A 57671-nucleotide genomic window follows, 5' to 3' on the forward strand; every position below is an offset into this window, starting at 1 on the left:
CCACTGGCGCAGCCCAAATGGAAGGCCGCGTGCGCACAATCTTCAACCAAGGCGGCAACTGATGCCCGAACTCACGGTCACTGATGGCGATGTTGGCCTAAAGGTCGTCAATCTGCGAAAGAGTTACCGTAAACGGCTGGTGATCCGCGACGTCAGTATGGAATTGGGCCGTGGCGAAGTCGTCGCGCTGCTGGGGCCAAACGGATCGGGTAAGACCACGTGTTTCTATTCCATCGCGGGCCTTGTGACGCCAGAGGCGGGTAATGTCATGGTCGACGGGCGCGATGTAACGACCTTGCCAATGTATCGCCGTGCCAAGCTGGGCATTGGATACTTGCCGCAGGAAATGTCTATTTTTCGCGGGCTGAATGTCGAAGACAACATCATGGCGATCCTCGAAATCGCCGAACCAGACCGCCACAAACGGCGCGAACGCCTCGAAGAATTGCTGTCGGAATTCTCGATTGAACATTTGCGCCGCGCCCCCGCGATGGCCCTGTCCGGTGGTGAACGCCGCCGTGCTGAGATTGCGCGCTGTCTTGCCGCAGACCCGAAATACGTGCTGCTGGATGAACCTTTTGCAGGTGTTGATCCGATCGCTGTCGGCGAGATTCGTGCGCTGACCGCTGATTTGAAAAAACGTGGAATCGGCGTGCTGATTACGGACCATAACGTTCAGGAAACACTACAAATTGTGGACCGCGCATATATCCTTCACGACGGCAAAATCCTGATGTCGGGCACCACGGACGAGGTCGTGCGCGATGAAAATGTGCGCCGCGTCTACCTCGGCAATTCTTTTCGCGTTCCGTGATCATTTTACAGATGTCATTGACAGACGACCCCATTTCATCGCCCAATGACTGGGATGACAGACAAGATTTCATTTGTGATCGGGGTCACGCCTAACGGGCGCCAGCCGCACACAACGGTCTCTCTGTTATCCTACCCGACAATTCGAACGTAACTTAATGGATCCTTAACCGTTCTGACGCCCGAATTGCCCGTAACGCACAACGAAGGAGACAAGATGCGCTATCAGATCACAGGAAAGCAAATCGACATTGGCGAAGCGCTGCAAACCCACGTCCAGACGGAAATGGGCGAGGTTTTCAGCAAATATGCGGGCCGTCCCACAGACGCCAATATCGTCTTTTCCAAGAGCGGGCACGAATATGTCTGCGAAGCTGAGGTACATCTATCGACGGGCTTGACCGCCCAAGCAAAGGGCAAAGCTACTGAAATCTATGCAGCTTTTGATGGCGCGTCCGAGAAAATGGAAAAACAACTTCGGCGGTATAAACGCCGGCTCAAGGACCACCATAAGGAGCGATCACAACCCGTTGAACTTTCTGATGCAGGGTCCTATATCCTCGCTTCAAATAGTGAGTCGGAAGAGCACGAGCCAGAAGGCGTGAGCTCCATGATCGTGGCTGAAATGGAAACCAAAATTCCAGAGCTTTCCGTTGGGGAAGCAGTCATGCAAATGGAGATCGCAGACGCCCCGGTTTTGGTTTTCCGAAACGAAGGACACAGCGGGATCAACGTTGTTTATCGTCGTGACGACGGAAACATCGGTTGGATCGACCCGCGCAACGCGAGTTAGATCGGGCACGTGCCCCGACAGGATTTAAGATATGACCATTCAGGACATTCTTCCCGCGACGGGTATCAAAGTAATTGCTGCGGCAAGCAGCAAGAAGCGGTTGTTCCACGACTTGGGTGATATGGCCGAAACCTGTTTCGGTCTTGATCAGGCCATGGTCGTGGACGCCTTGCTGGATCGCGAAAACCTTGGCCCAACAGGTGTTGGCCATGGCGTTGCTCTTCCGCATGCGCGTCTGCCTGGCTTGGCCAAAGTGTGTGGTTTGTTCGTTCGGATCAAAAAACCGTTCGACTTTGATTCCGTTGATCGCCAGCCCGTCGATCTGGCGTTTGCACTGTTTGCGCCAGAACAAGCCGGCGTTGACCATTTGAAGGCTTTGGCGCTGATTTCACGCACCCTGCGCGACAGCGGTGTTTGCGCAAAATTGCGTGCCAACGAAGACCCGTCGACGATTTATACAATTTTGACGGAAACGATGACGGCGCAAGCCGCTTAAGCGTAGGGTCCAAACCCGAACGCATCGTAGTCACGCTGATAAACATCCATAACTGCTGCCTCAATCTCGGCATCATAGATCGCCTGAAGCCGTGCGGCATGTGGGTCTGTCACGTCGGCAACTTGTGGCATGGTTTCTTTGCCGATTTGGGCGGCAATGATCGCAAGGTCATCGCTTAACCGGTCTTCTCGCAGCACCATGTCAGGCGTGGTGAATTCGGCAAACCCCTGCATGGCGTTCGCTTGTGTCGCCCAATGGGAATCGACCCGAATGGCCGTTTGACCGCCCAAATTCGATTTTACGAACTTCAAAAACGCCAGAAACGCGTCTTTGTGGTCGACGTCAGAATAGGTGTCATCGGGCATGTCACGCGGCAGATTCAGGTTAAACTGTTGGGACAGCGTTTTTCGGATACCGACATAACTGCCTTCGCCCGTGCGCAAAATCTTATCGCAGAACGCGGCGTGGGCGCGGGCCACCGGGTGGCGAACCACTGTAAAACTGCGATGGCCCACGTGGTGACGTTTCCAATCGCGCAGGGATTTCTGTGTGAAACCTGACAACAAACCGGTCGGTTCCGCATCATCCAACGCCGAAAGCCATTCAGCCACCGCGCCCTCGGGGCCAGAACGGATCGGAAGGTATAGTAAGGGCGATGCAGGTGCCGCAAGAAACGTTGGGACAGACGGCCCGCGGCGCGGTTCAAAATTCGGGGTCCGGTTGAGGTTGAACCGATCGAGTTGCGCAAGCGCATCCTCCATCTGATCAAAGTTAACAACTTTATCCGACATCGGGCTGGGGTTCTGTTTCTTGAGGGATTTATCCAGTTCGGCCAACCGCGCGTCACTGCCCAGAAACGCCGCCAACCCGTTCATAACATCAACATCCTGCAGGTCTTCGTAATCCACGTAGAACGCCGTTTGGCCAGATTTCTGCAACGCATTCAGCAAGACAACCTGAAAACCTTGCAGCTTATTGATGTGACGTTCAAATTCCTCAGCGTTGAATTCAACGGTCTTTTCGCGCAAACGCTTAACGTCCTTGAGGGTCCACTGCCCTGTGGCCTTGGCGATTTTCCAGCTGACATAGCTTTCAATCGGATTGCGCGTGAGGATGATTTTCGCGCACCGCACATCAGAAATGATATGATCCAGAACACGCGGTTCATGATTGTTGAAAAACCGGAATCCGTTTAATCCGTCAGCGTCTTTGACCCGTTCAATCAGATCGAACGGATCAGCGTCGCGATCCTCAAGGGAAACACCAAGCGGTTTGCGATTGTTAGGATAGCCGACAAAATTGGGATTGAACGCCTCACCGTGGCAGGTCAATCCGTCGAAAGCGTTGATGTTAGCCTCAAGAAAATTGGACCCGGTGCGCATTTCAGCAAAGACGACGAAATAATCAAAATCAGCCATGAATTACCGCACCAAATAGGGTTTTCGCCGCGACGGACGTTCGTTGACCTGTGGGGCCTCTGTCGGGAAATCACCCATAAGATAAGGGTGCATTCCTTGGTTCTTGAGGTTCTGCAAAAACTGCCCGAACCCAGTGAGGTCGGCCATCTTGGGTGCCTCGGTCACGCGGCGCAAGTTCTTTGCGCCCATTTCATCGAGAACGGTCTGCAAGGCCTCCATCGGGGTTTCGATGAAATCCGCCAGCGTCCAAATGCGGATGCGCGCCTTGGCCCAAGGCGAACGCAACGCCGCAAGATGCTCGCTTTCGATACGCTGAAGTTCCGCTGCATCTGCGCGGATATCAGAAAAGTTCCGGTTCGACTGAAACAATGGAATCGCCCATGCGCCAGAAATCACACTGATCTGCGCGTTGGGGTCTTTTGCCAAATCCCAACTGGCGAATTGGCTGTCGGTTGGTCCGAACTGGAAACATTGACGTTCGCCGCGGGTATTCCAGATAAGGTTCACCAGAAACAGCTGCGCGTGGTGGTCGCGCAGTTTTGCATTGTCACACAGTGCGCCGCTGAACGTCGCCTGCCGGCCCTCAAATTCAACACGGTCCTTGGCGTACAGATGCCCATGAACACGCGTGCCGGTCATGCGGGACAACCACGGTTCGAAGTCTTCAAACAGTTCCGCGAAACCTTCGAAGACCGAATAAGGGGCCGAGGTAAAACCGTTCTCATGGCCCGGTCTGGGAAGGCGACTTTGCATGAACAGGCCCGCACGGCCGCGCGTTCGACGTTCAACCGCTTTTGAGAAAATGCGGTCGATCTTACCTGGGTTTGGTTCAGCCCCTTTGAGGGGGTTTTCTTCGTTCAAGAAATTCTCATAGAGACGATCCGCATCTGGCCAAATTTTACGCGCAACAAAACAGTCCGAACGGCGCAAAAGCTGGAGGTGATCGTCGTAAAAAATATGCGGCTTACCTTGGTAGTCGAATTTCGAAAGGGTCAACGATCGGCTTTCGATGTTTTGCGAATACAGGCGCACGAGGGTCTGGAAATAACTTTCGTCCGGAATCCAGACGCGTTTGAAATACCCGTCATAGACAGCGCGATCCGGATCTTCGAGGATCGCAGACAAAGTTTGACGTGTCAGGCACCACCACTGCGATCCCATATGCGGGACAATTCCATCGGGAATACGGCGATACATTTTGAAACGACGCTGGAATTCAACGTAGCGGTCAAACAGAAACCGCTGCTTTCGCCAGGAAAACGGGAACCGCAGTGTAAAGCGTTCAAAATCCAGCCCGCCTTGCGTCCAGGGCACATCCGCTGTTGTCGCGCTTTCGATGAAATCTGTGCGTGGGCGACGGGCGAGGTAATCCTTGAGATCATTGATCGGGCGCAGCGGAAGACACGAACCCGACGCAAGATAAACGTGCCGTACGTCGGGAAATTTCTTAAGCATCAGCGTCGAAGCAGATTGCGACGCCGCAACAATTCCCCATGTTCCCCATTCACAACGATGACGTTTGGAAAACAGCACGTCCGGCAAATCGGCCACGCTTTGGACGAAAGCATCGTAGGTCGCTTTCGACACGTTTTTGTCGACATGGACAACGACCGGGCAGGCAGCGGCGGACCAATGGCGGATCACCTCCTCGGCGCGGTGCAATGCGTTGTGCACCAACATGACGACACCGACGGTCATGCCCAATTTCCTTTGGACATCAGGCCGAGAATTTCAAGCTGGCGCCAGTTGATGTATTTCTCGCTCCATTTGCACCACAGGTCGGGATGTTGCGCGATGCCTTCGGCGTAGGCTTTGTATTCGTGACTGCCCGCGTAGTGTTGACCGCGATCTAGTTCTTCGGCGGCCTTGGCCCCGAATGTGTCAAGGAATTTGGTGTGCAGCAGAACGCCAGACGCCTTTTCACCACCCCACTCATCATAAACGAGGTTCAACCCGCGCGGCAGCACCATGTGGGTCGAACTTACATAAGCGTAATTCTTATCCCATTTCACGAGAGGTGTTTTGTTCAATGCAGGCGCGCGCCAAGGTTCATCCTTAAAGAACATTCGCGCGCGCGGTCCGCCTTGTATCCATAGATTGTAAAACAGATGATTTTTGGAAATCGTGTAGTTGCCGCTGTCAAACCACGACGCGATTTCCATCGGATTCTGACCACGTTGATATGGCACCGCATCCAGCCGTCCCTTTGGATACATATCCAGTAACATTGCACCAAAACTGCGGATGTCAGATGCATCCAGCCAATCGGTCAGGGCGCGGATCGGGCGTGTGTCACAGAACGGGTAGACGAAAAATTCATCGGGATCGACGACGAGGGTCCAGTGGCCGTGGGCATATTTACGTTGCAAGTGGTTCAGCCAATCAACGCCAAACCGCGATCGACGATAGCTTCCTTTGGCTTTCCAGACAGAACAATCGGGCTGTTTGGCTGCATATTCGCCGCCGCCATCGTCGCTGTCATTATCAACCATGATGAAATGATCGACGCCCAAGTTTCTGTAATATTGAAAGAAATACGGAAGCCGGATGTCTTCGTTGCGAAACGTAGAAAACACCAAAAGATCGCCGGGTTTAATCTGATCCGTGCGGTCCTTGGTCACCTGCAACTCACGGCTTTTGCGCCGGGCACGAAGGTGCCAGCGCTTTCGCTGAAGCCGAAGCCGATATGATGTCCAGGCGCCCAAACTGTTCCTTCCCATCGTCCTAGCAAAGTCTTCTAAACTCGCTAGAGCCTTATGGTTAACACACCGTTGAAAATACGAGCAAATACTGCCTACTGTTTCCATTCAATAAACAAAGGGCAGGATTAGGCAACCTTTCCGGTGACTGGTGCGTCAGGTCCACGATCCGCGTGACATCAACCCCAACTTTTCCAGCTGTGCGGTACCTGTGTAACACACAGAGCCTTCGTGCCACAAATCGGGGTCATCCATGAGGGCAGAGTAATAGGGTTGATACAGGTCGCTGTTTTCAAAATGCTGGGCGCGGCGAAGTTCTTCTTGGGACTTTTCACCGATATTTGGCAAAAATTTGGTATGTAGTAAGATGCCGGACACCCGATCACCTTGCCCCGTGTCAAACACATCGTTCAAACGGCGCGGCAGGATTTGGTGGGTCGATGTGACGTAGGCATAACCCCTACGCCATTTCACGAGCGGCGTTTTGTTCAGCGTCGGGGATCGTTCTGGCTGGCTGCCAAAAAACATCCGGTCACGCACGCCGCCTTGAATCCAGAGGTTCCCAAACACTGCGTGAATTTTGGCGCGATAATTATCGGGATCAAACCAAGGGATGGCAGCAACAGGATCGTCCCCGGCTGTGTACGCAGTTTGTCCAACTGAACCTTTGGGGTAAAGATCAAGCATCAGCGCACCGAATGCATCCCGCCCAGTATTTTCCAAGTGGTGTGTCAGATCACTAAGATTGCGCGTGTTACTCTCTGGATAGATCAACAGCTCATCCGCATCGACGGAAAGACACCAACGGCCAGCCCCGTGTTTGATCTGCAAACAGGTCAGCCAATCCACACCAAATCGCGATGCCTTATAGCTGTCGGGCGTGGTCCATAGGGACACATCAGGTTGGGCGGACAGATAGGCGGCGGTGCCATCATCGCTGGCGTTATCGACAATTAGAAAGTGTGCAACGCCAAGGGCGCGATAATGCGCCAACCAATGTTCAACCCGCAGCATCTCGTTGCGCATAGTCGAAAAAACCAGGACGCCTGTCTTCGGAATGCCGCCCCCGGACGCCAGCACAATCTCACCACGTCTTCGCCAAGACCGCAGCAAAAGACGGCGGCGTTTCCACCGCATCCGATAGGCAAAAATGGCGTTTGAGACAGTCGAACGATGCGGTTGATCCCCGGAAACGTCGAAGGGGAACATCCGCGCGAAGTCCGTTACTGTGCGGCTTGTTGCATCGACATCAGTTCACGCAGATAGGACCCGAATTCGTCGCCCAAATCTTCGCGTGCCAACCCGAAGGCCACCGTTGCCTGCAGAAAGCCTGCTTTTGATCCACAATCGAACCGCTGCCCGCGGAACCGGAACCCGTAAACATCGCGTCCTTCGGACAGTTCAGCATCAATCGCGTCGGTCAGCTGGATTTCGCCACCGGAACCGGATTTTAGTTTATTGAGGTTCTGCATAATCTTCGGCGTCAGAATATAACGGCCGATAACCGCCAAGTTCGATGGTGCATCTTCGGTCTTTGGTTTTTCGACCAGTCCTTTGACTGACACCATCGATCCGAGGTCTTCTTTGATGTCAATCACACCGTAAGAAGATGCCTTTTCTTCGGGGACTTCCATCGCGGCAACCATACACCCGCCGGTTTCTGCATGTGCTTCGACCATTTGTTGCAAACATGGCGTTTCCGCTGCGATGACATCGTCAGGCAAGATCACGGCAAAAGGTTCGTTGCCCACAAGACGGCGGGCGCACCACACGGCGTGGCCAAGGCCAAGCGCACGTTGTTGGCGAATATAGGCAATGGCACCACTGTCCATGTTGGTCGATTTCAACTCATCCAGCAGGTCGGTTTTACCTTTTTTACGCAGCTCTGCCTCAAGGTGCGGGGCCATATCGAAGTAGTCCTCAAGCGCGGATTTGCCGCGCGAGGTCACGAAGATAAATTCACGGATACCTGCAGCGCGGGCTTCGTCGATCGCGTATTGGATCAAAGGGCGATCCACGAGCGTCATGATTTCCTTGGGAACGGATTTCGTTGCAGGCAGGAATCGTGTTCCCAAACCGGCCACAGGAAAGATCGCTTTCGTTACACGCTTCTTCATAAACTACCTCTTAGTGACCCAGTTTCGGATCATATTGCTTACAAGCTACTAACACCAAATTACATTACGACAAAGCAACCATGGTGGTCATTTTGTGGGGAAGTTTCGCCCGTTTTTATCATGGTTGCTTCATTTGTGCCAACATCGCTTCTATTTTTGGCACATCCTCAGGGTTGTTCAGTTCCCAAAACTGGCGGCCACGGGCCTCCACCTCAACACACAGCATGTGCGCGCCACGTTCCAAGAATCGCAGCTGTTCCAAACCTTCAAGGTGTTCAAGAGGGCCGGATGCCCAGCGCGGATAAGCCGCCAAAGCAGAAGGGCGATAGGCATAAACACCAACGTGATGGAACACAGGCGTCTCGTCGTTATCTGCATAGGTTTTACCTGTGAAGGGAATGACCTCTTTCGAGAAAAACAAGGCGTTGTGATCGGCGCCAAATACCGCCGTCGTCCCGCCCACACGCCCGTGTCGGCGATCTTCAAGCAACCCGTTCAGGGCGTATCCATCACACCGAAGCACGGGTGTCGCGACCTCTGCCACCGGATCAGCAGACAGCCCCGCGACAAGGTCTTCGATAAACCACGCGGGTGTCAGGGGCGCATCGCCTTGCAGGTTCACGACAACATCATATGCCCCGCCAAGCGTGTCCAAGGCCTCGGCGCAACGCTCGGTCCCGTTCTGGCAATCTTGCGATGTCATAACGACCTCGCCGCCAAAGGCCTCGGCAGCATGTTTAATTCGATAATCGTCAGTAGCAACCACGACACGGTCCACGCCAGCGACATCCATCGCGGCTTCCCAAGATCGCTGGATCAAGCTTTTCGAAACACCCGTCGCACCGCGTAATTCCACCAATGGCTTACCGGGGTAACGCGTTGATGCGTAGCGCGCGGGGATGACGACCAGAACACCCATTACGGCAGCTTCAGATCGATGCCCGGTGCGTAGGCAATGAAGAACGGGTTTGCGAAATCTTCTTTGCCGTAGGCCAGTGGCATATGGTCATCAAAGCGTACGACATGGCCGCCTGCCCCTGTCAGAACGGCGTGCCCTGCGGCGGTGTCCCATTCCATCGTTCGACCTACACGCGGGTACAAGTCAGCCTCACCCGTCGCGACAAGACAAAACTTGAGAGACGATCCCGCGCTTTTCATATCATTGACGGAGTACTTGTTGATGTAATCATCAGTGGCCTGATCGCGGTGGGATTTTGACGCAACAACCATCAAACCCGTGTTGTCAGGTTTGCTAACAGAAATCGGAACGGTCGTGCCAATGGTGTCCTTATCCAGCCCACCGACTTCTTCAACTGAAACACCCGCGGCGTTCGTGTAAAACAAACGACCTTTGGCGGGTGCATAAACAACACCACGACGCGGTGCGCCGTCTTCGACATAGGCGATGTTAACCGTAAAATCCCCGCGACGATGGATGAATTCTTTGGTCCCATCAAGCGGATCCACGATGAGGAAAGTGTTGGCCGTAACGCTGTGGCTGTCGGCCTGTTCTTCGGTCACCAACGCAACGTCGGGAAAGGCGGCACGCAGTCCGGCAGAAATGTGGGCATCCGCAGCTTCATCGGCCGCCGTCACAGGGCTGTCATCGCTTTTGGATTTCACTTCAAAATCATCGGAGTTGTAAATCTCCATGATGATGTCGCCAGCTTCCAATGACAATTTGCGCATCGTTTCGGTTAACTTGTCGAAATCCATCACACTTCCTCTACATAATTACGTATCACGGGCGTTTTAATTGATCCGTGCGTGTTGGCCCCTTATGCTGCGGCGCTAAAGGATCGGCAAGATTTACGTGCCACAAGGGCAGAAGCCCGCCAATCGGCGCAACCAGACAGGCAAAGAAATGTTCGAAGCAAGACGTCCCATGACCCGTTCGCGGTCCGCGTTCAATATGTTGGAGCTGATCTACCACTCCATCGTACGCGAGATTCGCAAAGACCACCGCAATGCCGTGGTGGGCCTGTTGATGAACATGATGCAGACGATTGTGTTCGTGACGGCGTTCTATTTCATGTTCACGGTCCTTGGCCTGAAGGGCAACGCGATCCGTGGTGATTTCCTGCTTTATATCATGTCGGGCATCTTCTTGTTCATGACACACACGAAAGCGATGGGGGCAGTCCTTAAGGCGGAAGGCCCCGCATCTGCGATGATGAAACACGCGCCGATGAACACGATTATTTCAATCGCGTCGTCATCCATCGCATCGCTTTACATCCAGCTGCTGTCGATGGCTGTGGTGCTTTATCTGTATCACGTGATCTTTAGCCCGATCACAATCCACGACCCCACCGGCGCGATGGGTATGGTGTTGTTGGCGTGGTTTTCGGGCGTGGCGGTTGGCATCGTGTTTTCATCGCTTAAGCCGTGGTTTCCCGGTTTCATCTCAATTGTGTCGTCGATCTATGCACGCGCCAATATGATCGCGTCGGGCAAGATGTTCGTGGCCAATACAATGCCGGGATTCATGCTGGCGATGTTTGACTGGAACCCGCTGTTTCACGCAATCGATCAGGCGCGCGGCTATGTGTTCATCAATTATAATCCGCACTACAGTACGATCAGCTATCCGTTAAAGGTTAGCATCGTGTTGATCATGGTTGGTCTGATGCTTGAATTTTACACCCGCAAAAACGCATCTGCCAGCTGGGAAGCCGCCAGATGATCCGCGCCTTCGCCCTTCTTGGTGCGATGGCCTGTCCATCTGCCGCAGCACAATCCTTGCCGGATCGGTTCATGATCGATGGCGTTGCGGCCGACGATGTTCTGAACATCCGGTCAGGTCCATCACCTTCGGATGATGTTGTTGGAACGTTAGGGCCGTTTACCCTCAACGTCGAAGTCCTCGACCAGCGGGACGGTTGGGCGCAGGTGCCTACACCAGAAGGCTGGGGCTGGGTATCAAAACGCTACCTTGCGGACAACCCATGGCCCGAAAACGAAGTGCCCCGCCCATTGCAATGTTCCGGCACGGAACCGTTTTGGACGTTCTCGATGTATCCCCGCGGAACCGAGTATTCTGAATTGGCGCTAAACGAACCCACACCGCGCGTTCAAACAGTTGTGTCAGAAACCATTGCCCCAAAAGGCTTCTTGATCGAGACACAAGAAGGACCGACCCTAACACGGACGCTCATGGTTGACGGTCGCATCTGTTCAGACGGGATGAGCGACCGACCTTTTGGAATGTCGGCCACCCTGTTCACACAAGCCCCCGACGGCAACTACGTACAGACAGGTTGCTGCACGATGCAGGTAAACTAACCGAACGGAATCACGTCACCACGCGCAGTGTCAGATTGATCCGCCCGCCACCTGTCAGAAGCGTCGATGATCCCGCCCGCGTTTTATCGACTCCGTGATAGACCAACCGCGCGTCACCCCCCATCACGACCACATCGCCAGACTTCAGCCAGATCGATTCTGTAGGTCCGCCCCGCGTTGTATTGCCAATCCGAAACAAGGCATCATCGCCAAGGGACACCGAAACGACAGGTTCGCTGAAGTGCGCTTCGTCGCGATCTTGGTGCAGACCCATTTTCGCGCTGTCGCGATACAGGTTGACCAAACAACATTCCGGCGCGCGCAGCGACCCGGACACCTGATCCCAAATCTGCAAAACAGACGCAGGAATCGTAGGCCACGCCGTGCCGTTCGGGTGCTGACGGGCATAGCGGTATCCGGTTTTGTCAGACGTCCATCCGAATTCACCTGCGCTTGTCATTTGGACGGACATCGGTTTGCCATATGGCGTCATTGGTGAAAACAACGGAGCCTTCGCCACGATCCCCCGAATATCATCAAGAATCATGGTTTGAACATCTCGTTCCAACAGCCCGTGAAAGACTTGAACCCCTCGTAAAACCACCGTTGGCCGCATCTTAACCCCTCATTGTCAAAAATTGCGCATTTCACCCCTGTTACATAGGTTGCAGCGCGTATTTTGCGTCCCTATATACACTCCGATCCGAACAAGACCTCTTTGTTCGACCGATTTTAACAACCGAAGGTGTCGGGTGCCATAATGGGCCCGCACCGCCTCACATCGCCTGAAAGGGATTTGAACATGGCAAAAGTAATTGGCATCGACCTCGGGACTACAAACTCCTGCGTCGCAATCATGGACGGCTCGCAGCCACGCGTTATCGAAAACGCCGAAGGCGCGCGCACAACACCATCAATCGTAGCGTTCACAGACGACGAACGCCTTGTTGGCCAACCTGCAAAACGTCAGGCTGTTACGAACCCGGAAAACACAATCTTTGGTATTAAGCGCCTTGTGGGTCGTCGCAACGATGACAAACATCTCGCCAAAGACAAAAAGAACCTGCCGTTCAACGTGGTTGATGGCGGAAATGGCGACGCATGGATCGAAGCCAAGGGTGATAAGTACTCCCCTGCTCAAATCTCTGCGGTCATTTTGCAGAAGATGAAAGAAACCGCTGAATCCTACCTCGGCGAAGAAGTCGATCAGGCCGTCATCACGGTTCCTGCCTACTTCAACGACGCACAGCGTCAGGCGACCAAAGACGCCGGTAAGATCGCGGGCCTCGAAGTGCTGCGCATCATCAACGAGCCGACAGCGGCTGCGTTGGCCTACGGCCTCGATAAAAAAGAGACACAGACAATCGCGGTCTATGACCTTGGTGGTGGTACATTCGACGTAACCATCCTCGAGATCGACGACGGCCTGTTCGAAGTGAAATCCACCAACGGTGATACGTTCCTTGGTGGTGAAGACTTTGACATGCGCATCGTCAACTACCTCGCGTCTGAATTCAAAAAAGACAACGGTGTTGACCTCAAGGCCGACAAGATGGCGCTTCAGCGTCTGAAGGAAGCGGCTGAGAAGGCAAAGATCGAACTGTCCTCTGCGTCCCAGACAGAAATCAACCAGCCGTTCATTTCGATGGGCAAAGACGGATCCCCGCTGCACATGGTCATGAAACTGACACGTGCGAAGCTGGAAGAACTTGTTGGTGATCTGATCAAAGCATCCATGAAGCCATGTGCAGCTGCGTTGAAAGACGCAGGGCTCACCAAAGGCGAGATCGACGAAGTTGTTCTGGTCGGTGGTATGACACGCATGCCAAAGGTCATCGAGGAGGTTACAGCCTTCTTCGGCAAGGAACCACATAAGGGCGTAAACCCTGACGAAGTCGTTGCCATGGGCGCTGCCATTCAGGCCGGTGTTCTTCAGGGTGACGTCAAAGACGTGGTTCTGCTGGACGTCACGCCATTGTCCTTGGGTATCGAAACCTTGGGCGGTGTGTTTACGCGCCTGATCGATCGCAACACAACGATCCCGACGAAGAAGTCGCAGATCTTTTCAACCGCCGAAGACAACCAGAACGCCGTGACGATCCGTGTGTTCCAGGGTGAACGTGAAATGGCCGCGGATAATAAAATCCTTGGTCAGTTCAATCTTGAGGATATCCCGCCAGCACCGCGCGGCATGCCACAGATTGAGGTGACGTTCGACATCGATGCCAACGGTATCGTATCCGTTCAGGCGACCGATAAGGGCACCGGCAAGGAACACAAAATCACGATCCAGGCCTCTGGCGGTTTGTCCGATGAGGACATCGAACAAATGGTCCGTGACGCGGAAGAAAATGCTGAGGCCGACAAGGACCGTAAAGAACTGGTCGAAGCGCGCAACCAGGCCGAGAGCCTCATCCATTCGACTGAAAAGTCCATGGAAGAGCACGCGTCCAAGGTTGATCCGACAACGATTGAAGTGATCGAGCTGGCAATTGCCGCGCTCAAGGACGATCTGGAAAACGACGATGCGGGTAAGATCAAATCCGGCATCCAGAACGTGACTGAATCGGCAATGAAACTGGGTGAGGCGATTTACAAGTCCGCACAGGAAGAAGCCGGTGAAGCCGAGCCTGACGCCCCTGGCGCAGACGAAGTTCCCGACGATATTGTCGATGCCGACTTCGAAGACCTCGACGACGATAAGCGCGCTTAAGCGTGACATAGTGGGGACCGGCCTTTGCGGTCGGTCCCGCACGTCCCAAAAGGGGAACCCTCATGTCAAAACGCGATTATTATGAGACGCTTGGTATCGCCAAGGGTGCTAGCGCGGATGAAATCAAGAAGGCCTATCGCCGCAAAGCGAAAGAGCTCCATCCAGACAGCAACCGCGACAACCCAGAAGCGGAAGCCCAGTTCAAGGACGCGGGCGAAGCCTACGAAGTCCTAAAAGACGCTGACAAAAAAGCTGCCTATGACCGTTATGGCCATGCAGCCTTTGAAGGTGGCATGGGCGGCGGGCGCCCCGGTGGCGGCATGGGTGGTGGTCAGGGTGATTTCGGCTCTGCCTTCTCTGACATATTCGACGATCTGTTCGGCAACATGGGCGGTCAACGCGGTGCGGGCGGCGGACGCAATCGTGCGGCACGCGGCAATGACCTGCGCTACAATCTGCGCGTCACCTTGGAAGAGGCGTTTGCCGGTCTTCAGAAAACAATCACCGTACCTACCTCTGTTGGGTGCGATTCGTGCAATGGCACGGGTGCAGAAGGCGGTTCTGAACCGCAAACCTGCCCCACGTGTTCCGGTATGGGCAAGGTCCGCGCGCAGCAGGGTTTCTTTACGGTCGAACGTACCTGCCCGACGTGTAATGGCATCGGTCAGACGATTAAGAACCCGTGCAACACCTGTCATGGCGCAGGTCGCGTAGAAAAAGAGAAGTCACTATCTGTTAACATCCCTGCGGGTGTCGAAACGGGCACGCGTATCCGTCTTGCTGGCGAAGGCGAGGCCGGCATGCGTGGTGGCCCGACTGGTGATCTTTATATCTTCATCGAAGTGCGCGAACACGATCTGTTTGAACGCGAAGCCAACCATCTGTTCTGCCGTGTACCTGTGTCCATGGCGACGGCGGCACTGGGTGGCGACATCGAAGTTCCGACAATTGATGGCGGTCGATCCCGCGTGAAAATACCAGCGGGATCACAGTCTGGTCGTCAGATGCGTCTGCGCTCCAAAGGTATGCCAGCCCTGCGTGGCGGTGGCGCCGGTGACATGTTCATCGAGATGGCGGTGGAGACCCCGGTAAATCTGACGAGCAAGCAGAAAGAACTGCTGCGGGAATTCGAAGATCTGGCGAGCGACAACAATCCACAAAGCTCCAGCTTTTTTGCTTCTGTCAAATCCTTCTGGGACTCTATGAAGGGCTAAGCTTCGGTCGCTGTTAACCATACAGTAATGGAATCGCAGCAAGGTAGAGGCATGAAACATGCCTTTGCCGAAGCCCCGCAGCTGCCTTTGAACGACGCAACACTCATCACGATTGATCGTGATGAGGTTGAGATTGTTCCCGCCGTACCGCCGCAGAAAAGCGGTAAGGTTCCTTCCTATCTTTCTGATCACCGCAAACGGTTGCGCCATCGGTTTCTGACAGGCGGCGCAAAAGCGATGCCTGATTATGAAATCCTTGAACTAACATTGTTTCGTGTCATTCCCCGCCAAGATGTAAAACCGTTGGCGCGACGTTTGATTGACACCTTTGGTGATTTGAATGGTGTGCTATCCGCGCCGATCGCCCGGCTTGAACGGGTTGATGGTGTTGGCACGGCTGTCGCACTCGAACTCAAGGTGATGGAGACTGTCACCCATCGCATGGCGCGGGCGAAAATCATGCAACGGCATGTCATCAGTTCGTGGGACGCCGTGTTGGATTACTGCCACACAGTCATGGCGCACCGCGACACTGAACAATTTCGAGTGCTATTTCTGGATCGAAAAAACGTCTTGATTGCGGACGAAGAACAAGGCGCGGGCACGGTTGATCACGTGCCTGTCTATCCCCGCGAGGTCGTTAAACGCGCGCTTGAACTTAACGCATCAGCGATGATCCTTGTGCATAATCACCCGTCAGGCGACCCGACACCATCAGACGAGGACATTGCCATGACCAATCAGATCGCGAACGCGGCAAAAGCTCTCAGCATTTCCTTACATGATCACTTGATTATCGGACGGTCCCGCGAATTGAGCTTTAAGTCACAGGGCCTAATCTAGCCTGCTTCGCGGACCCAAAGTTCAACACGTCGATTGGTTTGCTGACCCCAAATCGTGTCATCACACGCCATTGGCAGGGCCTCTCCAAAGGCCTCTGTTTCAATCTGGACATTCACAGGGATATCGCCTCCGAGCGCGCGCTCAACGTCACGGCGCACTGCTTCGGCGCGGGCGGCTGACAAATCACGATTGGCACTGGCTGGGCCGCGCCCGTCACTGAACCCGACAAACATCAATTCTCGTGCGCCAAAACGCCCGTCCCGAATGGCTTGCGCCAGTTGCATCACATTTGAACGAGACTGCCCGTCAAGCCGGGTAGACCCCGGTTCAAATCGAAATGTGCTCGACATGCGAACGCGGGCCGACAGAACGCGCACCATCCTTTGCAATTCAGTCAAGGGCACCTCTGTTCCGGCGTTCAGAATCGCATTCGAAAGGCGATCACCCTGATCAGACAACGGGATAGGAACCGCAGCAAGGTCAACAAACCCCGCACGTCTAATAACAAGCTGCGCCGACGGGGACCGAAGCCAATCGAGGAAATCAACAATCTGGGGGTGCTGATTACGGCGTGGCAAATATAAAAACATCGGGAAGGTCAGCGGATAATCTTCTGTCTTCATTGTCAAAAATTGGGCATTTGATTCCAACCCACATGGTCCGCTTAGTGCCAAAGGTTGGGTGTTTCCTGTTTCGCCAAACGGCAGCAACGTCAGGCCATTGGCCCCCTTTTCAACTGCTTCGACAATGCCGCGTCGCGTCACCACATTTTCTGGCGGGTTCGGAAATTCAGTGCCAAAGGGTCGCATGAATCTGTCTTCAAACCCTTCAAGCTGCCCACCTAGACCAAATGCAATCTGGCTCTCAAATTCCGATTCTTGGCCCGACAGTGATGCAATCAAGTCCGCCAAAGAGATTGATCGAATGTCAGAGGATGGAGACGCTACAGGAACCAGAGCATCAAGTGCGAGAATCCGACCCTGACGCGCAAGGTTCAGTCGGCCAAGGCCCGCCGCCGCAGCTGCATCAAGCTCGGCTTTTCGCAACTCTCGCATCGACATCAGGACGTCTGCATCATGGGCGATAAACGCCGCAAAGCTGTCGTCAGACGATGCAACCGTCAGGCCAATATCGAACATTTCCGTCCCATCGGGCTGTGACATCTGGAATCCGTCGGCATCCTCCCGAACTGTCCAGCCTTTATCGCGGGCATACACATCGATAAGGGCCGGCATTAAAAGATCGCCCATTTGCTGCGCCCCAATAATCCTGAGCGTCGGAACGTAATTAGCTAAATCCGGACAGGCTGCATCTTCGCAAACCATGTCCTGTGCTCGAAATGAGACCAGACCAGTTGGTGTCGCGACCGTTGCGACGACACCGTCATACGCAACAAAACGACCCGAAACTGCAACGGCGTTATCCACTGATCGGAAAGTGACGTCTTGGGACGAAGCAGCGCCCACGCAAATAAAATGTGCGGCGAAAACCGCCGCACATCTCAAAACTGCTAATCTGATATCAAACTCAGGCCATGTCATCTCGACGCGATTGTCAGGTCCTCAAACATGTTTTGCAAGATCAGAAAATCACCAACAGCATCGCAGTCCGGCATGATCATCGTCAGATCGAGTGCGGATGTCGCGCCCGTTGGGGAAACTTGAATGCTTTGCGCGTTAAGTTCTTGCCCGCAGTTTCCGGCCGTAATCTCTGCTTCGGCCACCAGCATGACATCAGGCGTTACGCCGATCATACCACTGGGGAAGGTGTAAATTTCTGCCATCAACGGATCAGGGGCCGACGCATTACCAAGCTTCACAAGGTACCCGCCCTCAGCAGTGGCAAGCCGCGCCATATCACCGGGGTTGCCGGCATGAATATGCGCATCATCGCCGAAGTTAGCATTGCCTTCATAGGCGCTGAGCATGACGGATGTTTCGCCCTGCCACTGCAAGACTGCACGATCGTAATTGGCAAAGTCAGGAATCGCGACTGTAGAGACAGCTCCATCGCCATCCGCGAAGGCCGCAATCATAACGGCAACCTCTGCGAGCGCCGGAACATTCATGTCCGCTGCGCCAGATGCATCTGTCATGGCAGTAAACATCATGCCCTGATGATGCACAGTAAATGGTGCAGATGTGTGGCATGGCGCGCTGACGGAAAGGGCCACAGTTGCAGCCGTGCTGGCCGTTGCCGACATAACTGGCACGCAATCCACTTCAACGGCTGCAATTGCGTCCGTTTCGATTTCTGGCATTTCTTCTGGATCAAGGGCGGCAAGCTGAATCGGTGCTTGTGGTTGAGGAGGTACTTTTGCGGCCTCTGGCAGAACCACCGCCGATTCAATTACAGGGTTAGGCGTGGCAAGATCGGGGGCCTTGGGTGATGCGACACCAGCCTGTGCCACAACAATGGGCTCTTCGAACGGCATAACCATTGGATCAATAACATCTGCGGCGGCGTCAACTTCGACGGTCTCCGCGAAAGGGGCGGGTTGTTCGGCTGCGGTGTCTGCACCGAAACGTGCCGCCAATGCGTCACCGTTCTGCATTACAAAACCAATGCCCAGCGCAACACTGAACGTGCCCGCGGCCATTCCAATTTGCTTGATTTTAGCCATCTGAAATCTCCTTCCCACAATGGGATCAGAAAACAGATTGCTTCATGTAGATGGCCTAAGAAGGGCCACCATTGGGATTCTTTCAGTCCGCAATGGGGCGAAAAGGCGGCTTTTCATTCGCCTTTAAGACAAAGCACCATGGCAATGTTTAAACTTTTTCCCGGACCCACACGGGCATGCATCGTTGCGACCGGGGTTACCCCAGGTCTTCTCGTCCGCCTCATCAAATCCGGGTTTTGCATTTGCTGCCGGTGTTGCAGCGGCCGTTGCACCCGCGGCCGCACCACCGAGCAACCGACGCTGTTGTTCTTGGGCCTGTGCGACCATTGCGGCCTGTTCTTCCTGCGTCATGGGGCGAATCTGCGCCAACTTTTGCGTCACATCAGACCGCAATCCATCAAGAAGACCTTCGAACAATTGGAACGATTCTGTTTTGTATTCATTCAGCGGATCACGTTGTGCATAGCCACGGAAACCCACAACAGACCGCAAGTGTTCAAGCGTTAGCAGGTGTTCGCGCCATTTGCCGTCAATCGTTTGCAACAGAATTTGCTTTTCGATGTTGCGCATGACCTCGGGCCCGAAGGCCGCTGTTTTTTCGGCCATATGTTTATCCGCCGCTTCTTCCAGACGTTCACGCAGATCATCGTCGTCCACACCTTCTTCGGCGGCCCATTCGATAACGGGAACATCGATGCCGAGTTGCGCGATAACCTGCGCGTACAAACCTTCGGTGTCCCACTGATCCGCATAACTTTTGGCTGGGATATGGGCATCAACCAAATCATCAATAACTTGGCTGCGCATGTCAGCGGCGATTTCGGACAGGTCTTCGGCTTCCATGATTTCGCGGCGCTGGCTAAAGATCACCTTACGCTGGTCGTTCATCACGTCGTCGAATTTCAGCAATTGCTTACGAATGTCAAAGTTGCGGCCTTCGACCTTTGCTTGCGCGCGTTCAAGCGCCTTGTTCACCCAAGGGTGCACAATCGCTTCGCCTTCGCTCATGCCGAGGGACGAAAGAACCTTATCCAATTTCTCGGATCCGAAAATCCGCATCAGATCGTCTTCGAGGGATAGGAAAAACGAAGACTTGCCCGGGTCACCTTGACGGCCAGAACGTCCGCGCAGCTGGTTATCAATGCGGCGGGATTCATGGCGTTCAGTGGCGAGCACAAACAAACCACCCGCGTCTTTTACCGCTTGCTCGTCTGCTTTGTGCGCCTCTTCGATCTGGGCGCGGACGTCTTCGTTCACATCATCAGGCGTGGCGGCGATTTGTTCCATGATCTTAAATTCGACGTTGCCGCCCAATTTAATATCGGTTCCACGGCCCGCCATGTTGGTCGCGATTGTGACTGCACCCAACTTACCTGCATCCGCCACGATCTGCGCTTCTTGTTCGTGCTGGCGGGCGTTCAATACGCTGTGCTTGATGCCTTCCGCCTCAAGAAGCTGGCTCAAGAATTCGGATTTCTCGATCGACGTCGTACCAACCAGCGTTGGCTGGCCTTTTTCATGTGCTTCTTTGATCGCTAACACGACCCCATCGAATTTTTCTTTGGCGGTGCGGTAAACGGCATCATTTTCATCAATACGGGCAATGGGGCGGTTCGTCGGAACCTCAACAACGCCGAGGCCGTAGATCTCCATGAATTCTTCGGCTTCCGTCAGCGCGGTACCGGTCATGCCACCGAGTTTGTTATAGAGGCGGAAATAGTTCTGGAACGTCACAGAGGCGAGCGTGACGTTTTCAGGCATGATCTTCACGCCTTCTTTCGCCTCAATCGCCTGGTGCAGGCCATCCGACAAACGACGGCCCGTCATCATACGCCCTGTAAATTCGTCAATCAGGACAACTTCGTCGTCACGCACGATGTAGTCTTTGTCCCGCGTGAACAGCTTATGGGCGCGCAGGCCCTGGTTTACATGGTGCACAATGGACGTGCTTTCAGGCGAATAAAGGGATTGGTCTTCTGGCAAGATACCAGCAGACACCAAGCGCACCTCAAGGAATTCATTGCCTTCATCTGTGTAGTTCACGTTGCGGGTTTTTTCATCTAACGTGAAATGATCATCCTGAATTTCAGGAATCAGCTTATCGATGGTCGTGTACATTTCGCTGCGATCTTCGGCGGGGCCAGAAATGATCAATGGCGTGCGGGCCTCATCCACGAGAATGGAATCAACTTCGTCCACAATCGCAAAGTTGTGGTCGCGCTGGTTCATCTGGGCCAGCTCTGACTTCATGTTGTCGCGCAGATAATCAAAGCCAAGTTCGTTGTTGGTCGCATAGGTCACATCACAGCGATAGGCCGCGTTCTTTTCGTCTTCTGGCTGCTGCGGGTACACAACGCCAGTGGTAAGGCCGAGGAAGCCGTAAACCTGGCTCATCCATTCGGCGTCACGTTTGGCAAGGTAGTCGTTCACCGTCACAACGTGCACGCCCTTACCGGTCAGCGCGTTAAGATAGGCCGGGAATGTCGCCACAAGGGTCTTGCCCTCACCCGTTTTCATCTCTGAGATATTGCCTTGATGCAGGAAAATTCCGCCCATCAGTTGCACATCAAACGCCCGCAGACCCAGCGCACGCTTGGCGCCTTCACGGCAGTTAGCGAATGCTTCTGGCAAAAGATCATCAAGGCTTTCGCCGCCCATCGCGCGCTTGGCAAGTTCTTCTGTCTTGGTTTTGATGCCCTCGTCGGTCAGCGCCTCGAACTCGGGTTCAAGCGCGTTGATCTTTTCGATCAGGGGCCGTGTTGCCTTTACCTTACGGTCATTCGGCGTACCGAAAATCTTCTTCGAAATGGAACCAAGACCGAGCATATTCTCTCCGCGCGCGCCGCAATCGGCGTCTCTGACATCAATGTGTGAGGAGGTTGGTTGTGCCTGTCGGGCGCGCCCAATAGAAAAGAGCCAAGACCGGCCTCCGATAGACCTTATGGGGATGTAAGGGGCCGCCATGTAGGTGTCAACGCCGCGCCCCGTCGCGGATCATCAAGGGACTGTTAACATGCTATTTCGCACCAAAATGCTGGCCTCCGCCGCTGTTTTTGCTCTCACCGCCGGTTTTGCCCAGGCAGACAGCCACAGCGAAACCACAGCGCAGACTGTCGTGGCGTCGGTGAACGGGTCTGACATTACGCTCGGCCAACTTATTATGCTTCGTTCGCAATTGCCGGAACAATACCAGCAGTTGCCAGATGACGTCGTTTTCAACGGGCTGATTGAACAACTCGTTAATCAGCAACTTCTGGCGGATACGCTTGAAGAAGAACCAGCCCGCGTCGGTATCGCGATCGCCAACGAATTGCGATCATTGCGCGCTGGCGAAGTTGTGAACGCGATGAGCAACGAAGAAATTTCCGATGAAGCATTGCAAGAAGCATATGACGCGCGCTTTGCCGGGGTTGAGCCTGATCAAGAATTCAATGCATCCCACATCCTTGTCGCGACTGAAGAAGAAGCAGTCGCTGTCAAAGAGATGATCGATGATGGTGCTGACTTTGCGGAAACTGCGGTTGAAAAATCAACTGGCCCGTCCGGCCCGTCTGGTGGCGAACTTGGCTGGTTTGGCCCAGGCATGATGGTCGCTGAATTCGAAGAAGCCGTCATGACCTTGGATGCCGGCGACGTATCTGACCCTGTTCAAACGCAGTTCGGCTGGCACATCGTCAAACTGAACGAAACGCGGATGACGGCCCTTCCAGCTTTGGATGACCTACGCAGTGAGCTGGCCACTGAAATCCAACAAGAGCGTTTGAACGAAAAGCTGAACGCATTGACAGAGACAGCGGATATCACGCTGCCTGAGGAAGACGAATTTGACTATTCGTTGATCCAAAATCTTGAGCTTCTTGAGGACTAATAATGACACTCTCCCCCCTCGCGCCGCCCCGCTTTCCAGATCTTCCTATAATTGACGGAGTCCGGTTTGCGTCAGGCGCGGCGGGGGTTAAATACGAAGGCCGCGACGATGTCATGTTGGCAGAACTTGCCGCCGGAACGACCATCGCTGGTGTCTTTACCAGATCATCAACACGATCAGCACCCGTCCTCGATTGCCAATCAAAGCTTGGAAAACCATCTGGCGAACGCGCAGCTTTTCTAGTGAATTCTGGCAATTCCAACGCCTTCACAGGGTCCGCAGGCGAAAAATCCGTCGAAGCACTTTGTCTTGGTTTGTCGGATGTCATGACTATCCCCGAAGACCGCATCTTTACCGCGTCCACGGGTGTCATCGGTGAACGGTTGCCGCACGGGCGGATCATCGACACCATGAATGATCTGAACGCGCGGCTTTCGCCCAGCGAAATCAAAGGTGCGGCGTCCGCCATCATGACGACCGATACCTTTGCCAAAGGCGCGTCGGCCGATGTTGAAATCGATGGAAAAGTGGTACGCATTGCTGGCATCGCCAAAGGCTCGGGCATGATCGCACCCGATATGGCGACGATGCTGGTTTACATCTTTACCGACGCGAAAATCAGCCAGCCTGATCTTCAGGCGCTGCTTGGTGTTCTCAACGACAAGACATTCAATTGCATCACGGTAGATAGCGACACATCGACATCCGATACATTGATGGTCGCGGCGACAGGCGCGTCTGGCGTCGATGTGACCGATAGCGCCGGATTTACGCAAGCGCTGCGCGATGTGATGTTGGATTTGGCCCATCAGGTCGTGCGCGACGGTGAAGGGGCGACCAAATTCGTTGAAATTCGTGTGTCGGGGGCGGCGTCCGACACAGAGGCCCGCGTGGTTGGGCTATCGATCGCGAATTCGCCGCTCGTTAAGACGGCCATCGCTGGCGAAGATCCCAATTGGGGCCGTATTGTTATGGCGGTTGGCAAATCCGGCGCACAGGCGGACCGGGACCGTTTGGCAATCCGTTTCGGGGACATCACCGTTGCGGAAAACGGGTGGGTGTCGGCCGATTACACAGAAGACGCAGGGGTCGAATATATGAAACAGCAGAACCTTGTTATTGGCGTCGACCTTGGCATTGGTGGCGGTCTTGGAACAGTTTGGACGTGCGATCTGACCCACGGATATATCACCATAAATGCAGACTACCGATCATGAAGACAGTTCTGGTCAGTGCCGTTGCTTTGATTGACGTAGATGGGCGCGTTTTGTTGGCACAGCGCCCTGAAGGCAAATCCATGGCTGGTTTATGGGAATTCCCTGGCGGTAAGGTTGAAGCCGGCGAAACACCAGAGGCCGCCTTGATCCGTGAACTTCACGAAGAACTAGGCATAGACACGTGGCAGTCCTGCCTTGCTCCGCTGACGTTCGCGAGCCACAGCTATGATGATTTCCATCTTTTGATGCCGCTGTTTGCCTGCCGCAAATGGGAAGGCACGCCCCAGCCCCGCGAGGGCCAAACCCTTAAATGGGTGCGCGCCAATGACCTAGCAACCTACCCGATGCCTGCGGCTGATATTCCGTTGATCCCGCTTTTGCGCGATTGGCTTTGAGTCCGTCGTTTCAGAATGTGGCAAAATTCGGGCAAAAGTGGCAAGATTGTGGCACAATTTAAGTGACAGACTGATCGAACCCGTCCTATCATCAAGTTATTGGAGATCTTTGGGGGAAGAAAAACCATGCTGCGGACGATTACAGTAGGCAACCACATTCAGATTCAGGGACTGCATGTCCGGACACTCGATAACGGCAAAGTCGTTGTCGCAGTCGGAAATCGCGAGTTTGAAGGCAAACCAGTTACGCGCCTGAATTAAACGAATCGACCACTAAGATGAAAAAAGGGACGCCGATTTGGCGTCCCTTTTATTTTGTCTAGATAGTGAAGATCAAAGCGTCCGCTCGACCTCTTCGCGTTCGAAAATCTCGATCACGTCATCAGGGCGGATGTCTTCGTAGTTCTCGAACGCCATACCGCATTCCTGACCGGACTGAACCTCGGGCACTTCGTCCTTGAAACGCTTGAGCGTCTTAAGCGTGCCTTCGTGGATAACAACATCATCACGTAGCAAACGTACACCAGCAGAACGACGTGCGACGCCTTCGGTGACAAGACAACCCGCGATCTTACCGACGTTGGATACCTTAAAGACCTCTTTGATCTTGGCGTAACCGATAAAGTTCTCACGAACCTCGGCAGACAACAGACCGGACGCCGCTGCTTTCACATCGTCCACAAGATCGTAAATGATGGAATAATAGCGGATCTCGACGCCTTTTTGGTTCGCCGAGTTACGGGCCGGCGCGTTCGCACGCACGTTAAAGCCGATGACGGGCGCACCCGAGGCTTCTGCCAACGCGATGTCGGACTCTGTAATCGCACCAACGCCGGAATGCAGAACGCGTACGCGCACTTCGTCGTTGCCGATTTTTTCCATCGCCTGAACGATCGCTTCGGTCGAACCCTGCACGTCGCCTTTGACAAGGATCGGAAGCTCGGACACGTCCTGATCCGCTTTGGCATTTGCCATCAGCTGATCCAACGTCACCGCAGCACCGGCCGCCGCACGCTTTTCCTTAGCGGCGTTGGCACGGTATTCCGCGATTTCACGGGCCTGTGCTTCGGTTTCTGTGACGTTAAGAACGTCACCAGCTTCGGGTGTGCCGTTCAGGCCAAGAACCTCAACAGGAACCGATGGGCCCGCTTCGTCTACGCGATCGCCTTTGTCGTCGATCAACGCGCGGACTTTGCCCCACTGCTCACCTACAACAAAAATATCGCCACGCTTCAGCGTACCGGTTTCAACCAGAACAGTCGCGACTGGGCCACGGCCCACGTCAAGCTGCGCTTCGATCACGGCGCCTTGGGCCGCGCGATCCGGGTTGGCCTTCAGTTCCAAAATCTCGGACTGCAATGCGATCGCCTCAAGGAGTTCATCAAGGCCCTGACCAGTAATCGCCGACACTTCAACGTCCTGCACTTCACCGGACATTTTTTCGACGATAACTTCGTGTTGCAACAAATCTGTGCGCACTTTGTCAGGGTTGGCCGCTGGACGGTCACATTTGTTGATCGCCACGATCATCGGAACATTGGCCGCTTTTGCGTGTGCAATCGCCTCAATCGTTTGTGGCATTACGGCGTCATCCGCCGCGACAACCAGAACAACGATGTCAGTCACTTGCGCACCACGGGCACGCATCGATGTGAACGCCGCGTGGCCAGGTGTGTCGAGGAACGTCAGCACGGTACCTGTATCGGTTGTTACCTGATAGGCACCGATGTGCTGTGTGATCCCGCCCGCTTCGCCAGCAACAACTTTGGCATTCCGGATTGCATCCAGAAGCGATGTTTTACCGTGGTCCACGTGACCCATGATCGTAATGACGGGCGGACGACCCTTAAGGTCTTTCGCGTCGTCTTCGATGATGTTGATCACATCCTCAACGTCGGCGTCAGAAACGCGCACAACCTTGTGGCCAAATTCTTCGATGATCAGTTCCGCAGTGTCCGCGTCGATAGATTGGTTTTGCGTCGCCATGATGCCGTTGGTCATCAATGCTTTCACAACCGCAGACACCTTTTCGGTCATCCGGTTCGCCAATTCGGAAACGGTAATCGCTTCTGGCAGCTGAACGTCGCGCATAACCTTTTCGCGTTCTACGTTTTGGCCCATCGCCTTTTGACGGGCGCGGTCCTGCTTACGCTTCATCTGCGCCATGGAACGATGGCGTCCGCCCTCGCCGCCACGCAGTGCTTGGTTCAGCGTCAGCTTGCCACCGCGACGGGCATCATCCTGACCCTTGTTCTTACGCGTATCGCGATCGTCTTCTTTCTTGCGCGGCGTTGCAGCAGGCGCGCCACCACTTGGGGGTGCGCGGCGCTGTGCCGGTGCGAGTTCGGGATCAACAACAGCAGGTGCGGCGGCAGCTTGTGCCGCGGCCTCTGCATCGCGTTTCTTCTTCTCTTCCTCGTCCTGCTTGGCCTTCACAGCCTCGTCGCGTTCTTTGTCTGCTGCTTCTTTAGCAGCAATTTCGGCCAAACGACGCTCGCGCTCTTCGGCGCGGGCTTTTTCGTCAGCTTCACGCTTTGCAGCATCTTCGACTTCGCGGGCTTTCGCGGCCTGCAATGCCTTCATGCGACGCGCCATTTCGACGTCCGAAATACCAGCGGGCCGCTTTGATGGGTCACCGCCGGGTCGGACAGGTGCCGCACCGGTGGGTTTCGCAGCCGCCGCAGCCGCAGGCTTTGGGACCACAACGCGTTTGCGTTTGGTTTCAACTACGACGCTTTTGGTGCGACCATGGCTGAAGCTTTGCTTCACGCTGCCGGGTCGGGAAATACCAAGGGGCTTTTTGCCGTCTGAATCGCTCATGTAGCTTCTGTATCCTTCCGAACGGTGCCATCACCGCCCTCTATCTCGCGCAAGCCTTTAAGCTTTGCGGCTTCATCTACAACAAGGTCGCTGAGTCTGCCAGAGGCGAGTGCCCCGTGTATTACAGTCCCGCGCCCGAATGCCAAACCCAATTCCTGGGCCGTAAGGCACCCGTAATATCGCGCCCCTTCGGGCGTCCATAATTTCGTCTTTCCGCGTTCCGAACCATCCGAGGCTTGCAACAATGCACGAACACGTTCGCCGCCTGCAACCCAACCTTTGACCTTTTCGAAACCCGCAACCGCCAAACCCGCCTTGCGGGCCAGTGCAATCAGATCAACAACGCGGCGCGCAAGCTGGCGTTCCACTTCGTCGGTCAGACCGTCAGGTACATTCACCGCCTGCTTTGCGGACTTCGAAAACTGGCCTTTGCCAGCTTTGTCCAACGCATCACGACTGGCCGTCACCCAAATTCCGCGTCCTGGTAACTTTTCCAGTATGTCTGGATATACCAGATTATCTGGCCCCACGACAAACCGGATCAACCCCGCCTTAGGGGCTGTGTCACCGGTGACAATGCACCGACGCTCTGAGACATCACGGTCTTTGGTTCGCCCGCCGCGACCCATCAGGTTACCCGGAGGCCTGAAATCAGGCCTCCTGTTCCTCGCTGATGGTGTCTTCTTCGACATCCGAAACAAGATCATCAGGATCAACCCAACCCAACATAACACGTGCTGTCATGATCATGTCTTGAGCATCTTCCAATGTTACCTCGAATGGCTCAAGCGAACCGTCGTCCTTGGTGCGTTCGCCGTCTGTAACGGTCCAACCGCCAGCAAGTTCCCAATCTGCACAGGTTGCGAAATCTTCCAGTGTTTTCACGCCGTCATTTGCCAACGCTTCAATCATCTGGGGTGTGAGGCCTTCAAATGCAACCAGGCTGTCTTCGACGCCCAACGCACGGGCGTTTTCAAGCGCCTTCGCATTCTTGGCATCGATTACATCGCGGGCACGTGCCTGCAATTCGCTGGCCGTATCAGCATCAACACCGTCGATGACCAACAATTCGTCAACTTCAACATAGGCGACTTCTTCGAGGGTTGTGAAACCTTCGGACACCAACAACTGGGCAAAGAATTCATCCAGATCGAGCGCTTCGATGAACAAACCAGTGCGCAGTTCAAACTCGGCCTGACGACGCTTGGATTCTTCTTCTTCGGTGAGGATATCAATATCGAGACCCGTCAACTGCGACGCCAGACGCACGTTTTGGCCACGACGACCAATCGCCAAGGACAGCTGTTCTTCTGGAACAACAACCTCGATGCGCTCAGCGTCTTCGTCAAACACAACCTTGGATACTTCGGCTGGCTGCAGAGCGTTCACAAGGAACGTCGGCATGTCTTCATTCCACGGAATGATGTCGATCTTTTCGCCCTGCAATTCGTTCACAACGGCCTGCACGCGCGAACCACGCATACCAACGCAAGCACCGACGGGGTCGATAGAATTGTCATACGAAATCACGGCAATCTTGGCACGTGAACCGGGATCGCGGGCAACGGCCTTAATCTCGATGATGTTCTCGTAAATCTCGGGAACTTCCATCTTGAACAATTCAGCCATGAACTGCGGGTCTGTCCGGCTCAGGAAAATCTGTGGCCCGCGCTGTTCGCGACGCACTTCTTTGATGTAGCAACGGATACGATCGTTCGGGCGATAGCTTTCACGGCCAATCTTTTCGTTGCGACGCAGAATGGCTTCGCCTGTGCCCACATCAACAATAACGTTGCCGTATTCTTCGCGCTTGACCTGTGCGTTGATGATCGTACCAGCGCGGTCTTTGAAATCTTCGTACTGCTTGTCACGCTCGGCTTCGCGGACCTTTTGCAGGATCACTTGCTTGGCGGATTGCGCAGCGATACGGCCCATTTCAACCGGTGGCACTTCTTCGATGAACTGCTGACCGACTTCGGGGTTTTCCATGTACTCGGACGCCTGATCGACGGTGAACTCAGCCTGATAATTCTCAAGCTCTTCTTCGGCGACAACTGTACGAACGCGCGTGAACGTCGCTTTACCGTTGGAACGGTCGATAGACACCCGGATATCCATTTCAGATCCGTAGCGGGACTTCGCGGCGCGGGCGAGGGATTCTTCCATCGCCTCGATGACCAGACCTGGGTCGATCATCTTTTCGCGGGCCACGGCTTCTGCGGTTTGCAACAATTCCAGCTGGTTTGCTGATGTAATCGCCATTAGTTTTTCTCCTCGTCAGAGCCGCCTAGCACGGTCTCAACTTCGTCAAATTGGGTCTCGTCGATTTGGCCTGCGTCTTTGCGGCCCTTCAATACGTCACGGATCAATTCATCCGTCAGAACAAGTTTTGCGTCGGTCAGCCAATCAAACTTCAAACCGATTGTCAGGGGTTCACCCTTTTCCTCGATCTCGATCAGAACTTCATCACCTTCGGTTCCGCGCAGCATGCCTTTGAAACGGCGGCGGCCATCGATCAGCTGTTCAGTTTCAATCTTGGCTTCGTTGCCATCCCACTGGTCAAAATCTTTCAACCGCGTCAGAGGGCGATCAATACCAGGGCTGGACACCTCAAGCGTATAAACATCGCTGATCGGGTCTTCGACGTCGAGAAGCGCGGAAACAGCAGTGCTGATTTCACCACATTCATCGACCTCGATCGTGCCATCAGCCTTTTGCGCCATGATCTGAAGGATCGATTCCTTGCCAGTCATCAAACGCACACGCACGACTTCATACCCCAGATCCTCAATGGTTGGGGTGATGATTTCTGTGATGCGGCGATCCATAGCCGCGCGGGCGATCAGTTCAGACATGGGCACTTTCGTTTGGACACAAAAAAACGGGCGCGCGGCCCGTTGGAATTTCGGTGGCTTCGGGGGTGGAGGCCGAAACGCGCTGTTGGGGTGGATATACGGGCTGTGCGCCGAGTCTGCAAGGGGGAAGGTAGGATTGTACTAGACGAACGTTTCCGGCATCATCAGTATCTATAACATAGCTTAACGAGCCAAAAATCCTATGCGCCTCTTTAAATTTCGAAGTCAGCAGGTCGAGGTTGTTAAGTTCTCTGTTCAACCATCCGACCTCGTCGCATGTCAAGCAGGTCTGGCAATTGCCGTCTTGATCAAAAACGAGGCCGCCTCAATCGATGAGTGGCTCAGATTTCACCAAGCAGCGGGAGTATCCCATTTCATACTTTACGACGACGGATGTACCGATGATTCAATCGATATCGCTCGACGTGCCCTAACTCCATCTGAGCTAACGGTGATACCTTGGGCACAGCGTCTTCAGGACTCAAAGTTCGGACGAGCGATTCACAATCAAGGTTTAGCTTTCGCTCATGCAATATCTAATTTTCGAACGCGTTTCCGCTGGATAGCGTTTACAGATATTGATGAATTTCTTTTCCCAACCTCAAAGAGTAGTATTCTTGAGGTGTTGTCGGACCTTGAACATGTCGACAATCTGATACTCCATTGGACAATGTTCGGTCGGCAAAATTTCCATAAGACACCAAGCCAGATCATCCCTAATTACACCGAAAGAATGCTTGACCCGTTCGAGTCGCAGGTAAAAGGCATTCTAAATTTCAAGTGTGTCGTCAATCCGATGAAAGTGACTAAAACCTATATTCACGGGTTCGAAACAAATAGTAGCTCAACAATCTGGAACTCTCTCGGCAGTGAATTTAAATTCGGTGATCACAAATCATCAACATTCCACGACGGCGCAGCTTTGCAGTTGAACCACTATTACTCAAAGTCTCAACAACAACTTGACGAAAAAATTGCAAAGGGATCAATTGGGGACTCATTGTTCACAGCAGCTTTGAAATCCCCTGATGTACGCGCTACCAAGTTAACCAATCGGGTCCTCGAAATAGAACGGGAAACGGTGGAAGACCTTGGCATTCAAGATTTCTGTAAACGTGCAAACATCGATTTAGGCTGAATAGACCTTTGCCTCCTCCTAGACACAGACTGGAAAGTTATGATCGATCCACACAAAAGCTATGATGATGAATTTTATGACCGCCAAATGTCAGGTTCCTATGATAGCGCAGCACGAATTTCTGAACATCTGGCCCAATACTATCGCCCAAAGACAGTTGTAGATATTGGGTGCGGACGGGGCACCTGGTTAAAAGCTTTTAGAGACACTGGGGCAGAAATTACAGTTGGGTTCGATGGACCGTGGAATAGCCAATCGGACATGATCGACCCCAATGTCAAGTATCACCAAGCCGATCTAAACAAACCGCTAACCCTACAACATAAACAGTTCTTTGATTTAGCTATATCGTTGGAAGTTGCAGAGCATCTGTTACCCGCCTGCTCGAGCGACTTTATCGCGAAGCTGACACAGTTTTCCGACGTTGTCCTTTTTAGTGCAGCTTACTTAGGCCAAGATGGAAGAGATCATATCAATGAACGCGAGCACAGCTTCTGGGCAGAGCTTTTCATTGAACGAGGCTATGTACCGTACGATCTGTTCCGACCTGTTTTCTGGGGAGACTCGGATGTCCGGTTCTGGTACCAGCAGAATTGTTTTCTATATGTCAAAAGTGGATCAGACCTCTGTCGAGTGCTTGCCGAAAATGGTGTGTATCCAATCAAGAACCTTAGCTTCATGAATTGCGTTCACCCACGGCTTTTCAAACGGTACACAAAACCCAGAGGTCTAAAAAGGATCTTTTGGAAAATTCGTAAGATGACTGGCCGAGGTTGAACTAATGACCGCTTGAAATCTAACGTTACAGGCTGGATTCTCGACAACACTAGAAAGAGCCTTTGTAATAAATTCGCCCAAAAATCGCCCAATTTGAAGGTTAACTCGCATTTAGGTTTATCAAATGGAGGAAACCCAAATGGATATGACAATTCTTATGATGGTCGCGGCGTCCGCATTCATGTGCGGCGTTGCCTTGATGTACCTTGTGATGATGCGCACCCTGAAAAAGCGGGCCGCTGAAGGCGAAATGGCATAAGCCAGACGATTAACAAAAATGCAAAAAGCCCCGCCAAACTGGCGGGGCTTTCTGTTTTCTAAGGTCGCTTACCTTATGCGACAGACCAACGCTCGGCCATGCGAGCGTTATCCATCTGCCAAAGGTTACCGATCGTGTCAGGCGAGCTGATACGGTTGTTAACGGCCTGAACGTAGTTCGCAAACATTGGCACCAGAACACCGCCTTCGTCGCGCAGAATTTCCTGCATCTCAAAGTACTGTGCCTGACGCGTGTCTGTGTCCAGCTCGGCGCGTGCAGCCAAAAGAAGCTCTTGGAAACGTGCGGAATCGCCGCTGTCCCACTGGCTGTCGTTCCACGGCACACCTTCTTCGTATGCTGTTGAGAACATCCAGTCTTCTGTCGCGCGACCGGACCAGTAGCATGCACAGAACGGCTTGTTCAGCCAAACGTTGGACCAATATCCATCAGACGGTTCCTGGATCACGTTGATGTTGATGCCACCCGCAGCTGCGGACGCCTGATACAACTGACCCGCATCAACCGCACCCTCAAACGCCGCGTTGGACGCGGAGAAATCGATGTCGATGGAATCAAGACCAGCCTGCTGGAGGTAGAACTTTGCTTTGTCCGGATCGTAGGACAGCTGTTCCATATCAGCATGGTAGTACTGGTTCGCTGGGCCGATTGGTGTGTCGTTACCAACAGCGCCGTGACCAAGGAGGATCTTGTCGACGAGTTCCTGACGGTTGATGCCGTACTTCAACGCTTTGCGAACATTGACGTCATTGAACGGTGCAACGTCTGTCAACATCGGCATGGAGTAGTGCTGGTTGCCCGTCACTTCTTGAATGCGCAGGGCAGGGTTCGCCTTGAGCAATGCTTCTGTCTTAAAGTCGATCCGGTTGATCGTATCGACCTGACCCGTCATCAACGCATTCATACGCGCCGTGTTGTCGTTGATCGCGATGTATTCGACTTCGTCAAAGAAGCCGGCATCGTCACCCTTGTAGTGATCAGCATAACGGCTGGCCGTCATGCGTACGCCTGGGTCGAACGATGTGACCTGGTACAATCCGGTACCGATACCCTGCGCAATTGCCTCTTCGATCTGGCCAGCAGGGAACATCAGGATGTGATAATCGGACATGAGGTATGGGAAGTCGGCGTTGCCAGACGCAAGCACGAACTGGACCTGATGTTCTGTGATTTTGTTCATCTCAACGATGGCTTCGACGATCGGCTTGGCGGCAGATTTGGAATCTTCACCAATGTGCATCTGAAGCGATTCAATCACGTCATCAACGCCGAAGGATTTGCCGTTGTGGAACGTCACGCCCTGGCGCAGGTTGAATGTCCAAGTTTTCGCATCTGCGGAGGCTTCCCAGCTTTCAGCAAGCTCACCAACAAGCGAACCGTCAGCGGCTACTTCTGTCAGGCAGTCAAACACACACCCGTGCGCAGATGCGATCATGAAGATGTCGGAGTGCGTCCGGCCATCCCAGCTGTCAGAGGTGTTCGCGCCACCAAGACCAGCGGTCAATTTGCCGCCACGTGTTTGCGCCTTGAGCGGCAATCCTGTCGCCGCGAGTACACCCGCCGCTACACCAGATTGCAGCAATCCGCGTCTGCTAATTCCATACATATTTTAGTCTCCCTGAAGTTTTCTTCTTTATTGGCGCTTACGTTACGCCGATTCGGTCACATTTTTCCAACAGCTGCGTCGCCAATGTTGTCGACACCCCGTTCCTGCAACAGATCTGTCAGCCAATCCGGGTCCATTTCGGGCACCGAACTCAGCAGCAAATCCGTGTAGGCGTGATGTGGTGGGGTAAACATGTCCAGTTTCGGACCCTGTTCCACCACTTTGCCGTCCTTCATTACCACAACCTCATCTGCGATCGCTTTCACAGTCGCGAGATCATGCGTGATGAACATATAAGACAGCCCCAATTTATCCTGCAAATCGCCCAGTAGGCGCAGGATTCCTTCCGCGACAAGCTGATCCAAGGCGGATGTCACTTCGTCACAAATGATGAACTTCGGTTCCGCCGCCAGCGCACGCGCGATGCCGATGCGCTGTTTCTGACCACCGGACAATTCAGACGGCAGACGGTTGAAATAGGTGTCTGGCTCAAGCTCGATCTGTTCGAGAAGCTCATTCACCCGTTTACGGCGCTCAGCCCCGGTCAGACCCATATAGAACTGCACAGGACGGCCAATAATCTGGCCAATCGTTTTGCGTGGGTTCAGTGCCGTGTCAGCCATCTGGTAAATCATCTGCGCCTGACGCAGCTGATCCTTGTTCCGTTTCTTGTAGTTCCCCGGCAAGACCTCACCATCAAACGAGATGTCACCGATCCGTGGCGGCAAAAGGCCCGTAATGCAGCGCGCAGTTGTTGATTTACCCGATCCGGATTCACCAACAACAGCAACAGTGCGACCCGCATGAATGTCAAAACTTACATCATGCAAAACGTCCGTTTTACCGTAGGCGGCAGTGATTCCATTCACTGACACAACCGGCGTGGACCCCGTATTTACAGCAGGCTTTGCGGGGCGTTCAAATGCGCGCACGGCCCACAGGGATTTCGTATAATCTTCTTGAGGGTTGGACAGCATCGTACGCGTATCGGCCTCCTCAACCTCATCGCCACGCAGCAGTACTTTAATGCGGTCCGCCATTTGCGCCACAACCGCCAAATCGTGTGTGATGTAGATCGCTGCAGTGTCGAATTCTTCTACGATTTCACGGATCGCAGCGAGGACTTCGATCTGCGTCGTTACATCCAAGGCCGTCGTTGGTTCGTCGAAGATAATCAGGTCAGGACGGCATGACATCGCCATCGCGGTCATCGCGCGTTGCAATTGCCCACCCGATACTTGGTGCGGATAGCGAAATCCGATTTCGTCAGGATTGGGCAGTCGCAACTTGCGATAAAGCTCCATGCCGTCGGCAGCGCTGTTGGCGCGGTTATCGACACCATGCTGAACAGGCGCTTCGGTGTGTTGATCGATGATCTTATGCGCCGGGTTGAAAGACGCAGCAGCAGATTGCGCCACATAGGCGATACGTTTGCCGAGAAGGTTTCGTTTCACCGCGGCAGATGCCGTGACCAGATCGATACCGTCAAATTCAACGGTGCCTTCTGATATCCGCACCCCGTCGCGGGTGTACCCCATCGCAGCCAAACCGATGGTCGATTTGCCCGCGCCGGATTCCCCGATCAGGCCAAGGACTTCGCCCTTCTTGAGATCCATATCAACGCCTTTGATGATCGGATTCCATGTTTCATCGGAACGGCCATCAATCTTGAGGCCACGGATTTTTAGAAGACTGCTCATTCCTTCAACCCCGATGATTTATGCAACATCCAATCGACCACAAAATTCACTGCGACAGTCAGCAATGCAATTGCACCCGCGGCCAAAAGCGGTGCCGCTGCAACTGTCGGCGCGAAGGCCGCAAAGTTGATAAATGGCGCAAGGTCTTTGACCATTGTGCCCCAATCCGCCAGCGGCGGCTGAATACCCACGCCGAGGAACGAAAGCGCGGCAATCGTAAGAAAGACAAAGCAAAACCGCAGACCAAATTCAGCCAACAAAGGCGCCATGGCATTCGGTAGAATTTCCTTGAAGACCAGATAGCCAAGCCCCTCGCCACGTAGTTTGGCGGCTTCGATGTAGTCCATAACAACGATGTTCAAACCAACGGCACGGGCCAGTCGATACACGCGCGTGCTGTCGATCACGGCAATGATAAGAACCATAAAGATCGTCAGCGGAATGCCCAGTCTGTCAGCCCAAACGCTTGCTATGGTCATAAGCAACAATGCAAAGATCAGGGACGGGATCGCCATCAAAACATCAACCGAACGCGACAGAAGTTGATCGAGCCAACCTTGCAGCGTCGCCGCCAGAAACCCCAAGGACCCGCCAATGAAAAACGCCAGAAGCGTTGTAATGAAGGCGATTCCAACCGTATTTTGCGCGCCGTAAATCAGGCGGCTGAGGATATCACGGCCAATTTGGTCAGTTCCCAATGGATAGGCAGGATCGCCGCCAATCGCTGGATCACCGCCGGCCATAACGTTGGCAGCACCAAGGATTTCCGCCTGTCCGTAGGGCGCGATCTGACCAGCAAATACCGCAATGATAGCATAAATCAGGATAACAAGAATCCCAAACGACGCCGTCAGCGGCATAGATCTGAAAAGCTTGCGCGACCCGTCAGTGCCTACAACGCGACCGAAAAGACGGAACAGGAACGCAGCGATGGATGCGATGATGAACCCTTGCACAGCCCAGCGGAAAAACACGACGCCGGCGTTCGGAACACCTGTGTCCAGAACTTTAGGTTGGAAGTAATACCAGACCGACCAAAACAAAAGAAAGGCGCCCAAAACATATCCGAACGCTACGCCATAACTCATGTCGCGAAACTTTGGCGCGTTGCCCGTTAGTTTTTGGCCCGCAAACCGGAAGACATGCGCGCCCAGCGCGATTGATAGGACAATGGCGACAAACCACAAAAGACCGCTCATTTCGGGTGCCTCAGACGTGGGTTGGACAGGATGGACATGATATCCGCCGTCAGGTTCAAAAGGATATATGCGGCCGCAAAGATCAGGCAGCACGCCTGCACCACAGGGATGTCGCGGATTTTCACGCTGTCTACGAACAGCTGGCCAATACCCGGATAGACAAACACGACCTCAACCACGACAACGCCGGTGATGAGGTACGCGAGGTTCAGCGCGATAACGTTGATGATCGGCGCAAGTGCATTGGGCAACGCGTGTTTCACAATGACCCGCATCGGCGACAACCCCTTAAGGCGCGCCATTTCGATGTAGGGCGATGCCAGCAAGTTAATAATCGCCGCACGGGTCATCCGCATCATATGCGCCGTCACAACAAGCGTAAGCGTCAAAGCAGGCAGCATGGATTTTTCGAGACGCTCTGAAAACGGCATTCCTTCGAAAATGTTAGACAGACTCGGAAAGATCGGGTTCAGCACCGCAAGAAACAGGATCAGTACATATGCCATGAAGAATTCAGGGGATGAGATCGAGCTGAGCGTAAACATGTTCGCAATTTTGTCGAACGCCGTATTGCGGTACAGCGCCGCGAGGATACCGAGCGTCACAGCCAAGGGAACCGCAATCGCCGCCGTTACCGTGGCCAAAAACATCGTATTGCCCAGCCGCGGGGCGATCTGTTCGGCAATCGTCGTTGTTCCTGCACCGCCAAAATTAGCGAAGTTCAATTGTGCAAAGCTGGTGCCAAGATCCAGGGTCAACATACCCTTCAACCAATCAATGTATCGAAAAAACATCGGCTGATCGAGGCCAAGATCACGACGAATAGACGCGACAGATTCTGGTGTGGCGCCTTGCCCCAAAATGGCCTCAGCGAAATCACCGGGCAGTAGATTGACGGCAACGAAGATGACAATCGAAACAACAAACAGCGTAACAAGGCCAAGTGCGAGGCGTTGTAGAACAATCCTGAGTAGTGATGACACGCTTAGCGTCCCCCTTCGTTAACTCTACGTTAGCGACTGAGACGCAGCTTACAACCCGTTAGATTTGTCCGATATTGAGACTTTTATCCTATCCATTGCCCTGATCAGCTCGGCTGAAATGCCGGCTTCGGACAACGCATGGCCAGCTTTTGCAATCATAACAAGACGCGAAGCGGGCCAGTTTTGGGAAAGTTTGTAGGCCGACACAGGCGGGCAGATCATGTCGAACCGACCCTGCACGATAACCCCGGGAATGTGGGCAATCTTGTCCATGTTATTCAAGATTTGTTGGCTTTCATCCAGAAAACACCCATGGCTGAAATAATGATTTTCCAGTCGCGCAAATGCGCGGGCATATTCAGCAGGGCCTGATCCACCCGATCCGTCGCTATCGATTGATGCCAGCGCATTTTCCCACGCGGCCCACGCGCGGGCATAACGCGTTTCAAGCATGACATCGCCAGAAAAAAGACGGCGATTATAGGCGGCAATCATGTCGTCTTGTTCATCTTCAGGGATAAGATTTGCAAACTGTGCCCATAAATCAGGCCAAAATGCACCCGCGCCGCCGCCATAAAACCAATCCAATTCACGCTGGGTGCTTAAAAACACGCCACGTAAGACCAGATGGGATACCGCCGCCGGATGCGCCTGCGCATAAATCAAGGCAAGCGTTGCACCCCAACTGCCGCCAAAAACGATCCATTGATCAAGGCCAAGCGTCGTTCGGATGAGTTCAATGTCAGCGACCAAATGCCAAGTGGTGTTATTTTCGACACTTGCATGCGGGCGCGACCGCCCACAGCCGCGCTGATCAAACAGAATAACGCGGTACACGTCTGGATCGAAATAGCGGCGCATCATCGGGCTGCACCCACCGCCGGGCCCGCCATGGAGGATCACGACAGGCACACCATTCGGGTTTCCTGCCTGTTCCACATACACACGGTGCCCATCGCCTACGTCCAACATCCGCTGGTCGAAGGGGTCAATCGGTGGATATAGATGCGCAACCGCGCGTTTTTGTCCTGAGGCCTTGTCCATAATCGATCTATATAGCGCGTTACAGAAGATGCCCATTGGTGGCGCAGAATTTTCCGGAGGCCCAATGACAAACCCAAGCACGACGACCGTCGACCCCGCCGAAATCGCAAAGTTCGAAGCCATGGCCGCTGAATGGTGGGACCTTGAAGGTAAATTCAAACCCCTGCACATGCTGAACCCGACACGGCTGGACTATATCACCCAGCAGATCGCGTCAGAATTTGATCGCGACCTCAAAGGCGACAAACCGTTTGCCGGATTGCGTATCCTCGATATCGGGTGCGGTGGTGGCTTGCTGTGCGAACCGATGGCGCGATTAGGCGCAACAGTCGTTGGTGCTGACGCGGCCGAACGCAACATTCCTGTGGCACAGGTCCATGCCGAACAATCGGGCCTTGAGATTGATTACCGATTTACCACCGCCGAAGCGATGGCCGCGGACGGGGAACAATTCGACGTCGTGTTGAATATGGAAGTTGTAGAACACGTCGCCGATCCGCTGTCCTACCTGACGGCCTGTCATGATCTGTTGAAACCGGGCGGCTTGCACATTTGTTCTACCATCAACCGCAATCCAAAAAGCTTTGCAATGGCGATTGTCGGCGCGGAATATGTGATGCGCTGGTTGCCCAAGGGGACACATGAATGGAACAAGTTCATCACACCGGATGAACTGTTTGATCTGATGAAAAACGCGGGTCTTAGTCCCGTTGATCGCAAAGGTTTCAAGTTCAACTTTTTGCAGTTCACGTGGTCGATTTCGGCCAGTGATTTATCGGTCAACTACGTTACTGCCGCGCTAAAGCCCGATTAATATCCGCCCTTCATAACGCCGAATATTGTTTCTGCATGTTTGAACCCCATCTGGCGATACAACCGCCCCGCATCGCTGTCAGCCTCGGCAACGATAACCACTTGCGCGTCGGGCGCACGGCCCAGCGCCCAAAGGGCTGCATGGCGCAACAACGCTGAACAGATACCACGCCTACGATGTGTCAAACGGGTTTCCACCGACTGATAGCGCGCAATCGTTTCGTTATGAAACATCCCCATTTGCGTCACCAATACATCGCCGTCGAACGCGCCGAACCATTGGCCTAGACCCTTGGAAATTTGAACACGACGCCCGGCATTTCGACGCTCCAGATAAGACTGGTAATATTCGGCATCGTTGCCTTCTTCGCGTGTGATGTCCAACTGAAGATCCAGCGCTTTTGCCCAATCATCGGGGCCATCAAAGGGGCGCAACACAATACCGTCCGGCACGTCTGCATCCCGCAAAGGGCCACCAAGCAACAGTGCATCGACACTTTCACCATCACAACCAAGCGCGGCAATACCATCCAGCAATGGCGCAGGATCAAGGCCCGGAATATCCCAAACGGCAGCGCGGTGGTTTGCGTTTGGGAAATGCGCCTCAAACAGCGCGAAAGTTTCAGCGGGGGTGCGGGACGTGTCGGGCAGGATCAGTTGATTGCCAACCCAGTAATGTGGTTCCGTTGGCGTGGATTGCACGAGGTATGGACCCTGCGTGTCTTCGTGTTGCGTGAGATGCGAAAGACCTGACAACGTGAACAACTCTGATCGCATAGTCAGCGAACGAAGGGTCATTCTCCCTCGCTCAACTGGATACGTAATTCGCGCATAACCGGAAGAATTGCGCGGACCTTATCGTAACCGACTTCATCAACGGCCTTTGCGATAATGGGCGCAATGGCGGCCAACGCAGTATCGCGGGCGCGCAGTCCCGCAGGGCTGATCGTTACAAGCTTGCGGCGCGCATCATCCCAATCGGGGCGAATATGGACGTAACCGGAATCTTCCAATTTGCGCAGCGTGTTTGTCATCGCCCCACGCGTCAGATGAAAAATCTGCGCCAATTGCGCGGGGGTCTTTTCGGATTGCGTGCGCGCCAACTGGTTGAGTACGGAAAAATGCGACAGCTCCATCCCGCGCGGCAGCGCTTTAGCCACGTTATTTCGTGCCAACTGATCAACCGTCAAAATCTCGCTAAAGAGAGCGACGGCAAGGCTGTCTGTATTTGCATCCATAGGTCTAGGGGCCGTGATAATCCGCATCATGTGTCAGCGCAGGAATGCGCTTGCGTGCTTTAGACACTTCCCTGACGTCAATTTCAACGAGCGTGATGCCGCAACCTTGGCCAGCATCCGCCAATATTTCACCCCAAGGCGACACAACCAGCGAATGCCCAAAAGTTTCGCGCGATTTACCTGTGTTGGCGGGATGGGTGCCGGTTTGGGCAGCGGCAATCACAAAACACCCCGTTTCAATCGCACGTGCGCGCAACAGCGGTTCCCAGTGGGCGGCGCCAGTTACAGGTGAAAACGCCGATGGAACAAGCAATATATCCGCCCCTGCTTTGGCAAGGTCGCGGTGCAAATGCGGGAACCGCAGGTCATAGCAGATCGTCAAACCGATTTTCGCAAATCCGGCGTCCGCCATGACCGCCCTGTCACCGGGCGCATATCCCGTCGATTCGGCATATGTTTCATCGGCACTCACCTGCACATCAAACATATGCATCTTGTCATAGGTCGCAGTGATTTCGCCGTTCGGGTCGATCAGGAACGACCGGTTCACGAATCGGCCACCATCACCCCCCGTCAGGGCGAGCGACCCGATCGACAACCAAATCGCGTGCTCTTTGGCGCACACCCTTAGCGCAGCGAGTGCTTTGTCGCTGTCTTGATCCGCCAGCACAGCCCTTTGATGGGTGCGGTCCATACTGACGCAATTGGTGACTTCGGGCGTGCAAATAAATTCCGCACCCCGTGAGGCTGCATCCGCGATCATCTGTTCAACCACCGCTGCGTTCGCAGCCGGATCATCAGATGACGTCAGTTGAAGCAGGGCGATTTTCACCCGTTCAAAAGCGCGTCTAGTTTTCCAGCACGCTCAAGCGCTTGCAGATCATCGTTCCCACCCACGTGGATATCGCCGATGAAAATCTGCGGAACCGTGCGGCCGCCATTTGCGCGCTGGGTCATTTCTGCGCGGCGCGATGGGTCTGCCATCACGTCGACTTCGGAAAAGCTAACGCCTTTTGACGTCAACAAACGCTTCGCAGCATGGCAAAAGCCACAGATCGGAGTGGTATAAAGTTCAACGGTCGCCATTCGGGTCATCCTTTTTAGGTTCACCCCTATCTAGGCGTCCTTGACGACGCGGGCCAGTGCAAGCACGCAAACGTCATGTGCGCCCGCCGCGATACATGCTTCGGTCGCGGCGGCGAACGTGGCACCGGACGTCATAACATCATCCACAATAACGACGCGTCGACCTTTCAGAGTGTCTGTATGCCTTGCATGAATACTGATCGCACCATTCAAGGCTTCGAACCGTTGGTCGCGCGTGTGGCCTTCCAATGGGGCGGTGCGTTTTGTACGGATCAAGGCATCGGGGATACAATGAGCCCCCGAAATCGCCGCAACATGCTGGGCCAAAAGGGCTGCTTGATTGAAACGGCGCCGCAGCAACCGGAAACGGTGCAACGGGATCGGCACGACCAAGGTGTCAGGTTTAATCAAATCACCCGCAGCGCGCGCCATCCACGGGCCGGCAGCGCGCACAAGATCCGTGCGATCCCCGTGTTTGATAGACAAAACCATACGGCGCGCCTTGTCTTTGTAGACCATGGCCGCCCGCCCCTTGGACCAAGGCCGTGCGATGGTCATGCAGTCGTCGCATAAAACGCCTTCTTCAGGTTCACCCTGTCCGGGCAAGGGCGATCCGCATTGATCACAGCACAGCCCGGAAATGAACGGCGTTTCCGCCCAGCACGGTCCACACAACGCGAAATCGACGTCTGTGCGCGCTTCGCACATGACGCATTGCGGTGGGTAGATCGCTTGGATGAGGCTTTGCAATGCCACTGGTTTCTCCTACATGGGCGATATGACACAGCCACCCCGCCTGACCGACCGTGCCGCCCTGTCCCGCAATCGCGCGCGTGCAGATGCTATGTTTTTGCAGGCGACTGCGGCTGATGATGTTCATGAAAGGCTGATAGAGGTTAACAGAACCTTTACGGCGCCCGCGGTGGTCACCGGTTTTCCCGCTGAATGGTCAGAATGGATGCCCAGCGCAAAAGTTGTTGAGGATTCCGAAACACTGGCGCTGGATGAAGGCGCGCATGATCTGGTGATCCACGCTTTGTCGTTGCATTGGGCCGACGATCCGATTGGCCAATTGGTGCAGTGCCGACGTGCGCTAAAACCCGATGGCCTGTTAATCGCCACATCGTTCGCGGGACAAACATTGCACGAATTGCGCAGCGTCATGGCCGAAGCCGAGGTTGCACACACAGGTGGGTTGTCACCGCGTATCCTGCCAATGGGTGAAATTCGCGATCTTGGCGGGCTTTTGCAACGCGCCGGATTTGCCCTGCCTGTAGCAGACACAACGCCGCTGACAGTGACCTACGACACACCAATCCACCTGATGCGTGATCTACGCGCCATGGGGGAAGGCAATGCGATGGACCAACGCCAACGCACCCTGACACGCCGCAAAATCTTTGCCCAAGCAATGGAACGCTACGTCGCGACTTTTGCAATGGACGATGGCCGCGTTCCTGCGACATTCGAAATTGCCACGTTAACGGGCTGGGCACCGTCAGAAACACAACAAAAGCCCCTGCGCCCGGGATCGGCAACGACACGTCTGGCAGACGCGCTGGGCACACAAGAAAAGCCCTTAAATGGGTCCAATGATTGACGGCGCACGTAAAATAGCTATCTGACCTTTATGACAAAAGAGCCCAATAGCCCCATGTTCGATGCAAAATCCCAGGACAACCCCATGGATGTAGCCGTTTGCCCGATGCATGCGCCATCCGATCACCCGAAAATCAAACCTGCAAAGGTTGGTGTTTTGTTGGCAAACCTCGGCACACCCGACGCCACGGACTATTGGTCTATGCGCCGGTATTTGGGTGAATTCCTGAGCGATAAGCGCGTTGTCGATTATTCCGCATGGGTCTGGCAGCCATTGTTGCAGCTGGTCATCCTGACCAAACGCCCCTTTTCCAGTGGCGCCGCCTACAAAAGCATCTGGAACGAGGAAGACAACGAATCCCCCCTGCTGACCATCACGAAAAAGCAAACCGCGGCCATGAAATCGCGGCTTGAGGACATCTACGGTGGTGAAGTTGTCGTGGATTTCTGCATGCGCTACGGCAATCCATCAACGAAATCCAAAGTGCAGGAAATGATTGACGCAGGCTGTCAGAAGATTTTGTTCTTCCCTCTCTATCCGCACTACGCTGGTGCGACGTCTGCCACCGCGAATGACCAATTCTTCCGTGCTTTGATGCAAGAAAAATGGCAGCCCATCGCGCGGGTTGTTGAACCATACTATCAGGACACTGCGTATATCGACGCTTTGGCGCAATCGATTGAAACGGCATATGCTGCGGAAGAAACCAAACCGGAAATCCTTGTCTGTTCCTATCACGGCGTCCCGCAGCGGTATTTGCGCGAAGGTGATCCCTATCATTGCCAGTGCCAGAAAACGACGCGCCTGCTAAAAGAACGCCTTGGCTGGGACGACACGCAGATCATCACGACATTCCAAAGCCGGTTTGGCCCCGAGGAATGGCTACAGCCCTACACCGTCGAAGAAGTCGCCCGACTGGCTGAAAAGGGTAAGAAAAATATCGCCGTCTGCGCGCCCGCCTTTTCTGCCGACTGCATTGAGACCCTCGAAGAGATCAACGAAGAGATCAAAGAGAGCTTTGAGGAAGCAGGCGGTGAGCACTTCACATATATTCCATGCCTGAATGACAATGACGCACATATGGATGCGCTATCAGGGATCGTTCAGCGGAACCTGCGTGGCTGGCTCGATTAATTCGGCAGGCTGCCACTTTCGATTCAAAATAGGATTAGACAAACAAAAAGGCCGCCCCAAATAGGAGCGGCCTTCTTATAGAATATAGCGCTAAGCTTAGTCGGAAACAGCAACTGCAACCAGAGCAAGCAAGATCAGTGGGATGATCAGGCCAGCGCCGGAAGAAGAACCAGCAGTTTCTTCCATGACGACGACTGGTGCCATCTCCATGACTGGCTCAGACATGTTGCCAGCGAATGCTGTGGATGCTGCTACGCCGAATGCGGCTGCGAGTGCGAACTTTTTCATTTTATTTCTCCAGTTAATTGCCCACGGCAAAAGTTAGTGAGGTTTAGCCATGGGCACCCAAGACTTCCCTCGCAGTATGCCAAATCATGAAAGTTCGTTGAATGCAAATGCTATAGGGGTCTGCCTGCCACAACTTGGCCCAATTGTCGTCAAATGAGCAACACTTCGGCGTTCTGGCCATTACTACTGCAAAAGCGCGGCAAAGTCCTGATAATTAACGTCGTTATGCCCACCTAACACCCCCGAAATTGCGGTACAGGGCGAAAACCACACAACAGAACAGCGAATCTGGTAATTTTGCTGCGTCCGCGCACCAGAATGTAACAATATGGGCCGCTTCACGCTGATGTGGGTTTGAAACGGAACATCCAAGGGGGTATGCGAAGGTTAAATCGATAAAGGTGCTTCTTATGCTTCGCCGTTCATTTCTTCTAAGCTCGATGGCCTTTGGTCTGGCAGCATGTGCTGGGCCACCCGCCGCGATTGGCCCTGACGGGCTTCCTGTTGCCCGCGTTTATCGCATCGGACCGCAGGACACGGACAACATCCAGTTCAGAATGCTGGATGGGTTGAATGCCCTGCGTCAGGCTGCTGGCGTGGGTGACGTGCAGCTGAATGCGCAATTGAACGCAGCAGCAGCAACCCATTCGCGCGATATGTCTGTGCAGAACCGTCCCTGGCATTTCGGATCTGACGGGTCATCACCGTTAGATCGCCTTCGCCGAGTTGGGTACAATGGCGCCCTGACGGGTGAAACGATTTCTGAGACCTATGAGACAGAGCTGGAAACCCTCGCCGCATGGATGAGCGCGCCAAATACACGCAGTGTATTGTTGGACAGCAACGCAACCGAAATGGGATTTTCGTGGTTTCAGGAAGGGAACGGCAAAATCTGGTGGACGCTGGTTCTGGCGAATGGAAACGCCCAAAGCATCGTTGCCCAACCGAATGCCATTCCGCTTCAATAGGCCTTAGGCATATAGAAAGATCGGCGTTCCGACGTTGACCATCGCATAGATGTCTTCCATCTCGCGGTCTTTCACCGCGATGCAGCCCCATGTCCAATCCGGTTCACGACGGAAGCGTTTGGGCGTGCCGTGAATAAAGATGTCTCCACCAGGTGACTCCCCCATCGCCCGCGCCTTCGCACGGTCCGCGGCATTCGGGTAGGAAATCCCGATCGATAGATAAAAGCTGCTGTTGGGGTTCTTGCGATCAATGAAATACGCGCCTTCGGGCGTTTTACCGTCGCCTTCTATTTCCTTATGGCCAACCGGGGCAAATCCAAGTTCGAAATCATAAGATTTCAGAATCTCGTTTCCGTTGAGCAAGAACATCCGACGACGTCCCTTTTGAACAACTACACTGGTCACGGGCGGACCAGTATAGACATTAAATTTGTCCGAGCACGCCGTCAGCGCGAACAAGGCGGCAACGCTGGTAAAAGTCCGGCGATTCATCATCAAAAATAGTCCCACTCAATCTTTGGGTGTGCAGTTATCCCAAACGAGCCAATTCTCCTAGAACTTCGTCTGCGCGATTCGTCACGTCCGCGTGAAATAGCCAACAAGCTCGACATGTGGGGACCAGCGGAACTGATCAACAACATCCATCCATTCCACTTGAAAACCCGCCGCAATCATTGTGGCTGCATCGCGTGCGAATGTAACTGGATTACACGACACCATCACGACCCGTTTCAATTTGGACGCGCAAACCGTCGCAATCTGTGCCTCTGCACCCGCGCGTGGCGGATCCAACACGGCGACGTCATATTTTGCCAACTCATCCGGTTCCAGTGGTCGGCGATACAAATCGCGGGTTTCCGTCGTCACGGTCTTCAGCCCTGTCGCGTGACGCCATCCACGATCAAGCGCCTCCAGCATGTCGCTGCTGCCCTCAACGGCATGAACTTCAGCCATTTGCGCAAGCGGAAGGGAAAATGTGCCCGCACCAGAAAACAAATCGATAACACGTTTCGCACCTTTTGCGGCATCGGTCACTGCGGCAGCTAACGCGGCCTCTCCCTCACGGGTGGCTTGCAAGAACGCGCCAGCGGGTGGAGCTACTTTCGCAAGGCCAAACACCTGATCGGGCGATTTACGTGTTACGACCACATCATCGTTCCAGGCAAGCCGGGCAAGATTATGCTGTTCTGCCGCACCAGCCAATTCGATACGCAATTGACCCGTTAGTTCACGCTCGGTTTCAACAAAAACATCCAAACCCGAAAGCGTATCCGTGACGGTCAAATTCACCTCGGACTTGCGCGACGCGGCTATGATTGTCAGCGCCTCGAGTGCCGGAAAACCAGCACGGATCGACGGTAACAAAAGCTGGCAATCGGGCACATCGACCAGCGTATCAGACGCCTTACCGTGAAACCCGACCATTGCACCCTTTTTGGTGCGCCGCCCCGCCATACGCGCGCGACGGCGGCTTTGGGCGGGGGACGTATGAAGCGTGCGAAACGGAAACGGCAAATCCCGCGCCGTCATCGCGCGTTCGACAATCATCGTTTTCCACGTCGCGACAAAATCATCCGAGGCATGTTGAACCGTACAGCCTCCGCAGCTTTTGAAATGGCGGCAGGGCGGTTTCACACGATCTGCAACCGGCGTAATGATCCGCGCCGTGCCATCTGGCTGCACCTCGACCTCTTCGCCGGGCAAGACACGTTCAAGGTGCGTCCCGTCTGCCAGCAACCCAAGCCCTGCCTGGTTCAATTTTTCAACCGTCTGACCCATTATTCCGCCGCATCCTGTTTGCTGTCGAACCCACCCGATTGGCGGTTCCAGTATTTCGCATAGGTCCCATTCATCGCGAGCAGGTCTACGTGGCTTCCTTCTTCCACAATCGCGCCATGTTCCAGCACAATGATACGATCCATTCCAGAAATTGTCGAAAGACGGTGGGCAATCGCGATGACGGTCTTACCATCCATCGCGTGATCAAGCGCGGTTTGAATCGCGGCCTCTACCTCACTATCGAGCGCAGATGTCGCCTCGTCCAAAACAAGGATTGGTGCGTCTTTCAGCATTGCCCGCGCCAGTGCGATCCGCTGGCGTTGCCCGCCAGACAGCTTAACGCCGCGTTCGCCCAGATGGGCATCATAACCCCGCCGCCCAGTATGATCGGCCAGATCGCGGATAAAATCATCCGCCTCAGCCGTCCGGGACGCAGCAATCAGCATGTCATCAGTCGCGTCTGTCCTGCCATAAATAATGTTGTCGCGCGCAGACCGATTGAACATCGCCGTTTCCTGCGTGACCATCCCGATGGCTTTGCGCAGACTGTCCTGACTGACGGTTTTCAAATCCTGATCATCAATCAGAACGCGGCCCTTTTCCGGATCGTATAACCGCAGCAACAACGCAACGAGCGTCGATTTACCCGCACCAGACGCCCCCACAATACCGAGCTTTTCACCCGCCTTGATGGTGAGATTGATGTTGTTGATGCCGCCCGTTTCAGCGCCGTAGCCAAACGACACATTTTCAAATGTGACCTGTGCCTTTGCAACGGCCAGCGGTTTCGCGTTCTTCGCGTCCGTCAATTGGTGAGGCGGCGTCAGGGTCCGCATTCCGTCCTCTACTTCACCGACGTGACTGAAAATCGCCATGAGCACGAAACTAACCCAGCCCGTCATTTGGCTAAGCCGGATCGACACGGCGCCAATTGCCGCCAGATCGCCAGGGGTCACACCTGCGTCCCGCCATGACAAACCAAACCCGACCATGGTGATCGGCAAAATTCCCGCCAACGTGATGAGGCCAAACCGAAACAGCGTTGCGACCTCTCCGTATTCCAGCGCGCGGTGGCGCAAATCTTGCATCGCGACCTGCGCCGCGTCGGTTTCATGATGCGTGCCCGCGAACAATTTTACGGTTTTGATATTCGTGATCGTGTCCACGACTTGGCCTGATAACATCGCAGATGCCCCTGCCCGCGCTTTGGATTTGGCCCTGATCCGCGGGAGGAAAATACGCAAAAAGACAACGTACGTCGCAAACCAGCACGCCAAGACAATCAACAAACGCGGATCGACAGCGGACACGAGGAACGCGGCACCCAGAACCGAGGCGAGCGCGAACAGCACGGCGTTTACCGTTTCGATAATCACCTCAGTCAGGGACCGCGCGACTTGCATCTGCTTTTGCGCAATGCGGCCCGCGAAATCATTGTCAAAAAACGTCACCGCCTGCCCCAGCGTCCAGCGGTGCAGCCGGCCAACAACCAGAGTAAACAGGTTGGGGCCAATCACGACAGATTGGAACGACGCCGAAACGCCGAACAAGACGGGCCGCAAAACCATCAGCAAAACAATGGCCGCGATGAATAAGCCAATGCTGTCGCCGATTGGCGCGGTTGAGGATGCTACATCAACCACCCGCCCCAAAAGGTACATCGCCAAGACTTCTGTCGCCCCGGCAAGCGCCGAAATAAAGCCTGCCAAAAAGATAACGCGCCACGCACCAGACAATGCCCAGCCGAAAAACCTGGCGAGGGTTTGGGGCGGTGGCCCATCTGACGCCATCTGGCTATCGATGAGGCCGCCTAGTTTCTGGATGCCATCGCGATAGGCCCGTACAATCATTCCGCCACCTCAACCCCAATAAATCCGCCAGATTGGCGCGTCCAGAAACCAGCATACTGACCACCCCGTGCGAGGAGTTCGGCATGGCTTCCATCTTCGATCACGCGGCCATCATCGATCACGATGATCCGGTCCATCTGCGCAATCGTGGATAGACGATGCGCAATCGCGATAACGGTTTTGTCGTCCATCAAGCTGGAAAGCGTCGCTTGAATCGTTGCCTCAACTTCGGAATCCAACGCTGATGTTGCTTCGTCCAACAACAGGATCGGCGCGTCTTTCAGGATCACCCGCGCAAGCGAAATCCGCTGGCGCTGTCCGCCTGACAACTTAACACCCCGTTCACCGACTTGCGCATCATACCCTTTGCGGCCTTCCCCGTCTTGAAGATCGAGAATGAAATCATGTGCTTCGGCCTTTCTGGCGGCTGCGATCATCTGATCCTCTGTTGCCGACGGGTCGCCGTATAAAATATTGTCCCGCACAGAGCGATGTAACAGCGAGCTTTCTTGCTGCACCATGCCGATAGCCTGACGCAAACTGTCTTGTCGGATCGTCGCAATGTCCTGCCCATCGATCAGAATGCGCCCTGATTCAGCGTCGTAAAACCGCAACAACAGCTTTACCAATGTCGACTTACCAGCACCGGACTGACCGACAAGGCCAACCTTTTCACCCGCCTTGATCGACAGTGACAACCGGTCAATGCCGCCCGACCCGCGCCCGTAATGGTGGCTAAGGGATTGAATATCCAAGGCACCGCCGTTCACCTTCAGATCGGGCGCGCCGTCCGCATCTGTCAATGTAATCGGCTGGGCTATCGTTTCCATGCCTTCGGAAATCACACCAAGATTCTGGAACAGGTTCGTCACCGCCCACATGATCCAGCCGGTCATTGCATTCAACCGCAACGTCATCGCCGCAGCGGCAGCGACAATTCCCGCCGTCGCCAACCCGTCCGACCAAAGCCACAAGGACCAGCCAACCACCGACACAATCAACAACCCGTTTAGCAGGACCAAAGAAACATCCATGATCGTGTAAAGCCGCATTTCTTTCTGAAACGCGACGCGGGTGCCCTCAATCGCGTCGCGGGCATATTCGATTTCACGATCATGGTGCGCGAACATTTTGACGGAATGGATGTTGGTATAACTGTCGACAACGCGGCCAGTAACCTCGGACCTCGCATCAGACGATATCTTTGCTGCGGGGCCGACACGCAGAACAGTCCAACGCATCAACATCGCATAAAGAACGAACCAGACCACCAATGGGATAAGAAGGCGGGGATCAGCGCCCATCAGCAAAACCGCAGCACCGATGATGTAGGCGAGCGAGAACGTCACAGCGTCAAAAACCTGGAATGCGACTTCGGATGCGGCCGGAGGGGTCTGCATGATCCGGTTCGCCATACGTCCGGCAAAGTCGTTTTCAAACCACCCAACTGATTGGCGCAAGACATGGCGGTGCGCGCGCCAGCGCACGATGGCCGCAAAATTCGGGACAATGGATTGGTTTAACAGCGCCACATCAATGACCTGCAACGCGGGCCGCAAGGTCAGCAGGAACAAACCCATCGCAATGAATTCCCAACCGTAATCCGCCCAAAACGACACTTCGGACCCCGGCGCGATCAAATCAACCAAACGCCCCATATAGGCGATCAGCCAAACCTCGACCAACGCGACCACGACAGACATGATTCCAGCCGCCCAGAAAACACGGCGAAATGGACGCGCATAGCCCTTTAGGAACGGCCAAAGCCGTGTCGGGGGTGTGTCGTCCTGTGCATAGGGCACATAGGGATCGACTAGGTTTTCAAAGAAGCGGAACAAGGGACGTATCCTTTCCACTGCTCATATAGACCGGTTTAGGTCACAGGAAAACCAGACCCGAGAAAACAGCCAAGGCTACGGCCATGATCCGCATAAAGACCTGCCATTTTACCGGATCAGCAAGGAGGGTTTTCAATAGACTGCCCGCGTAAGTCCAAAACAGACAGACACACAGATTGGTGCCCGAAAACGTCAGGGCCAACGTTGTTGCCTGGGTCAGCGGCGCAAGATCGGTGACCAATGCAGATGCAGACGTCGCAACAGCCCAGATTTTCGGATTCACCCATTGGAACAGGACTGCTTGGCCAAAGGTAAAAGGGCGATCAGTATCGCGGGCTTGCGCGGGTTTGGCGTGCCACAACTTCCACGCCATCCACAAAATCCAAAGGGACGCGATGACCATCAGCACAACGCGCATCGCAGGGAATGTATCGATCAGCGCACCTAGGCCGAAACCGGTCACGAACGCGATAAACCCGACGCCCAGCGCGACGCCCAAAAGATGCGGCACGGTGGCGCGAAACCCAAAACGTGCGCCCGACGCCGTAAGCAAGATCACGTTTGGTCCCGGCGAAAACAAGCCAAAGAAGACAAACCCAATCAGCGCGGTCATGGCCGTTCTAACAAGGCAGATTTTGACATCTCAAATTGGGAAGCGATCCAGGTTTCTTTCAGAAACTGCAACCTATCCCCCAGTGCTTTTCCCGTATATTCTGGCATCAAATCCGCCGCCTGAACGGGAAACTTTGCAGATGCACCGCGTTCTAGGTCTGCCAGCACAGTTTCATCAAAAGGCTGCTGCAATGACGCCCAGCGCAACAACAAGCAATGAACAGCGGGCCAATAATCGTGCCGATACGCAAGCGCATGAGCAGGCGTCAATGATCCCGCTTCGCGCAGAACCAGCGCGATCTTTTTGGCAGCGGCGCTCGACAGCCGCAACCGGTCTGCCACATCCGCGCATCCCAGTGACGCAAGACGCGTCGCCATATCATTGGGCGCAACCATAGGGCCTTCGATCGGATAGCTTTCTTCGAGATCAATCAACCGCGCGAGGGTCAGCACACTGGCGCCGGGCAGAATACGGCCAAGAACGCCAGATTGCTCCATCGTGCCTACAATTGGCGCAGCGTCCCGGTTAGAGATGATGCGCGTAACCTCCGCGCCGATCCGTTCGCGCGAGATCCCCGTCAGACCATCCGCAAGCAGCGCACAGGCTGCCAAACCATCTGCATCAACGCCATCGTCTTGATTGCCGTGAGACGCCGTAAACCGGAAGAATCGCAAGATGCGCAGATAGTCTTCTTTGATCCGGTCAACGGGATCACCGATAAACCGGATGCGCCGCGCCGCAAGGTCTGCAGAACCCCCGACAAGATCACGGATTTCACCTTGGCGATTTGCATAGAATGCGTTGATCGTAAAATCGCGGCGGGTGGCGTCATCTTCGATGTTTCGGGAAAATGCGACCGTCGCATGACGACCGTCCGTTTCTACATCCGTACGAAATGTGGTGATCTCATAGGGGCCAGCGCCGACGGGGTCGACTGCCGTAATCGTACCATGTTCGATGCCTGTCGGAATGGCCTTCCAGCTGGAGCGTTTGAATTTAAGGCTTTCAACAATCGCTATCGTGTCTTCGGGCAGGGCGTCCGTAGATAGATCAACGTCATGCACGTGGCGGTCCATCATGGTATCCCGCACACAGCCGCCGACGGCGTAAATCTGGTGACCCGCATCTTCAAACGCTGCCATTAGGGTTTGCAACATGTCGTCCACCAACCAACGCGGCGTCCCGATATGGCGCAGCGTGCCATCGGCGCGCCAATTGGAGCGGAGTTTATCCGTCATGCCGCGCCCTCGGCCAAGCCGCGCAGAATACGCGCCGTCGCACCCCAGATATAATAGGGGCCGTAGGGGACTGTGTAATATTGGCGTCGTTGTCCGCGCCAATGACGTCCTTCGATCCGATAATTTTCAGGCATCAGGACATGGGAAATCGGAACGGTAAAAACCTCGGCCACTTCGCCGGGTTCAGGGACAAACGCCAAATCAGACGGCACCATCGCAATGATCGGCGTCACCGCATAATTCGTCACGGTTTCATGGCTCGGCAAGACACCGAGGACTGTCGCAAGCTCGGGGTCTAACCCGATTTCTTCTTGCGCTTCGCGCAGGGCCGTGTGGCACAGATCACGGTCAGTTTCGTCCTGACGCCCACCAGCAAACGCGATCTGTCCGGGATGGTGCTTTAGCTGGGCCGACCGTTTCGTAAGGATCAAATGCCCACCTTCTGTGACAGCGATTAAAACAGCGGCCGGTTTTAGCGAACGTTGCTGGGGCAATTCCACGTTAGGGTTCAGATCGAAGTCGGACGATGCCCCGCGCACGTTTTCAATCGCACGCGAGAGCATCGCCTTTAGGTCTTCAGGGCTTTGCATCTGGTCCTGCCGTCGCCTCAAATCCGAGGGTGTTCGGCTCAAACTCATAATGCGCACCGCAAAACTGGCAATCCGCCGTCACAGTGTTTTCATCCGTCGTCATATGTTCAATATCCTTCGCCGAATAAATCGACAGGGACTGACGCACTTTGTCAGGTGAACACGAACACCCGAACTGAACGGGCTGTGGATCAAACACGCGCGGCTGTTCTTCGTGGAACAAACGAACAAGCAGCTCTGTTGGTTGAACGGTTGGGCCGATCAGCTCAATCTCTTCTGCGGTGCGCATAAGCAGCGTTGCGCGCGTCCAGTTTTCACCTTCGTCGTCATTCAACAGATCCTCAACCGCGGTCAGGCCGTCATCCGTTGCTTCGCCTGGGTTCGCCAAGGGGGACGCTTTGGGCATCGCTTGCAACATAATCCCGCCAGCGCGCCACGATTCATCACCGCCCGGAACTGACGCTTTGCCAAAAGTCAGCTGAAACGCAGTTGGCAATTGTTCGGATTGTGCAAAGTACGCTTCGGCACATGCAGACAACGAACCACCTGCGATCGGGGTGATCCCTTGGTAGGGGGTCGTGCCTTCGCCCTGATCGATCAGGATAGCGAAATAACCTTTGCCCACTTGGCTAAACGGATGACCCGTCGGGTCAATGGCGTCTTTGTCATAGCTTGCGTAGGCGCGAACGCGGCCGGGTTCCCCGTCTTTTGTGGGGCCATAATAATCGGTTGCGATCAGGCGGGCTGGGCCGTCACCGCGCACTTGCAACGACAGCTTCCAACGCAGCTTAATTGTTTGGCCAATCAACGCCGTCAGCAACGCCATTTCTGCCACCAATGCTTCGACCGCTGGCGGATAATCGTGCTGCTGCAAGACCTGATCCAACACACCGTCAAGGCGCGCCACGCGCCCCCGAATGTCGGAACGGTCAAGTTGGAACGGCAGGACAGTGTCATCCCATGCGATAGTTGATGCGGTATTCATTTGGCTTTCCTAACAAGTCCAAGGTTGGCATACCGCGTCCATATAGGTGCGGCAAGGCAAGGAAAAAGGGCATGATCAGACGGTACGGCGAACGGGTTGACCCTGCTATGCGCTACACGCCGCGTCCCGGCGCATATGTTATCCTGCAAAGAGGCCGCGATTTACTGCTAACGGTGCAAGACGGCGAACGCCCCGAACTGCAATTACCCGGCGGTGGAATTGACGCGGGCGAACATGTTGTGCCTGCTTTGCACCGCGAAGTCATGGAAGAAACCGGTTGGCGGATGGATCGCCCTGTACGGTTGGGTGTCTTCAAACGCTTTGTTTTTATGCCCGAATACGACATGTGGGCTGAAAAGATTTGCACGATCTACTGGTCTCAGCCGACCCTTAGATTGGGCCCTCCCCTTGAGGAAACACACACCGCTGTTTGGGTCCCCATGGACGAGGCCCCCGCCCTGCTGAGTAACGAAGGCGACGCTGCGTTCGTCGCCAGCTTGCTCTAGTTTCCGAAACCGCGTAATTCGCCTGCAAATAACCCCTTTGGAGTCGCCCGATATGTCCGCCAAGTTCACGCCGAAAAAAGTTGTCCTCGCCTATTCTGGCGGTTTGGATACGTCGATCATCCTGAAATGGCTGAAGACGGAATACGGCTGTGAGGTCGTGACGTTCACTGCCGATTTGGGCCAAGGCGAGGAGCTTGAGCCTGCGCGCAAGAAGGCGTTGGACATGGGTATCCCCGCTGAGAACATCTATATTGAAGACGTCCGCGAAGAATTTGTACGCGACTTTGTGTTCCCGATGTTTCGCGCGAATGCGGTTTACGAAGGGCTTTATTTGTTGGGCACATCCATCGCTAGACCATTGATTTCAAAGCGTTTGGTTGAAATTGCTGCCGAAACGGGGGCCGATGCTGTGGCCCATGGCGCAACGGGTAAAGGCAACGATCAGGTCCGGTTTGAATTGGCCGCCTACGCGTTGAACCCGGACATCAAAGTGATCGCGCCGTGGCGCGAGTGGGATTTGTCGTCGCGCACCAAGCTTTTGGAATTTGCAGAGGCGCACCAGATTGAGGTCGCTAAAGACAAGCGCGGCGAGGCACCGTTTTCCGTTGATGCGAACCTGCTGCACACTTCGTCTGAGGGTAAGGTTCTGGAAGACCCCGCAGAGATGGCGCCGGACTACGTTTACCAGCGCACGGTTGCGCCCGAAGATGCACCAGAAACACCCGAATATGTTGAGGTTGGTTTTGAAGCAGGTGATGCCGTTTCGATCAATGGAGAGGCGATGTCACCCGCAACAATTCTTACGAAACTCAATGAGTTAGGCGGCAAACACGGCTGTGGTCGCCTTGATCTGGTTGAGGGTCGTTTCGTTGGTATGAAGTCGCGCGGTGTCTATGAAACGCCCGGCGGAACCCTGTTGCTTGAGGCGCACCGTGGCATCGAATCAATCACATTGGATCGCGGTGCGGCGCACCTGAAAGACGAGCTGATGCCGCGCTACGCGGAGCTGATTTATAACGGTTTCTGGTTCTCGCCAGAGCGGGAAATGCTGCAAGCCGCGATCGATAAATCACAGACACACGTGACGGGTTCGGTAACACTGAAGCTGTACAAAGGATCGGCCAAAACGGTTGCACGTTCGTCTGACTACAGCCTGTATTCAGAAGCGCATGTGACGTTCGAGGACGACGCGGGTGCCTATGATCAAAAGGATGCGGCGGGGTTCATTCAGTTGAATGCGCTGCGTTTGAAATTGTTGGCAGCGCGGGACAAACGCACGAAATAACGCGGTATGGTTCTGATATGGGTCCGGTATGGTTTCCATATGGGTCTGATACGGGTCTTTTCGTCGCCTCGTTGAAAACACGGGGTTTTTGCCGGATTCAAAATTTCTGGCCCTCCGCGCAGTGTGATCCCGTTTGGTAAAGAGCGCGTGATCATGCGCGCTGATGCGTTGCGTGGTGCCGTGTTCCGGCAGATGGTACCGGCAAAAGGAGACCATCATGAATTCCATGTTGCAGAATTTGAAAACGATTGCGCTGGGCGCGGCCATCGCAGTGGCGACATGTCTGAACGCGGGCAAAGCCGAAGCGCGGGATATGCAAACCATCGTCGTCGCGGGCGGCTGTTTCTGGTGCGTTGAATCAGATTTCGAAAAAGTGCGCGGCGTGTCCGAAGTAACATCAGGATATACGGGCGGCACAACGGCAAATCCGACCTACCGCCAAGTGACGAATAGCAACACAGGCCATTATGAAGCGGTTGAAATCAGATATGACCGCGATCAGATTTCCGAACGCGAGATTTATGATCTGTTTTTTCGCAGCGTCGATCCGACGGATGCAGGTGGGCAGTTTTGCGACCGTGGTGATAGTTACCGCACGGCGATTTTCGTCTCTACCACTGCGCAAGAACAGGCTGCGCGCGCGGCGCTGAGTGCTGCGCAATCCGAACTTGGCCAACGGATCGTGACGCCTATTTTAGCCGCTGCACCGTTTTATGACGCCGAAAGTTACCATCAGGATTATTACAAAGGGTCATCGCGGATCGTGACACGCGGCGGGATCAAAACGCAGGCCGAGGCATATGCATTCTACCGTGAAGGATGCGGTCGGGATGCGCGGATCGAACAGCTTTGGGGCAGCGATGCCCCATTCATCAACCACTAAAATCCTGCACGTCTTTTAGATCGGGAATCACATCCGCCGTACCGTGACGCATGACCATAAGCGCGGCGGCCTTTGAGGCGGTTT

At 54.4% G+C, this 57671-nt stretch carries 56 protein-coding genes (2 of these 56 cut by a window edge); 21 read left to right on the forward strand and 35 right to left on the reverse strand.

Translation table 11 applies throughout. The features are described 5' to 3' along the window. From L0664_RS10115 to L0664_RS10130, 4 genes are all read left to right on the forward strand, one after another. Positions 1 to 62, forward strand: partial view of an LptA/OstA family protein gene (locus L0664_RS10115; protein ID WP_235225677.1) — the 3' end only. It extends 424 nt beyond the left edge of the window; 62 of the gene's 486 nt are visible here — the last part of the coding sequence; the start codon falls outside the window, past its left edge; it ends in the stop codon at positions 60 to 62. Then, positions 62 to 814 (forward strand): LPS export ABC transporter ATP-binding protein, encoded by a 753-nt coding sequence (lptB, locus tag L0664_RS10120; RefSeq protein WP_235225678.1) that lies wholly within the window; start codon positions 62 to 64, stop codon positions 812 to 814. The genes L0664_RS10115 and lptB overlap by 1 nt, the downstream gene beginning before the upstream one ends. A 216-nt stretch (positions 815 to 1030) precedes the next feature. After that, positions 1031 to 1606 (forward strand): ribosome hibernation-promoting factor, HPF/YfiA family, encoded by a 576-nt coding sequence (gene hpf, locus L0664_RS10125; protein WP_235225679.1) that lies wholly within the window; start codon positions 1031 to 1033, stop codon positions 1604 to 1606. 31 nt (positions 1607 to 1637) lie between these two features. Continuing rightward, positions 1638 to 2102 carry a PTS sugar transporter subunit IIA gene (locus L0664_RS10130; protein WP_235225680.1) on the forward strand — a complete coding sequence of 155 codons (465 nt, stop codon included), beginning with the start codon at positions 1638 to 1640 and terminating at the stop codon, positions 2100 to 2102. Here L0664_RS10130 and L0664_RS10135 read toward each other — a convergent pair. The 7 genes from L0664_RS10135 to cysQ all read right to left on the reverse strand — a co-directional run bounded on the left by L0664_RS10135 (position 2099) and on the right by cysQ (position 10052). Beyond that, positions 2099 to 3520 carry a sulfotransferase family 2 domain-containing protein gene (locus L0664_RS10135; RefSeq protein ID WP_235225681.1) on the reverse strand — a complete coding sequence of 474 codons (1422 nt, stop codon included), beginning with the start codon at positions 3518 to 3520 and terminating at the stop codon, positions 2099 to 2101. The genes L0664_RS10130 and L0664_RS10135 overlap by 4 nt on opposite strands. A 3-nt stretch (positions 3521 to 3523) precedes the next feature. Next, on the reverse strand, positions 3524 to 5218 hold the full coding sequence (locus tag L0664_RS10140) for a beta-1,6-N-acetylglucosaminyltransferase (RefSeq protein ID WP_235225682.1): 1695 nt from the start codon (positions 5216 to 5218) through the stop codon (positions 3524 to 3526). Next, the gene (locus tag L0664_RS10145; protein ID WP_235225683.1) at positions 5215 to 6240 is read right to left on the reverse strand and encodes a glycosyltransferase family 2 protein; all 1026 of its coding nucleotides are present in this window, start codon (positions 6238 to 6240) and stop codon (positions 5215 to 5217) included. Before L0664_RS10145 ends, L0664_RS10140 begins: the two co-directional genes overlap by 4 nt. Positions 6241 to 6375: 135 nt before the next feature. Then, complete coding sequence (locus tag L0664_RS10150) at positions 6376 to 7428, reverse strand: glycosyltransferase family 2 protein (protein ID WP_235225684.1); 1053 nt, start codon at positions 7426 to 7428, stop codon at positions 6376 to 6378. A 14-nt stretch (positions 7429 to 7442) separates the two neighbouring features. Continuing rightward, positions 7443 to 8336: a UTP--glucose-1-phosphate uridylyltransferase GalU gene (galU, locus tag L0664_RS10155; protein ID WP_235225685.1), complete on the reverse strand. Its 894-nt coding sequence runs from the start codon at positions 8334 to 8336 to the stop codon at positions 7443 to 7445. A 118-nt stretch (positions 8337 to 8454) separates the two neighbouring features. Continuing rightward, positions 8455 to 9255, reverse strand: a complete 801-nt coding sequence (locus L0664_RS10160; protein WP_235225686.1) for a 3-deoxy-manno-octulosonate cytidylyltransferase — start codon at positions 9253 to 9255, stop codon at positions 8455 to 8457. Then, complete coding sequence (cysQ, locus tag L0664_RS10165) at positions 9255 to 10052, reverse strand: 3'(2'),5'-bisphosphate nucleotidase CysQ (protein ID WP_235225687.1); 798 nt, start codon at positions 10050 to 10052, stop codon at positions 9255 to 9257. Before cysQ ends, L0664_RS10160 begins: the two co-directional genes overlap by 1 nt. 148 nt (positions 10053 to 10200) lie before the next feature. Here cysQ and L0664_RS10170 point away from each other — a divergent pair, with 148 nt between their 5' ends. Beyond that, positions 10201 to 11022, forward strand: coding sequence for an ABC transporter permease (locus L0664_RS10170; protein ID WP_235225688.1), 822 nt, complete (start codon positions 10201 to 10203; stop codon positions 11020 to 11022). Then, positions 11019 to 11621, forward strand: a complete 603-nt coding sequence (locus L0664_RS10175) for an SH3 domain-containing protein (RefSeq protein ID WP_235225689.1) — start codon at positions 11019 to 11021, stop codon at positions 11619 to 11621. Before L0664_RS10170 ends, L0664_RS10175 begins: the two co-directional genes overlap by 4 nt. 10 nt (positions 11622 to 11631) lie before the next feature. Here L0664_RS10175 and L0664_RS10180 read toward each other — a convergent pair whose 3' ends face one another. After that, a complete protein-coding gene (locus tag L0664_RS10180; protein WP_235225690.1) occupies positions 11632 to 12237 on the reverse strand; it encodes an alpha-ketoglutarate-dependent dioxygenase AlkB family protein in 606 nt (201 codons plus the stop codon). A gap of 186 nt (positions 12238 to 12423) precedes the next feature. On the opposite strand from L0664_RS10180, the gene dnaK reads away from it, so the two are divergent. From dnaK to radC, 3 genes are all read left to right on the forward strand, one after another. Beyond that, positions 12424 to 14334 (forward strand): molecular chaperone DnaK, encoded by a 1911-nt coding sequence (gene dnaK, locus L0664_RS10185; protein ID WP_235225691.1) that lies wholly within the window; start codon positions 12424 to 12426, stop codon positions 14332 to 14334. A gap of 62 nt (positions 14335 to 14396) precedes the next feature. After that, positions 14397 to 15548, forward strand: a complete 1152-nt coding sequence (gene dnaJ / locus L0664_RS10190; RefSeq protein WP_235225692.1) for a molecular chaperone DnaJ — start codon at positions 14397 to 14399, stop codon at positions 15546 to 15548. Between the two features lie 51 nt (positions 15549 to 15599). Continuing rightward, positions 15600 to 16391, forward strand: a complete 792-nt coding sequence (gene radC, locus L0664_RS10195) for a RadC family protein (RefSeq protein ID WP_235225693.1) — start codon at positions 15600 to 15602, stop codon at positions 16389 to 16391. Here radC and L0664_RS10200 read toward each other — a convergent pair. The 3 genes from L0664_RS10200 to secA form a co-directional block, all read right to left on the reverse strand. Then, complete coding sequence (locus L0664_RS10200; protein WP_235225694.1) at positions 16388 to 17641, reverse strand: phosphate ABC transporter substrate-binding/OmpA family protein; 1254 nt, start codon at positions 17639 to 17641, stop codon at positions 16388 to 16390. The two genes, radC and L0664_RS10200, sit on opposite strands and share 4 nt — an antisense overlap. 287 nt (positions 17642 to 17928) lie before the next feature. Next, entirely contained in the window at positions 17929 to 19014 is a 1086-nt protein-coding gene (locus tag L0664_RS10205; protein WP_235225695.1) for a hypothetical protein, read from the reverse strand. 123 nt (positions 19015 to 19137) lie between these two features. Continuing rightward, on the reverse strand, positions 19138 to 21840 hold the full coding sequence (secA, locus tag L0664_RS10210; protein ID WP_235225696.1) for a preprotein translocase subunit SecA: 2703 nt from the start codon (positions 21838 to 21840) through the stop codon (positions 19138 to 19140). Positions 21841 to 22027: 187 nt separating this feature from the next. Here secA and L0664_RS10215 point away from each other — a divergent pair, with 187 nt between their 5' ends. The 3 genes from L0664_RS10215 to mutT are packed head-to-tail and all read left to right on the forward strand — an operon-like array spanning position 22028 to position 24494. Further along, positions 22028 to 22882: a peptidylprolyl isomerase gene (locus L0664_RS10215; RefSeq protein WP_235225697.1), complete on the forward strand. Its 855-nt coding sequence runs from the start codon at positions 22028 to 22030 to the stop codon at positions 22880 to 22882. Positions 22883 to 22884: 2 nt separating this feature from the next. Beyond that, complete coding sequence (gene argJ, locus L0664_RS10220) at positions 22885 to 24099, forward strand: bifunctional glutamate N-acetyltransferase/amino-acid acetyltransferase ArgJ (RefSeq protein WP_235225698.1); 1215 nt, start codon at positions 22885 to 22887, stop codon at positions 24097 to 24099. Further along, positions 24096 to 24494, forward strand: a complete 399-nt coding sequence (gene mutT / locus L0664_RS10225; RefSeq protein WP_235225699.1) for an 8-oxo-dGTP diphosphatase MutT — start codon at positions 24096 to 24098, stop codon at positions 24492 to 24494. Before argJ ends, mutT begins: the two co-directional genes overlap by 4 nt. Positions 24495 to 24827: 333 nt before the next feature. On the opposite strand, the gene infB is transcribed toward mutT, so the two are convergent. Genes infB through rimP form a run of 4 tightly spaced genes read right to left on the reverse strand, consistent with a single transcriptional unit; the run spans position 24828 to position 30169 of the window. After that, on the reverse strand, positions 24828 to 27314 hold the full coding sequence (gene infB, locus L0664_RS10230; RefSeq protein WP_235225700.1) for a translation initiation factor IF-2: 2487 nt from the start codon (positions 27312 to 27314) through the stop codon (positions 24828 to 24830). Further along, a complete protein-coding gene (locus L0664_RS10235) occupies positions 27311 to 27943 on the reverse strand; it encodes an RNA-binding protein (protein WP_235225701.1) in 633 nt (210 codons plus the stop codon). Before L0664_RS10235 ends, infB begins: the two co-directional genes overlap by 4 nt. A gap of 22 nt (positions 27944 to 27965) precedes the next feature. Beyond that, positions 27966 to 29576, reverse strand: coding sequence for a transcription termination factor NusA (nusA, locus tag L0664_RS10240; RefSeq protein ID WP_235225702.1), 1611 nt, complete (start codon positions 29574 to 29576; stop codon positions 27966 to 27968). Further along, positions 29576 to 30169, reverse strand: a complete 594-nt coding sequence (gene rimP, locus L0664_RS10245) for a ribosome maturation factor RimP (RefSeq protein ID WP_235225703.1) — start codon at positions 30167 to 30169, stop codon at positions 29576 to 29578. Before rimP ends, nusA begins: the two co-directional genes overlap by 1 nt. Before the next feature lie 202 nt (positions 30170 to 30371). On the opposite strand from rimP, the gene L0664_RS10250 reads away from it, so the two are divergent. Together L0664_RS10250 and L0664_RS10255 are read left to right on the forward strand one after the other, a co-directional pair. Continuing rightward, entirely contained in the window at positions 30372 to 31307 is a 936-nt protein-coding gene (locus L0664_RS10250; protein WP_235225704.1) for a glycosyltransferase family 92 protein, read from the forward strand. A 39-nt stretch (positions 31308 to 31346) separates the two neighbouring features. Further along, positions 31347 to 32084: a class I SAM-dependent methyltransferase gene (locus L0664_RS10255; protein WP_235225705.1), complete on the forward strand. Its 738-nt coding sequence runs from the start codon at positions 31347 to 31349 to the stop codon at positions 32082 to 32084. A 332-nt stretch (positions 32085 to 32416) separates the two neighbouring features. Here L0664_RS10255 and L0664_RS10260 read toward each other — a convergent pair whose 3' ends face one another. Genes L0664_RS10260 through pip form a run of 5 tightly spaced genes read right to left on the reverse strand, consistent with a single transcriptional unit; the run spans position 32417 to position 38893 of the window. Then, complete coding sequence (locus L0664_RS10260) at positions 32417 to 33967, reverse strand: ABC transporter substrate-binding protein (RefSeq protein ID WP_235225706.1); 1551 nt, start codon at positions 33965 to 33967, stop codon at positions 32417 to 32419. A gap of 56 nt (positions 33968 to 34023) precedes the next feature. After that, positions 34024 to 35667, reverse strand: coding sequence for an ABC transporter ATP-binding protein (locus tag L0664_RS10265; protein ID WP_235225707.1), 1644 nt, complete (start codon positions 35665 to 35667; stop codon positions 34024 to 34026). Next, complete coding sequence (locus L0664_RS10270; RefSeq protein ID WP_235225708.1) at positions 35664 to 36866, reverse strand: ABC transporter permease; 1203 nt, start codon at positions 36864 to 36866, stop codon at positions 35664 to 35666. The genes L0664_RS10265 and L0664_RS10270 overlap by 4 nt, the downstream gene beginning before the upstream one ends. Next, on the reverse strand, positions 36863 to 37849 hold the full coding sequence (locus L0664_RS10275; RefSeq protein WP_235225709.1) for an ABC transporter permease: 987 nt from the start codon (positions 37847 to 37849) through the stop codon (positions 36863 to 36865). The genes L0664_RS10270 and L0664_RS10275 overlap by 4 nt, the downstream gene beginning before the upstream one ends. Positions 37850 to 37897: 48 nt before the next feature. Then, entirely contained in the window at positions 37898 to 38893 is a 996-nt protein-coding gene (gene pip, locus L0664_RS10280) for a prolyl aminopeptidase (protein WP_235225710.1), read from the reverse strand. Positions 38894 to 38957: 64 nt separating this feature from the next. On the opposite strand from pip, the gene ubiG reads away from it, so the two are divergent. Beyond that, positions 38958 to 39707: a bifunctional 2-polyprenyl-6-hydroxyphenol methylase/3-demethylubiquinol 3-O-methyltransferase UbiG gene (gene ubiG, locus L0664_RS10285; protein WP_235225711.1), complete on the forward strand. Its 750-nt coding sequence runs from the start codon at positions 38958 to 38960 to the stop codon at positions 39705 to 39707. Here the strand turns inward: ubiG and L0664_RS10290 are convergent. The 5 genes from L0664_RS10290 to L0664_RS10310 are packed head-to-tail and all read right to left on the reverse strand — an operon-like array spanning position 39704 to position 42786. Then, positions 39704 to 40504, reverse strand: coding sequence for a GNAT family N-acetyltransferase (locus L0664_RS10290; protein WP_235225712.1), 801 nt, complete (start codon positions 40502 to 40504; stop codon positions 39704 to 39706). The genes ubiG and L0664_RS10290 overlap by 4 nt on opposite strands. Further along, on the reverse strand, positions 40501 to 40944 hold the full coding sequence (locus L0664_RS10295; protein ID WP_235225713.1) for a MarR family winged helix-turn-helix transcriptional regulator: 444 nt from the start codon (positions 40942 to 40944) through the stop codon (positions 40501 to 40503). Before L0664_RS10295 ends, L0664_RS10290 begins: the two co-directional genes overlap by 4 nt. A 4-nt stretch (positions 40945 to 40948) precedes the next feature. Continuing rightward, positions 40949 to 41776, reverse strand: a complete 828-nt coding sequence (locus L0664_RS10300; RefSeq protein ID WP_235225714.1) for a carbon-nitrogen hydrolase family protein — start codon at positions 41774 to 41776, stop codon at positions 40949 to 40951. Beyond that, the gene (grxC, locus tag L0664_RS10305) at positions 41773 to 42030 is read right to left on the reverse strand and encodes a glutaredoxin 3 (RefSeq protein ID WP_235225715.1); all 258 of its coding nucleotides are present in this window, start codon (positions 42028 to 42030) and stop codon (positions 41773 to 41775) included. Before grxC ends, L0664_RS10300 begins: the two co-directional genes overlap by 4 nt. Before the next feature lie 30 nt (positions 42031 to 42060). Beyond that, positions 42061 to 42786 carry a double zinc ribbon domain-containing protein gene (locus tag L0664_RS10310; protein ID WP_235225716.1) on the reverse strand — a complete coding sequence of 242 codons (726 nt, stop codon included), beginning with the start codon at positions 42784 to 42786 and terminating at the stop codon, positions 42061 to 42063. Between the two features lie 22 nt (positions 42787 to 42808). Here L0664_RS10310 and L0664_RS10315 point away from each other — a divergent pair, with 22 nt between their 5' ends. Both L0664_RS10315 and hemH read left to right on the forward strand, forming a co-directional pair. Then, on the forward strand, positions 42809 to 43630 hold the full coding sequence (locus tag L0664_RS10315) for a methyltransferase domain-containing protein (protein ID WP_235225717.1): 822 nt from the start codon (positions 42809 to 42811) through the stop codon (positions 43628 to 43630). An 84-nt stretch (positions 43631 to 43714) separates the two neighbouring features. Next, on the forward strand, positions 43715 to 44764 hold the full coding sequence (gene hemH, locus L0664_RS10320; protein ID WP_418888025.1) for a ferrochelatase: 1050 nt from the start codon (positions 43715 to 43717) through the stop codon (positions 44762 to 44764). A 96-nt stretch (positions 44765 to 44860) separates the two neighbouring features. Here the strand turns inward: hemH and L0664_RS10325 are convergent, their stop codons facing one another. After that, the gene (locus L0664_RS10325) at positions 44861 to 45052 is read right to left on the reverse strand and encodes a hypothetical protein (protein WP_235225719.1); all 192 of its coding nucleotides are present in this window, start codon (positions 45050 to 45052) and stop codon (positions 44861 to 44863) included. Between the two features lie 410 nt (positions 45053 to 45462). Between L0664_RS10325 and dalA the strand changes: the two genes are divergently transcribed. Next, positions 45463 to 46020 carry a divisome-associated lipoprotein DalA gene (dalA, locus tag L0664_RS10330; protein WP_235225720.1) on the forward strand — a complete coding sequence of 186 codons (558 nt, stop codon included), beginning with the start codon at positions 45463 to 45465 and terminating at the stop codon, positions 46018 to 46020. Positions 46021 to 46023: 3 nt separating this feature from the next. Here dalA and L0664_RS10335 read toward each other — a convergent pair whose 3' ends face one another. The 8 genes from L0664_RS10335 to hslO form a co-directional block, all read right to left on the reverse strand. Continuing rightward, positions 46024 to 46515, reverse strand: coding sequence for a L,D-transpeptidase family protein (locus L0664_RS10335; RefSeq protein ID WP_235225721.1), 492 nt, complete (start codon positions 46513 to 46515; stop codon positions 46024 to 46026). A gap of 81 nt (positions 46516 to 46596) precedes the next feature. Beyond that, positions 46597 to 47799, reverse strand: coding sequence for a class I SAM-dependent RNA methyltransferase (locus tag L0664_RS10340; protein WP_235225722.1), 1203 nt, complete (start codon positions 47797 to 47799; stop codon positions 46597 to 46599). Further along, on the reverse strand, positions 47799 to 49649 hold the full coding sequence (locus L0664_RS10345; protein WP_235225723.1) for an ABC transporter ATP-binding protein: 1851 nt from the start codon (positions 49647 to 49649) through the stop codon (positions 47799 to 47801). Before L0664_RS10345 ends, L0664_RS10340 begins: the two co-directional genes overlap by 1 nt. Beyond that, entirely contained in the window at positions 49646 to 51487 is a 1842-nt protein-coding gene (locus tag L0664_RS10350; RefSeq protein ID WP_235225724.1) for an ABC transporter ATP-binding protein, read from the reverse strand. Before L0664_RS10350 ends, L0664_RS10345 begins: the two co-directional genes overlap by 4 nt. Before the next feature lie 40 nt (positions 51488 to 51527). Next, the gene (locus L0664_RS10355; RefSeq protein WP_235225725.1) at positions 51528 to 52100 is read right to left on the reverse strand and encodes a LysE family translocator; all 573 of its coding nucleotides are present in this window, start codon (positions 52098 to 52100) and stop codon (positions 51528 to 51530) included. Next, positions 52097 to 53338, reverse strand: a complete 1242-nt coding sequence (locus L0664_RS10360; RefSeq protein ID WP_235225726.1) for a CCA tRNA nucleotidyltransferase — start codon at positions 53336 to 53338, stop codon at positions 52097 to 52099. The genes L0664_RS10355 and L0664_RS10360 overlap by 4 nt, the downstream gene beginning before the upstream one ends. Further along, on the reverse strand, positions 53335 to 53928 hold the full coding sequence (locus tag L0664_RS10365) for a CoA pyrophosphatase (protein WP_235225727.1): 594 nt from the start codon (positions 53926 to 53928) through the stop codon (positions 53335 to 53337). Before L0664_RS10365 ends, L0664_RS10360 begins: the two co-directional genes overlap by 4 nt. Continuing rightward, positions 53915 to 54913 carry an Hsp33 family molecular chaperone HslO gene (gene hslO / locus L0664_RS10370; RefSeq protein ID WP_235225728.1) on the reverse strand — a complete coding sequence of 333 codons (999 nt, stop codon included), beginning with the start codon at positions 54911 to 54913 and terminating at the stop codon, positions 53915 to 53917. The genes L0664_RS10365 and hslO overlap by 14 nt, the downstream gene beginning before the upstream one ends. Positions 54914 to 54984: 71 nt before the next feature. On the opposite strand from hslO, the gene L0664_RS10375 reads away from it, so the two are divergent. The 3 genes from L0664_RS10375 to msrA all read left to right on the forward strand — a co-directional run bounded on the left by L0664_RS10375 (position 54985) and on the right by msrA (position 57587). Continuing rightward, on the forward strand, positions 54985 to 55419 hold the full coding sequence (locus tag L0664_RS10375) for an NUDIX domain-containing protein (protein WP_235225729.1): 435 nt from the start codon (positions 54985 to 54987) through the stop codon (positions 55417 to 55419). A 52-nt stretch (positions 55420 to 55471) separates the two neighbouring features. Beyond that, complete coding sequence (locus L0664_RS10380; RefSeq protein ID WP_235225730.1) at positions 55472 to 56704, forward strand: argininosuccinate synthase; 1233 nt, start codon at positions 55472 to 55474, stop codon at positions 56702 to 56704. A gap of 217 nt (positions 56705 to 56921) precedes the next feature. Next, positions 56922 to 57587: a peptide-methionine (S)-S-oxide reductase MsrA gene (gene msrA, locus L0664_RS10385; RefSeq protein ID WP_235225731.1), complete on the forward strand. Its 666-nt coding sequence runs from the start codon at positions 56922 to 56924 to the stop codon at positions 57585 to 57587. Here msrA and L0664_RS10390 read toward each other — a convergent pair. Then, positions 57577 to 57671: the final stretch of a ribokinase gene (locus L0664_RS10390; RefSeq protein WP_235225732.1), read on the reverse strand. Its footprint extends 772 nt past the window's final position; 95 of the gene's 867 nt are visible here — the last part of the coding sequence; its start codon lies beyond the right edge, outside the window — the gene reads right to left on this strand; it ends in the stop codon at positions 57577 to 57579. The genes msrA and L0664_RS10390 overlap by 11 nt on opposite strands.

This window comes from Octadecabacter dasysiphoniae, from assembly GCF_021532615.1.
Lineage (GTDB): Bacteria > Pseudomonadota > Alphaproteobacteria > Rhodobacterales > Rhodobacteraceae > Octadecabacter > Octadecabacter dasysiphoniae.

Bases quoted from the DNA above. Each gene is read 5' to 3' on its own strand.
- L0664_RS10175 (WP_235225689.1), top strand. From the start codon at position 11,019: ATGATCCGCGCCTTCGCCCTTCTTGGTGCGATGGCCTGTCCATCTGCC.
- rimP (WP_235225703.1), bottom strand. From the start codon at position 30,169: ATGTCTGAACTGATCGCCCGCGCGGCTATGGATCGCCGCATCACAGAA.
- lptB (WP_235225678.1), top strand. From the start codon at position 62: ATGCCCGAACTCACGGTCACTGATGGCGATGTTGGCCTAAAGGTCGTC.
- hpf (WP_235225679.1), top strand. From the start codon at position 1,031: ATGCGCTATCAGATCACAGGAAAGCAAATCGACATTGGCGAAGCGCTG.
- msrA (WP_235225731.1), top strand. From the start codon at position 56,922: ATGAATTCCATGTTGCAGAATTTGAAAACGATTGCGCTGGGCGCGGCC.
- L0664_RS10255 (WP_235225705.1), top strand. From the start codon at position 31,347: ATGATCGATCCACACAAAAGCTATGATGATGAATTTTATGACCGCCAA.
- L0664_RS10365 (WP_235225727.1), bottom strand. From the start codon at position 53,928: ATGCAAAGCCCTGAAGACCTAAAGGCGATGCTCTCGCGTGCGATTGAA.
- L0664_RS10170 (WP_235225688.1), top strand. From the start codon at position 10,201: ATGTTCGAAGCAAGACGTCCCATGACCCGTTCGCGGTCCGCGTTCAAT.
- secA (WP_235225696.1), bottom strand. From the start codon at position 21,840: ATGCTCGGTCTTGGTTCCATTTCGAAGAAGATTTTCGGTACGCCGAAT.
- L0664_RS10270 (WP_235225708.1), bottom strand. From the start codon at position 36,866: ATGAGCGGTCTTTTGTGGTTTGTCGCCATTGTCCTATCAATCGCGCTG.
- infB (WP_235225700.1), bottom strand. From the start codon at position 27,314: ATGAGCGATTCAGACGGCAAAAAGCCCCTTGGTATTTCCCGACCCGGC.
- L0664_RS10265 (WP_235225707.1), bottom strand. From the start codon at position 35,667: ATGAGCAGTCTTCTAAAAATCCGTGGCCTCAAGATTGATGGCCGTTCC.
- hemH (WP_418888025.1), top strand. From the start codon at position 43,715: ATGGATGTAGCCGTTTGCCCGATGCATGCGCCATCCGATCACCCGAAA.
- L0664_RS10380 (WP_235225730.1), top strand. From the start codon at position 55,472: ATGTCCGCCAAGTTCACGCCGAAAAAAGTTGTCCTCGCCTATTCTGGC.
- L0664_RS10160 (WP_235225686.1), bottom strand. From the start codon at position 9,255: ATGGGTGTTCTGGTCGTCATCCCCGCGCGCTACGCATCAACGCGTTAC.
- L0664_RS10375 (WP_235225729.1), top strand. From the start codon at position 54,985: ATGATCAGACGGTACGGCGAACGGGTTGACCCTGCTATGCGCTACACG.
- galU (WP_235225685.1), bottom strand. From the start codon at position 8,336: ATGAAGAAGCGTGTAACGAAAGCGATCTTTCCTGTGGCCGGTTTGGGA.
- L0664_RS10205 (WP_235225695.1), bottom strand. From the start codon at position 19,014: ATGGCTAAAATCAAGCAAATTGGAATGGCCGCGGGCACGTTCAGTGTT.
- L0664_RS10150 (WP_235225684.1), bottom strand. From the start codon at position 7,428: ATGTTCCCCTTCGACGTTTCCGGGGATCAACCGCATCGTTCGACTGTC.
- ubiG (WP_235225711.1), top strand. From the start codon at position 38,958: ATGACAAACCCAAGCACGACGACCGTCGACCCCGCCGAAATCGCAAAG.
- hslO (WP_235225728.1), bottom strand. From the start codon at position 54,913: ATGAATACCGCATCAACTATCGCATGGGATGACACTGTCCTGCCGTTC.
- L0664_RS10260 (WP_235225706.1), bottom strand. From the start codon at position 33,967: ATGTATGGAATTAGCAGACGCGGATTGCTGCAATCTGGTGTAGCGGCG.
- L0664_RS10235 (WP_235225701.1), bottom strand. From the start codon at position 27,943: ATGGGTCGCGGCGGGCGAACCAAAGACCGTGATGTCTCAGAGCGTCGG.
- grxC (WP_235225715.1), bottom strand. From the start codon at position 42,030: ATGGCGACCGTTGAACTTTATACCACTCCGATCTGTGGCTTTTGCCAT.
- L0664_RS10315 (WP_235225717.1), top strand. From the start codon at position 42,809: ATGACACAGCCACCCCGCCTGACCGACCGTGCCGCCCTGTCCCGCAAT.
- L0664_RS10250 (WP_235225704.1), top strand. From the start codon at position 30,372: ATGCGCCTCTTTAAATTTCGAAGTCAGCAGGTCGAGGTTGTTAAGTTC.
- L0664_RS10345 (WP_235225723.1), bottom strand. From the start codon at position 49,649: ATGATTGTACGGGCCTATCGCGATGGCATCCAGAAACTAGGCGGCCTC.
- L0664_RS10295 (WP_235225713.1), bottom strand. From the start codon at position 40,944: ATGGATGCAAATACAGACAGCCTTGCCGTCGCTCTCTTTAGCGAGATT.
- L0664_RS10180 (WP_235225690.1), bottom strand. From the start codon at position 12,237: ATGCGGCCAACGGTGGTTTTACGAGGGGTTCAAGTCTTTCACGGGCTG.
- dnaK (WP_235225691.1), top strand. From the start codon at position 12,424: ATGGCAAAAGTAATTGGCATCGACCTCGGGACTACAAACTCCTGCGTC.
- L0664_RS10335 (WP_235225721.1), bottom strand. From the start codon at position 46,515: ATGATGAATCGCCGGACTTTTACCAGCGTTGCCGCCTTGTTCGCGCTG.
- argJ (WP_235225698.1), top strand. From the start codon at position 22,885: ATGACACTCTCCCCCCTCGCGCCGCCCCGCTTTCCAGATCTTCCTATA.
- cysQ (WP_235225687.1), bottom strand. From the start codon at position 10,052: ATGGATTTCGACAAGTTAACCGAAACGATGCGCAAATTGTCATTGGAA.
- L0664_RS10340 (WP_235225722.1), bottom strand. From the start codon at position 47,799: ATGGGTCAGACGGTTGAAAAATTGAACCAGGCAGGGCTTGGGTTGCTG.
- L0664_RS10145 (WP_235225683.1), bottom strand. From the start codon at position 6,240: ATGGGAAGGAACAGTTTGGGCGCCTGGACATCATATCGGCTTCGGCTT.
- L0664_RS10135 (WP_235225681.1), bottom strand. From the start codon at position 3,520: ATGGCTGATTTTGATTATTTCGTCGTCTTTGCTGAAATGCGCACCGGG.
- L0664_RS10360 (WP_235225726.1), bottom strand. From the start codon at position 53,338: ATGACGGATAAACTCCGCTCCAATTGGCGCGCCGATGGCACGCTGCGC.
- pip (WP_235225710.1), bottom strand. From the start codon at position 38,893: ATGGACAAGGCCTCAGGACAAAAACGCGCGGTTGCGCATCTATATCCA.
- L0664_RS10215 (WP_235225697.1), top strand. From the start codon at position 22,028: ATGCTATTTCGCACCAAAATGCTGGCCTCCGCCGCTGTTTTTGCTCTC.
- nusA (WP_235225702.1), bottom strand. From the start codon at position 29,576: ATGGCGATTACATCAGCAAACCAGCTGGAATTGTTGCAAACCGCAGAA.
- dalA (WP_235225720.1), top strand. From the start codon at position 45,463: ATGCTTCGCCGTTCATTTCTTCTAAGCTCGATGGCCTTTGGTCTGGCA.
- dnaJ (WP_235225692.1), top strand. From the start codon at position 14,397: ATGTCAAAACGCGATTATTATGAGACGCTTGGTATCGCCAAGGGTGCT.
- L0664_RS10130 (WP_235225680.1), top strand. From the start codon at position 1,638: ATGACCATTCAGGACATTCTTCCCGCGACGGGTATCAAAGTAATTGCT.
- mutT (WP_235225699.1), top strand. From the start codon at position 24,096: ATGAAGACAGTTCTGGTCAGTGCCGTTGCTTTGATTGACGTAGATGGG.
- radC (WP_235225693.1), top strand. From the start codon at position 15,600: ATGAAACATGCCTTTGCCGAAGCCCCGCAGCTGCCTTTGAACGACGCA.
- L0664_RS10290 (WP_235225712.1), bottom strand. From the start codon at position 40,504: ATGACCCTTCGTTCGCTGACTATGCGATCAGAGTTGTTCACGTTGTCA.
- L0664_RS10325 (WP_235225719.1), bottom strand. From the start codon at position 45,052: ATGAAAAAGTTCGCACTCGCAGCCGCATTCGGCGTAGCAGCATCCACA.
- L0664_RS10355 (WP_235225725.1), bottom strand. From the start codon at position 52,100: ATGACCGCGCTGATTGGGTTTGTCTTCTTTGGCTTGTTTTCGCCGGGA.
- L0664_RS10200 (WP_235225694.1), bottom strand. From the start codon at position 17,641: ATGGGCGATCTTTTAATGCCGGCCCTTATCGATGTGTATGCCCGCGAT.
- L0664_RS10140 (WP_235225682.1), bottom strand. From the start codon at position 5,218: ATGACCGTCGGTGTCGTCATGTTGGTGCACAACGCATTGCACCGCGCC.